Here is a 57,671-nt window from a genome sequence, read left to right on the forward strand (position 1 = left end):
AAAAAAAGAGTGTGGTGGCGATAGCAAGAAGGATACACCTGTTCCCATGTCGAACACAGAAGTTAAGCTTCTTAGCGCCAAGAGTAGTTGGGGGTCGCCCCCTGCGAGGGTAGGACGTTGCCATGCTAAATAAAAAACACATTAACTTAATTGTTAATGTGTTTTTTTTGTACAAATAAATATATTAAAAAGCCGCTTGCCGGATTTGAACCGGCGACCCCCACCTTACCATGGTGATGCTCTACCTGCTGAGCTAAAGCGGCATTACTATAAAAGTTTATAGTAATACTTCAAAAAAATCAATCTTTAAACAATAAGAACATTAGAATTATTTATGGAATTTTCTAGTAATGGAGACATCGCTTCAATTGAAAAAATAGACAATGAATGCATTGCTCGTGAACAAAGAGTATACAGGTTTCCAAGATCACTTTGTGATATATAAGTTTTTTTTGAAATATCAAAGGCAACGACTGAATCAAATTCTAAACCTTTAGCTAAATAAATAGGTAAAATTATTGTTGTTGCTGGAATATTTCTATCGGCATCTACAAGCATCGTTAGTTTTACTGATGATCTAAGTTCATTGTAAAGGAGCTTACAGTCTGTTAAATTTTTAGTAATAATTGCTACTGGTTGAGCCTTTTTTTCACTAGTTTCAATTAATGTAATTAAAGATGCTAATGCAGTAGGTCGATTCTTGCTAAAGTAAATTTTTGGTAATTCACCGTGACGTGTAAAAGATTCAATATTGTTTCCATCGGGGAGTAATGATTTTGCAAAATTGGTAATTTCAAATGTTGATCGATAACTTTTATTTAAAATAATTAAGTTTGTTTTTTTAATTTGTAAAATCCGATTTAAATTTTTTAAAAACTTGGTTGGTAAAACTAAATCATAAAATAACGCTTGTTCACTGTCACCTAAAAGTGTTAATTTGGCATTAGGGAAGCAGTTTTTTAGATATAAAAGTTGTAGAGGTGAATAATCTTGTATTTCATCAATGAACAGGTGCTCAATATTTCTGTTCTGGCCACTTCCTGTTAACAAATCTCGTAGTAGTAATAATGGTGCTGCATCTGACAATGTAATTTTATGAAGTTCTAGGTTTAATTGGAAAGTATTTTTTGCTTCCGATGAAATAGTCGTTTCAAGAAATTTTGCATATTGTTCGTAGATATCTATAAAGTAGTTATTGTAAATGGCATCATAGACAATGTTAAATCGATCTTTTAGTATAATAGTACCAATATATGAAATTTCATTATCTACATTGTCGAATTCATCGCGTTCGTAATCTAGTAAATACATTTCATATTGGGAATCCGATAATGAATCAATTTCTTCACGCATCCAGTCAGATTCAGACATTTCAGTGATTCTGGCTTTTAACCGTTTGGTTAATGTATTTTTGGTTGCAGTAAATTTATCTGCTGATAACATATTCTGTGGTAGATGTGTGAATATGTTTGAAATTTCTTTTTTTTCAAAGAATGGTGTTCCTTCGTAAACAATATCGGTGAAAGCTAAATCAGAAGAAGAAACTGATTTTAGGTAAGCTTCAATGGTTTCTTTGAATCGTTCGTTGCCTTTAATAGCAGCTAATTGATGATCTGGATTTGATTCATAGTTTTCAAATAAAGTTTCAACTTTTAATCCTTGGAATCGATTTGAGAAAAATTCGGCTAAGGTGACTTGGCGCATATTTTTTTCACCTAAACTGGGTAGAACGTCTGAAATGTAGTGACTAAATAGTAGATTTGGAGAAAATAATATAATTTGATCAGCATTCAATGATGTTCGTGAATGATAAAGTAGGAACGCGATACGCTGCAAAATGGCGGATGTTTTGCCACTTCCGGCTACTCCTTGTACGACTAATAGGTCACTTGTGGTATCTCGGATGATTGTATTTTGTTCTTGTTGAATGGTTGAAACAATATTTTTCATCTGTGCATCGCTTTGTTCGCCTAATACTTGTTGCAATAATTCATCACCAATTGTTTCGTTAGTATCAAACATTGATAAAATTTGACCTTCTTTAATTTGAAATTGGCGTTTTTTTGAGAGTTCTGTCATTTGTTTACCTTGTGGTGTTTCATATGAAACGTGACCCAATGCACCATTGTAGTAAATACTTGAAATGGGTGCTCGCCAATCATGTATTAAGAAGTTTTGGTGGTCATCTACTAATGAGGCTAAGCCAATGTAGAGTTGTTCCTGTTCTGGATCGCCATCATCTTGAATGTCGATGCGACCAAAATAGGGTGAATCGCCTAATTGGTCTAAAGTGTGTACTTGTCGTTCTAGTATTTCTTCAGTTTGAATGGTTGTTGCTACTAATTGTTTTTGTTGTTGGACTTCAGCATTTGTTTCAATTCGATCATCAATTTCAAATGTATTAATTTTTGCATTATCAACATAATTTTTTTCGACCGATGATGTTTCTTTATGCGCTTTTTCATATAGTGCAGCTGTTTTAATCGATTGTTGTTCAATTTCTTCGACAACTGAATCAACTCTTTGTTGTTCGATTTCTTCTTCTGACATCTTAATGGCCTCCTTGTACTATTGACCTAGTTTAAAGGTTTTTAAAATGTTCGTCTAGTATTTAATATTATTTGATTTTTGTGGTGGAACACGCTACACTTATACTAATAGATAATTCATTGATTATTGCGAAGTAGGGACGCCGACTACAACAGGGACATACTGATTTTGCTGAAAGGTATGGTGGCGACCTGAATTGGATATATGAGAATTTTGGGTAACCTCCTTATCGGTAAGTGGCAGAATTTTATTCTGCAATTTAGGTGGTACCACGAGACAGTCGTCCTATTGTTATTTATTAGCAATAGGACTTTTTTTATAGATAGAAAGGGAGAATAAATATGACAAAAAAAGTGATTTTAACGGGAGATCGTCCCACTGGTAAGTTACATATTGGTCATTACATTGGTTCATTGAAGAATCGTGTTGACATGCAAAATTCTGGCGATTACGAGACATTTATTATGATTGCTGATCAACAAGCATTAACAGATAATGCGCGTGATCCGGAGAAAATTAAGAACAGTTTGATTCAAGTTGCTTTAGATTATTTAGCTGTTGGCATTGATCCCAGCAAATCAACTATTTTTGTACAATCTCAAATTCCTGCCTTAACGGAATTAACAAGCTACTATTTAAACTTGGTGACCGTTTCTCGTTTGGAACGTAATCCTACGGTTAAAGCTGAGATTCAACAAAAGAATTTTGAACGCAGTATTCCTGCAGGTTTCTTTGTTTACCCAGTTAGCCAGGCAGCTGATATTACTGCATTCAAAGCGACAGTTGTTCCTGTTGGTGATGATCAAGAACCTATGCTTGAACAAACACGTGAAATTGTGAGAAGTTTTAATACCATTTATCAACAGGATATTCTGGTTGAACCAGAAGGCGTCTTCCCTCCAAAAGGGCAGGGACGTTTACCCGGTTTAGATGGTAATGCCAAAATGAGTAAATCATTGGGAAATGGAATCTTCCTTGCGGATGATGCTGAAACATTAAAGAAAAAAGTGATGTCAATGTATACCGACCCAGATCATATTCATATTGAAGATCCTGGTAAAATTGAAGGTAACATGGTTTTTACTTACCTCGATATCTTTGGTAAAGATACTAAAAAAATTGCGGATCTTAAGGCACAATATCAAGCTGGTGGTTTGGGTGACGTTAAAATTAAACGTTATTTAAATGACGTACTTGAAGCTGAATTGGCACCTATTCGTGAACGACGTGCTGAATTTGCTAAAGATCCTGAAGCTGTTTATGCAATGTTAAAAGCTGGTAGTGATAGAGCTAATTTTGTTGCAAATCAAACCTTGAACGAAGTTAGAAATGCAATTGGGATTAATTATTTTAACTAGTTCTGTTGTGGACCGTTTCTTCGATTTAGTATGAGGTGAGTTATAAATGGAAAAGTTTGTTTTATTGGATTTGGGTTCAAATTCAGTTCGATTATCAATTAATGAACAACTTGATAATGGACAATTTAAAGAAATCAAACGATTAAAGTCGGAAACGCGATTGTCCGAAGGGATGGGGAAATCTCGCGTATTGCAAGAGCATGCAATGTCCAGGACGATTGATGCTTTGATTAGTTTTAAAAAGCAATATGATGTTTATGGACCAGTTGCGGTGCATGGAATTGCAACTGCTGCTGTTCGAATGGCTCGAAATCAAAAAGAATTTTTGCGTCGTATCAAAGAAGCTGTTGGTGCCGATATTGAAGTTCTAAGTGGCGATGATGAAGCTTATTATGACTATATGGGTGTCATGGAGGCTTTACCGATTCGTGATTGCTTGATTTTGGATACAGGTGGCGCAAGCAGTGAACTTATTCATGTCGTTGATCGAAAAGTAGCCCATCTTGTGAGTTTGCCGTTTGGCGCTGTGACTTTATCTGAAAAATATTTAAAAAATGATCAAATTACAGGTAAAGAATTATTTCGATTGACGGAACATTTAATGGTGGCTTTTCAAAAATTAGATTGGTTAAAGGATGCCATCGAATTACCACTTGTATTACTTGGCGGTTCAAATCGGATTATCGGTCGTTTAAATCGTAAAAAACAGAAGTTAGTTAACACAGAAGCGATAAATGGCTATCAATTATCACGTAAGGCTGTTTCACTTACTTTTGAGGACTTAGTCGGACTAACAACTAAAAAGCGTGCACAGGTTAGTGGGATAGCTTCTAACCGTGCCGATATTATCGTGGGTGGAATTGCACCAGTGGTTGTTTTAGGACAATATCTGAATTCTGTCGGGGTCATTTTCTCTGAAAGTGGCGTGCGTGAAGGTTATTTAACAACTAAATTAGGTAAATAAAAAGATATTAGTCGTTACTGGTGCCCCTAAAGCTGAAAAACTTTAGGGGCATTTTTATAACTAAAAAGAGTTAGCTATGGGTTAATCTTTTTGAGGTAACTATCAGCAAGATAGATGTCATCATGAAAAAAAGAATCATAATTAATGCGATCGTGTTAAATGAATAAAAGGTATCTAAAATGCCCATGCTCCATAAAAATAGCATAGAGACAATACTGCCAACGGTACCAGCAAGAGACATAATCGATGAGACATTTTTTATGGAAGCTTGTTTTTGAATATCAATAACAAGTTGATTATTATAAAGATTGAATGGGATTAAAAATAATATGATTGTCATCACAAATAATAATTTATTAGTTATACATACGGATAATAGCAATAAAACGGATAATGATGCTATTAATAATAGGTATTTATTTTTTAAATTAACTCTTTCAAAAATATAATTACTTAAAATTGCAATTAATTGAAATGCGATATAGATAATACCAAAATATTTTTTACTGAAAAACTTCTCTAAGAACATAACTTGCCAGAATTGGAAAAATAGTTGGAGAATGATTTGATATAGTCCCAAACTAAGAATATATAATAGTAACTTGTTATTATGTTTTAAATTTTTTATATCGTTTAGGGTGTCTTTTAAAGTGGGTCGTTCGATAAATTCAGCCTTATTATCTTTAAATCCAAATGAAATAATTAAAAAAGAAATCATAATGATAACCAATGACACTATATATAAATTGTCCGAAAAATAACTATAAATAAAGGATCCCATGCCACCACCAATGAGACCGCTATAAAGATTAATATTATTATACTTTATATTGAATGACTTAATTTTACGTTCATCATTTTTGAAACGCCTGACAAAATAGGATTCTAAAGAACCGCTGATTGCGGCGTTACTGATGCCATAGATAAACCATGAAAAGCAGAGAAAATAAAAATCATATGAAATCATGATAATAAAATATGATATGGCGAGTAGACCTAATGATAATTGATACATTATTTTTTCAGACCAAATATCGGTTATAATTCCAGAAGGAAATTCAAAAAGTAATCCAGCAATCATAAAAAAACTTTGTATAATGGCAATCTTACCAATTGTCATGCCCTTATCTAATAAGATTACAGTTAAGACTGCGTGAGGTAAAACGCGAGCAAGATTGTATAAAAAGAAACTTAAAAAATATGTTTTACTATTTATATGAGTCAAAGTGATAATCCTTTCTGCCCGTATTTAAAGTCTTTGAAAAATTAGTATAGCATTAAAATTTGATGAGATAAACATATTTTTTTAAGAAGATTAAATTTTAAATAAAAAAAGAAACCTGTTAGTTGAACAGATTTCTCTTTGGCTTTATTTTTAAGGCCCATAGTCATGCTTATTTAGGTAAAATATCTTCAAATGTCATTGCTGACAAAAACTTTTGGATACGTTCTGAGGGATGATTGAAAAATTCATCAGGTGAACCGTTAAACAAAATGTTTCCGTCTTCTAAAAAGATAATATTATTTGCAACGGCTTTAGCAAAAGCCATATTATGTGTCACGATGATCATTGATTTTTTTTCTGCATCTAATTTGAGTAAAACTTTCAAAACTTCAGCTTCTAATTCTGGATCTAACGCAGAAGTTGGTTCATCAAATAATAAATATTTTGGATTCATGGCCATTGCTCGGGCGATGGCTACACGTTGCTGCTGCCCACCAGATAATTGACTTGGATAGTAATTGGCACGGTCTGAGAGACCAACTAATTCTAAAAGTTCTTCGGCGCGTTGCGCAACAATCAATTTTTGTTCCTTTAAAACGTGCAGGGGTCCTTCCATGACGTTTTTCAAAACGGTTAAATGGGGAAATAGATTATAGTCTTGAAAAACCATCCCAGTTTGACGACGGACTGCCAAAATTGTTTTTTCACTGATTGGTTGAGCAAAGTCAATGACCTTTTCATCCAATGAATAGAGCCCTTCTTCAGGTTGTTCTAACAGGTTGAATGAGCGTAACAATGTTGATTTTCCGGAACCGGAAGGCCCAACAATGACGGTTGTTTCGTGTTCTGGTAATTCGAATGATAATGATTTTAGTGCTTTATGTTGATCGAAATATTTATTTACCTTTTCAAATTTAATCAAAGTTAAGACCTCCTAAGCGTTTTTAATATAACGGGATGTTCTTTTTTCTAGGTAATATTGACCAATATTCAAAATTGAACAGAAAATCAAATAGACGACCGCAACTTCACAGTATAAAGTCATGGGTTCATAGGTTCTCGCCGCAATTTGCTGACCGACAGAGAACATTTCGACAATCGTGATCGAGAAAGCCAATGAGGTATCTTTTAGTAAACCAATGAAACTATTTGATAAAGGTGGTAATGATACGCGAGCTGCCTGTGGTAAAATGACCCGGAGTAACACGGTTGTATGCGTCATTCCAATGGCATAGCCAGCTTCCCATTGGCCTTTTGAAATTGATAAAATAGCTGCACGGATTGTTTCAGAGGCATATGCGCCAACGTTCAATGAAAAAACGATAACGGCAGCAGTAAATGCACCAAATTCAACGGTATAAGGCGCTGGTAACCGTGGTAACCCATAAAATAAAATGAACAATTGTACAATCAAAGGCGTTCCTCTGAAAATCCAGACGTAAAATGAAAAGATAGCTTTACCGATGCCTTTTAAAATTCTTGTAAAAAGACTGCCTTTTTTAATATCTGATATTCGGATTAATGCAGTTATAATCGCAATGATGATACCAATGACAAATGAAATAATCGTCAAAGGGATGGTATAACGAATCCCAGCTTCTAAAATGGTTGGGAGTGAATCCATAATAAGTTTCATGAATGATGACCCTCTCTTAATCTCGTTTAATAAAAAAAGACTGATGACAAAATGGATTTTGCACCAGTCTTTTTTGAATTATTTTTTAGTGATGTCGTTACCAAAATATTTTTTAGATAATTTAGTTAATGAACCGTCGGCACGTAATTCTTTAAGTGCTTTGTTTAATTTCTTTTGTAATTTAGGATTGTCTTGTTGAATTAAGCCAGCAACTTTTAAGGTTGGAATCTCTGAACCTGTTGAGATTGTTTTGATTTTTGTACCAGGTTTTTCTTTTAAGTATGAGTAAACGGCGTCGTTACTATTAATGGAACCATCGGCGCGACCATCTAAAATTAAACTAATTGTATTTGAAAAATCATCTGTTGACACAACTGTAGCACCAAGACGTTTGGCATCTGCACCATTTTCACTTGTGACTGTTTGCGCCATTTTTTTACCTTTAATATCTTTAATTGATTTAATAGTTGTGTTATTTTGTTTAACCATTAAAATCGATTTTGAATAAATGTAAGGTGATGTGAAATTGTATTTAGCCTGACGTTCTTTTGTGATACCAACGTTGTTTAAAACCACATCATATTTGTTAGCGTCGAGACCGGCGATTAATGAATCCCATTTTGATTCGACAAATTTAGGTTTTAAATCCATCTTGTTAGCTAATTCTTTACCAAGCTCAACTTCAAAACCAGTTAGCTTATTGTTACTATCATGGTAACTGTAAGGACGGTAAGTGCCTTCGAGTCCAATCGTTAAAGTGCCTTTAGTCTGTGTTAGATCAGAAGATGTGTCTTTAGATTTGCCGCAAGCTGTTAAAGCAAGAGCAATCAATAACACGCTGGCAAGACTTAATAATTTTTTCATTTTAGTACGCCCCTTTTTTTAAAAGTAATATATTATCTCTTTATAATAGCGTAAAATAGTCTGAGAAACCATTTATTTTCCTTACTAAAAGTAGAAAATAACAAAAAGGACTAAAATAATGATAAAATTTTATAATAAAAAGTGGCAAGATAGATTAAAAACGTTATTAAATAGTAGTGTTATTACAAATGATGAAAAAAATAAAATCGAAGCACAGTCTCTTAATCATGAATTAGGAAATCAAATGACTGAAAATTACATCGCCGATTTTACTTTGCCAGAGGGGATTGCCTTTCACTATCTGGTCGATCAAAAAGAAGTGACTGTGCCAATGGTAACGGAAGAACCTTCCGTCATTGCCGCAAGTAATAATGGTGCGCGTATTATTGCGTCTGCAGGTGGTTTTACGACAAAAATTGACTCACGATTAATGATTGGCCAAGTGATTTTGGAAAATGTCGATGATGCAACGACTACTATGGATTGGGTGGATAGCCAAAAATCACATTTAATTGAAATTGCGAACATGGCGCGTCCATCCCTTGTTAAACGTGGTGGTGGTGCACGCTGGGTACGGACACGTCAACTGGCTGATGATTTAATATCGGTTGATTTGGCGGTGGATGTCCAGGAAGCAATGGGCGCAAATAGTGTTAATACGATGATGGAAGCAGTCGGTGAAGAGCTTAAAATGAACCTTAAACAGGTCGTTTTGATGAGTATTTTATCCAATTATGCGACAGAATCATTAGTTGAATCAAGTTGTTCAATTCCTTTTGCGTTATTGGCTTCTGCAGAAATTAGTGGTGAGCAGTTAGCTGAAAAAATGGTGACTGCGAGTCGAGTGGCGCAACTTGACCCATATCGTGCTGTCACACATAATAAAGGTATTATGAATGGGATTGATGCGGCGTTAATTGGTTCTGGCAATGATTGGCGAGCTGTTGAAGCAGGCGCACATGCCTATGCGAGCAAAGATGGTCATTATCGAGGCTTGACGACATGGGCAATTGTTGGCGATAAGCTAGTTGGGACGATTAAATTACCAATGCCGATTGGATTTGTTGGTGGCTCAATTGATATCGTTCCAATGGTTCAGATTAACAAAAAAATAATGGGTGTGACTTCAGCAAAAGAGTTAGCTAGTGTCATTGCGAGTGTTGGGTTAGCGCAAAATTTAGCAGCACTTAAAGCCCTTGTTTCTAACGGGATTCAAAAAGGACATATGGCTCTGCAACTGAAATCGTTAGCGGTTAAAGTTGGCGCTAATAATGAAGAAGTGGGACAATTAACGACGCTATTAAAAAATGAAAGACGACCGGATACTGCGATTGCAATACAAAAATTAAAAGAATTAAGACAAAAAGGGGATAATTAAAGATGGCTGAGATTACGTTACAACAAAATACACAGAATTTAATAACAGAAATTAAGAAACAGTTTAAAGGGGAAATCAAAATTCAATGTGGTGGTGAAAAAGTAGGCTTTATTAAACATGAACAAGTTGAATCTCGATTGGAAGACGGTAATTTTATGATTAATGTGACTGATATTACGGCACCAGATTATTTAATTTCACATGAATTATTTCATTTTTTCCTACAATTGAATCAAGCGCCTGAACTTATGTTGAAAATGACGACGGATGATTTTGATATTGATGACAAAATCAACGCCACAGCTACGCAACTTTACGACACTATTTTACATGCAACAATTTTCAGATTACAAGAAGAAAATGGCTTTATTGATGATCATATTAGAGAATTATTCTACCAAGGGATTTTGGCCACAGTAACTGCTGAGCCTAAAGAAGGTAAGGGCCCAGATGAATGGGGAATGTACCGTTTAATCACACTTTTGGATGCTTTAGTTTTCTTTCAAAATGAAGATTCAGAGCAAATCACTGAAAAGTTTTTAGAATTTTATCCCGTTTCAACTAATGCAGCACTTAAATTATTAGAAATTTTAACGGCACATGACTTACGAGCACCGTTTGAAGCGCGTCGTGCTACTGTTGCGTTGTTTAAAGCATTCGATGCACAACTTGAAGCTTGGAAACTGCCTAAAATGTATTTAACAACATTTGCAACGTTAACCCCCGTTTTTAGTGAACGTCAATTAAAATTAGAAGTTCGCCAATTGTTTGATATTATGCATTCTGAATTTAAGAGTAATGTTAATTTTGCATCTGCATATATTGGTATTCAGAAAAATGACCAGCAAAATGCGTTTGTTATTACGGTACCTAAAAAGGCCGATGCCAAAGAGACTATTTTGCATACTTACGATATGACGGTATTAGAATTGATGCAAACAATTAATATGCGCTTTTTGATTAGGCCTGTGGAATAATGGTGGCGCTAGCTAAGTATAATCTGGCAGTCATCACAGCTGGAGACGACATTTTATTGTTAAATCGGTTAAAAAAGCCATACGCTGGTCTGTGGAATGGTATTGGTGGTAAGCGTGAAGAAGATGAATCTGAATTGGCAGGTATGCTCCGTGAAATGTTCGAAGAAACAGGGATGCAAGTTACCGAAGCGCAATGTGTGCCAACAGGTCATCTTGAATGGTCAGTGAATCACGACTATCAAGCTTCGATTGCTTTATTTCACATAACATTAACGCAACCATTTGGTGCGCAATATCCCCAAAAAATGCGTGAAGGAATTTTAAGTAATTTTCCAATTGAGTGGGCTTTGGATGACAAAAACCTCGGTTTAACCCCAGATTTGATTCCTGTTTTACCTTATATTTTAAAAGATGATGCTCATCAATATATGACGGACTTTGTTGAGAATCAACTGGTTAGCTTTGATATTAAATGATAACGAAGGGATGGCTGCGAAAATAATGGAACATAGCGAAATTTTTACCCGATTAAATCGTCTAAAAAACAGGTTGCAATGGTTAACTTATTTCCAACGGTTCTTTGATTTTATTCTGTTTTATTTTGGTGGTGTCAGTTTTTTCGGTGGCGATCCAATTACGTTATTCGGAACAGTTTTTACAAAAAGTGAAGGGTTATTATTAACTTTGATGGTGTCAGCAATTACGTTCAGCATCACAGCTTTAAAACAAGATCCAAGACGAGTTGGGCGAATTTTAATTACCATTTTAGATGGGCAATTGTCCGAAAAAGAAATTATGATTATTCGTCAATTCCAAAAATATGCACGATAATTTCAAGGGAGACAGTCTGTGAAACTCACGGATTGGCTCTTTTTATTGTTTAAAACCGGTTAAAAACTATGATATACTATGAGAGAGTTTATACAGAACGAATGTTAAAATACAAACGAAACACGATACGGAAAGGGTCTTAAAAATGACAGAAAAACCCACATTTTATATAACAACACCAATTTATTATCCATCTGGTAAGTTACACATTGGAAATTCATACACAACAATTGCTTGTGATGTGCTTGCTCGTTATAAACGTCAAAAAGGTTATGATGTGTTCTTCTTAACGGGAACAGATGAACATGGTTTGAAGATTGAACAAAAAGCTGAAGAATTAGGGACAACACCTCAAGCTTATGTTGATGGTATGGCTAGCGATATTAAAGCATTATGGAAAACACTTGAGATTACAAATGATAAATTCATTCGTACAACGGATGATCAACATGAAAAAGCGGTACAATATATCTTCGATAAATTGCTTAAACAAGGCGATATTTATTTAGGTGAGTATGAGGGCTGGTATTCTGTTTCTGATGAAGAATTCTTCACAGAATCACAATTGGCTGAAGTTTTCCGGGATGATGCTGGTAAAATGATTGGTGGTAAAGCACCAAGTGGTCACGAAGTTTCCTTAGTTAAGGAAGAATCATATTTCTTTAAAATGGGTAAATATGCCGATCGCCTGCTTAAATATTATGAAGAGCATCCTGATTTTATCCAACCAGAATCACGTAAAAATGAAATGGTAAATAATTTTATTAAACCTGGCTTGGAAGATTTAGCTGTGTCCAGAACGACATTCAATTGGGGCGTTAAAGTTAAGAGTAATCCTAAACATGTTGTTTACGTTTGGATTGATGCTTTAGCAAACTATATTACAGCCTTAGGTTATGGCTCAGATGATACTGAATTATTCGATAAATTCTGGCCTGCAGATGTGCATATGGTTGGTAAAGAAATCGTGCGTTTCCATACGATTTATTGGCCAATTATTTTGATGGCGCTTGACTTACCTTTACCAAAACAAATTTTTGGTCATGGCTGGTTATTGATGAAAGATGGCAAAATGTCTAAATCAAAAGGGAACGTTATCTATCCTGAGATGTTAGTTGAACGTTATGGCTTAGATGCACTCCGTTACTACTTAATGCGTGCTGTACCATTTGGTAACGATGGGGTCTTCACACCAGAAGATTTCGTTTCACGTGTGAACTTTGATTTGGCTAATGATTTAGGTAATTTACTAAACAGAACCGTTGCGATGATTAACAAATATGATGCCGGTAAAATTCCAGCATTAACAGGCAATGTTACTGAATTTGATGGTGATTTAGGTCAAACGGCTGAAGATGTCATTACTGAATATACTGAATTAATGGATAAAATGGAATTCTCAGATGGCTTAAATGTTATTTGGAAATTAGTTGCTAGAACCAATAAATATATTGATGAAACGCAACCCTGGGTCTTAGCTAAAGATGAAACACGTAAAGCTGAACTTGATAGCGTTATGGTTCATTTGGCTGCTAGTTTGCGTGTGATTGCGATCCTAATTCAACCAGTTATGACGCATGCACCGAAAGAAATTTTCGAGCAACTTGGCTTAGATACAGCAGAAATGGCGATTGAAGGGTTAAACTACTCTGACTTCCCAGAAAATAGAGTAGTCGTTGAAAAAGGAACCCCTATTTTCCCACGTTTAGACGTTGAAGAAGAAATTGCCTACATTAAAGATCAAATGACTGTTTCAGATAAGAAAAAGGGACGTAAGGCAATGGCAGTTAACAACGTTGCTGCCGATGAGGATGCAGCAGACTGGAATCCTGAAAACGTAACTTTAAACTTAACGTTACCTCAAACAACATTTGATCAATTTGAACCAAATGAACTGAAAGTTGCTGAAATTATCCAAGTTGAAAAAGTAAAAAATGCCGATAAATTATTAAAATTTAGATTAGATGCTGGCGATCCTGATCATCGTCAAATTTTATCTGGTGTGGCAGAATTTTATCCTGAACCAGAAGACTTATTAGGTAAGAAAGTTGTGATTGTCGCAAACTTGAAACCTCGTAAGATGAAAGGCGAAATTAGCCAAGGGATGATTCTTTCTGCGGAATATGATGGTAAATTGAAATTAATTACAGTTGATGCAGAGATTAAAAATGGCGCAATTGTTGGCTAAATAAAAGATAGGACTGGAAACAAAACTTGGTTTTGCTCTAGTCCTTCTTCATTTTGCTGACCGAAAGGAGGTATCCTATGGAAATTTTTGATACACATACGCATATTAATGCTGATGAATTTAAAACGGAGATTCCTGAAGTGATGGAACGTGCGCAAGCCTTCGATGTCACTAAAATGGCGATTGTTGGATTCGACCAACCTAGTATTTTAAAATCGTTAGACTTGTCAAAAAAGTATCCCAACTTATATTCGATAATCGGTTGGCATCCGGAAGAGGCAAAAACGTATACACCGGAAACTGAAAAAGTCTTGATAGAACAGTTACAAACACCAAAGGTTGTCGCAATGGGTGAGATGGGTCTTGATTACCATTGGGATACCTCTCCGGTTGAAACGCAGAAAAAAGTCTTTAAACGGCAAGTTGAAATTGCGAAAAGTTTAAACTTACCCATTTCTATTCATAATCGTGATGCTTTTGAGGATGTTTATACTATTTTAAAAGAAGCTGATATTCGAGATATTGGTGGGATTATGCATAGTTTTAATGGTAATGCAGAATGGGCAGACAAATTCTTAGACTTAGGGATGCATTTATCTTATAGTGGCATTGTGACTTATAATAGTGCAAAAGAGGTCCACGAGGCTGTTAAAGTGACACCCATCAATCGAATTTTGATTGAAACAGATGCGCCATATCTGACACCTGAGCCTTATCGAGGTCAGCGTAATGAACCAGGGTACACAAGATATGTCTTGGAAGCTGTCGCAAAAATTCGAGAAAGTTCAAGCGTTGATATGGCATCGGCAACATTTAAAAATGCCGAAAAACTATTTAGGATAGGATAATATGCAAAAAATTAGAGAAGTGATTGTGGTCGAAGGACGCGATGATACAAAACGTATCCATCTAGCTGTTAATGCGGATACGATTGAAACGCGTGGATCGGCTATTAGTGATGAAACATTAGATCAAATTGAATTATTACAGGATACGCGGGGCGTGATTGTCTTTACTGACCCTGATTTTTCTGGTGAAAAAATTCGTAAGACAATTTCAGCACGCGTGCCAAACGTCCAGCATGCTTTTTTAAAGAAAAGTGAAGCTGTTCCTGACCATAAAGGAAGTTTAGGTGTTGAACACGCTTCAGTTGAAGCAATTCGTGAAGCCCTAGCGCATTTGTATACAGAAATGCCTGACGGTGAAACGTTGATTAGCTTGGAAGATTTACAAACGGCTGGCTTAATTGCCGGACCAGGTGCCAAAGTTAAACGTGAAAAATTAGGTGAGTATTTAAAAATTGGGTACACAAATGGCAAACAATTATATAACCGGTTGAAATTATTTCAAATTTCACCAGAAGCGTTCGCAGATGCATTGAAAGAAATTAACGAGACAACGGAGGAAACACATGGCTAACAATGACGTGCCAGACATTGCTTCACCTATTAGAACCAAAGCAATTATGGAAACTTACGGCTTAACTTTTAAAAAGAGTTTGGGTCAAAATTTCTTAACGGATAAAAATATATTAATGAACATCGTCGATGCGGGCGATATTACGGCTGAAGATGACGTCATCGAAATTGGCCCCGGAATTGGGTCATTAACGGAACAATTGGCTAGACGTGCTCACAAGGTTTTAGCCATTGAAATCGATCAAAATTTGATTCCTGTCCTTGGTGAAACGCTGAGCCCTTATGATAATATTGATATTGTGGAACAAGATATTTTGAAAGCTAATTTACCTGCTTTGGTAGAAGAACATTTTGATGGCCAACATCCTTTAAAATTAGTGGCTAATTTACCTTATTACATTACAACGCCAATCATTATGCATTTACTAGAAACAGCTGTGAAATTAGATACGATTGTTGTAATGATGCAAAAAGAAGTGGCAGAACGGATTGCAGCTGACCCAGGTAGCCGCACATATGGGTCATTAACCGTAGCTGTTCAATACGAAATGGATGCAGAAGTAGCCTTTGTTGTGCCAAGAACGGTCTTTATTCCACAACCTAATGTTGATTCAGCCATTATTGTATTGAATCAAAAAGAAGGTGACGTTGAACGCCCAATTAATGAAATGGTCTTTTTCAAATTAGTTAAGGGGAGTTTTGCACATCGTCGTAAAAGTCTATGGAATAATCTACAATCAATTTACGGTAAAACACCAGAAATTCGCGAAGCATTGCAAGAAGCTTTGGATGCGTCAGAAATTTCTGCTCAAATTCGTGCTGAAAAACTTAGTATTCATGAATTTATCGTTTTATCTAACAATCTTATCAAAGTAGAAGAGAAATTTAATTAACTTCTTATTGAATTAACGGCATTCGGTGTGGTATAATTGCAAATCTTGTGAAACTATGTTATGATGTTTCATATAAGAAGGTGAAGCCCATCATGCCAGAAACTTTAGCCAGCATCAAGGAAACACTAGATGCCCAAGTCGGAAAGAATCTAACGGTAGTCGCTCAAGCCGGTAGAAAGAAAACTACGGAACGTAAAGGAATTTTACGTGAAACGTTCCCAGCAATTTTTGTAGTCGATTTAAACCAAGATGAGAATTCATTTGAACGTGTTTCATACAGCTACACTGACGTTCTAACCAAAAATATTGAAATCGATTTTGAAGATTAAAAATTAGTATAAAAGCCTAAGTGGGGATGTTTTTAGAACATCTGAACTGAGGCTTTTATTTTTAGAAATAATTAGTATAATTAAAGGTAATTAAGGACATATAGGATTAGGTGAAAACATGGAGATTCGTGAAAAAGCCCCAGCCAAAATCAACCTAAGTTTAGATACGCCGTTTGATCATCGAAATGGTGAACAAGAGTGGCGAATGGTCATGACTTCAGTTGATTTAGCAGACTACTTACATATCAAATCGCTAGAGGATCGAACGGACATTACAGTGGAAACTGATAGTGGTTTTTTACCGTGTGATCACCGAAACTTAGCGTACCAAGCAGCAAAAATTTTACAAGATAAATTTCATGTTAACAAAGGGGCTCAAATACATATTAAGAAACAAATTCCAGTCGCTGCTGGATTAGGCGGTGGGTCGTCAGACGCAGCTGCCGTGTTACGTGCCCTGAATCAATTGTGGGACCTTAAATTATCGTTAGCTGAGTTGGCCAAGATTGGCTTAAAAATTGATTCTGACGTTCCTTACTGTGTCTATAGTAAAACGGCACATGTGACTGGACGTGGTGAAAAAATCGCTATTTTAAAGGGATTACCACCAGTTTGGCTGGTGGTTGCAAAACCAAAAATTAGTGTTTCGACACCAACTATTATTAAACAAATTGATTATGCACGATTGACGCATCCAAATGTGAGTGCGATAGTAGATGCGATTGAGGCTGATGACGTGGATGCGTTACTCGATAATTTGGGGAATGCACTTGAACCAATTACGTCGGAACGTCATCCTGAAATCACGCGTTTAAAAGAGAAAATGGTACAATTCGGTGCGGATGCGGCGGAAATGAGTGGATCCGGCCCCACTGTTTTTGCTATTTGTCGTAAAAAAAGTCGGGCACAGCACGTTTACAATAGTCTGAAGGGGTTCTGTGAAGAAGTTTACCTTTTAAGACCATTAAGTTAATTTAATTGTGTTAATCAGCGTGGTTTGTTATGTTGAAGGCATTAAATATCATTGAAAATGAGGGATAATTATGGAAGCCTTAATTGAAATTGACTACACCAATGATTTTGTCGCAACAGATGGGACTTTAACTGCGGGGAAACCGGCGCAAGCTATTGAGCCTCGTGTGATGGAATTGATGGATACCTTTGAACGAAAAGGTGATTATGTTGTTTTAGCAACAGATATTCATTATGAGAATGATCCGTTTCATCCAGAAACGCAGTTGTTCCCGGCACATAATATTGCGGGCACAAAAGGTCGTGAATTTTATGGACAACTGGAACCTTGGTATCAGGCGCATAAAAATAAAGCGAACGTTTATCTGATGGATAAAACGAGATACAGTGCTTTTGCGGGTACGGATTTAGACATGAGGTTACGGGCACGTTCAATTGATACCGTTCATCTTATGGGTGTTTGCACCGATATTTGTGTGTTGCATACAGCAGTTGATGCGTATAATTTAGGCTACAAGATTGTGATTCATGAAAAAGCCACAGCTAGCTTTAATCAAGTTGGTCACGAGTGGGCATTGTCACATTTTAAAGGATCGCTGGGTGCTGAAATTCAAGACTAATATAGATAAATGAAGGATAACTGATGTTAATTTGGTTATCCTTTTTGATTTGGATAAAGCGAAAGTGCTGAACAACTTTTATCGCTATATTTTATAGGAATAATGGGGTACCATGAATATGTAGCGTAATAAAATTAAGGGGAATAAAGAATGAAATTCGATTCAATGTTTATTTTTATGAGTAGCTTACTAGGCCTATTTGTTGGGATAGTGGCATCGTTATTTTTAGTAATCCTAAATATGTTTGTTCATTTTATTTGGGTGACAATTCCAGGAAATTTAGAGTGGTCATACTATCCATTAGCGGTAGGGTTGATAGGTGGTCTATTAGTGGGATTGTTCCAAAAGCATCTAGGCGATTACCCAAAAACGATGCACCAGACTTTGCGTGAATTTAAAGAAACAGGTTCAGTCCAATATAAAAAAAGAGTTGGAAAAAATATTTTATCAGCATGGATTGTGTTGGCATTTGGGGCTAGTCTTGGACCAGAAGCTGCACTTTCAAGTATTCTTGGTGGGTTGATTAGTTGGGTCGGTGACAAGATGAAGCTGACACTTAAAAGAAGAGAAGAATTTTTGAATCTGGGAATAGGAACGATGATGGCCACAATTTTTCATGCGCCATTGCTTGGTATTGGTGAAGCGATTGAAGAAGATGCCAGTGCTAAAAAGGCAACGGGGAAAAATTGGGCTAAAATTATTTTATATGGCTGGACGACTTTACTAGGTATATTAGGATTTACAAGTGTTAATCGATTATTTCCAAAAGAAGCCTTGTTTGGGTTACATTTTGCTAAAGTGAATTGGCAACTAGAAGCGTTATGGTTAATTTTACCTGCGTTAGTTATTGGTGTGATTTTTGGGATTATATTCTTAAAAATAGAAGATATTAGTGAACGAATTGCTAAAAAAATAACGAATAAAGTGCTAGCAGCTGTTTTAGCAGGCGCACTTATTGGCATATCAGGTATGATATCGCCTTATTTACTTTTTTCCGGAGAACATCAATTACTGAGCTTTTCAGGTAGTGCAGCTAAAGAGTCTGTCTTATTTTTAATTCTTTTAGCATTAGGCAAAGCGCTATTAACGAATATCTGTTTCGCTTTCGGCTGGCGAGGTGGAAAAATCTTTCCAGCTGTATTCGCCAGTGTTGCAATTGGATTTTCAATCATCACTATTTTTAATTACACACCAGGTTTGGTTATTGGGATAGTCGTTGCGGCTAGTGTGACAACTATTTTGAACCAGCCAATTGTTACAGGGGCACTATTATTATTTCTTTTTCCGATACAATTTTTCCCAATGATTGCGGTGGCTTGTTATTTGTCTGGGAAAGTTAGAAATAAGTTAGAGAAAATAAAAATAATTGGATAATACCCCAAATAAGTAACATAAAGCACAAAATTTAAATCTTTTGGGAGGATAGTAACTTTGGAACCAATACAAACGGAACGCTTAATCATCAGATCAATTGTGCAACAGGACCATGATGAACTTGAAAAAATAATTTTAGACGCTAAAGTAGTTAAATATTTACGGTATCAAGTGATTAAAACGCCAACAGAATTTGATGAAATATTTAGTGATCATTTTTTTGCTGATAGTGAGGCTACCTTTGGGATTGAAAGCAAAAAGGATCACACCTTTATTGGATTCTATGAATTTCATGACGAAGGGGATGTCGGACTACTGACATATGCGATTAGTCCTAATGCTTGGGGAAATGGGTATATGGCAGAAGTGGGTCAGGCAATGATGGCATATGGATTCTTAACGTTGGAATTTAACGAAATTCAGGCTGATTATGCTGGCGCAAACCTACAATCAAAACGAGTAATGGAAAAAATAGGCATGCATTCGCTGGGTAAGATAGGGACGCATCAGTTAGATACTGGTGACGTAATCGATGTTATGGCGTACAGTTTAAAAAAAGAGGACTGGCAAAATAGGGTTAATAAGCGAAATGTCTAATCCGTAAAAAATAAATTTGATGATATCATTATTGGTATAAATGTATATGGGGTGGAAATTATCAGCAAAAATAGATTGGAAGCATTTAGTGATGGTGTGATTGCGATAATCATAACCATTATGGTTTTACAAATAAATGTGCCGATGCGTGGGAGTTGGAATGCGGTATTGGCGCCTAATTTTTTAATCACATTTGGCTCATATATTCTTAGCTTTTTATTTGTAGCGAGTTTTTGGGTAAGTCATCATATGATTCTGGCACCAGTAAAAACGGTTAGTAAAAAATTGTTGTGGGTTAATTTATTTCTGTTGTTGCCAATGAGTGTCTTACCAACAGTGACAACCTGGCACAGTGATTTTGTGAATTCCGTTGCACCTAGTGTTTGTTATATAGCGATATACACACTTTGCGTTTTGGGATTATATGTTTTAGCAAAAGTTGCAATGAAACACGTAGATAAGAGTAATATCATGATCATGGAAAGTGTCGCAAAAATAAGATTTTGGATGGTTATGTTTGGCATTGTATCAACGATTGGCACTTTCTTTATTCCCCAAATAGCAACTATTTCAGTCATGTTAATCCTTATTGGTTATCATATTTCCGTATTTATTTTGAATAAACTAAAATGGCATGGATTAATCTTGTAGTTAATTGACATAAACAAAAATATTTTCAGCAATTTTTTCAAGAATAGTTGTTGAAGGGATGAAGAATAAAGTGCCAGTTTCGGCTGTACTGAAATCTAACAAACGGTCACTTTTACTTTTAAACATATTAATTAGCATCTGGTTTGTGAGATTTTCACCATTTACCTGAATATACTGATTTGATTGTTAGAGATATTAATCAGTATTTTATAGAAAACACTTATGATTAAAATGTGATTTTGTAGCACGGTATTACTAAATTATATGTTGAAAAATTACCTGGCCAAGAGTTAATCACAACCTACTCAATCAAAACTTGGTAGTGAAGAGTGGTTAATAACTGTTTTGGAGGCAGATGGTATTGAGATTATTCAAGAAATTGAAGCGGAAAATAAAAATTACTTTTTGAAAGTTGGGAATGGGCAATTTGATTATTGTTAACTATTTAATGGTGATATTGAATTTACAAAAAAATTGAAAAATAACATTATATTTATAAGATAAAATTTTTGTTAAATTAAATAGTTTTAGATATTTAGGCAAACAATCCTACTCAACTTTGAGTAGGATTGTTTGCCTATTTTAGTTTGAGCAGGATAATTGTATTTATTTAATTATAAGTATAATGAATAGGTAAAATGATGAACGAATATAGTTAGACAATAAAAAATATAAATAAATAGTTGACAAAAAAAGAAAGCGGTTCCATAATGAAACTTATGAACGATTTGCTTAAACGTTTAAGCAAAAATAAATATTAGGAGAATTATTATGGAAAAAATTTTTTACCGTCCAAATGAAGCTTATGTGGGAGATGTTATCCCATTTTCTAAAGATGGTTATGCCTATTTATATTTTTTATATGAAGATCGTAAAGTACCTAAAACAGGCATGCCTTGGCATTTAGTAAGAACGAAGGATTACGTAACATTTGAAAAAATTGGTGAAAAATTACCTTCAGGTGGCAAAAGTAAAGATGACTTTAACTGCTATACAGGGAGTATCGTAACAGATGAAAAAGGTGTTATTCATTTATTTTATACGGGAAATAACCCACGTACTAAAGATGAAACGGGTGGATCATTACAATTAGTGATGCATGCAACGAGTACAGATGATATGAAAACGTGGATAAAACATGAGGAATTAACGTTTGGTCCCAATGATAATTATGAAATTTATGATTGGCGGGATCCCTTTGTTATATATGATGAAGAGAAGAAAATTTGGCGGATGTTATTAGCAGCTAGAAAAAAAGTTGGTCCTGAAAGAAGACGAGGCGTAACTGCACAATGTATTTCAACCGATTTAGAATCTTGGGAGATAACAAGTCCTTTTTGGGATCCAGATAAATTTGTTGCAATGGAGTGCCCTGAGGTATTTAAGTGGGGAGATTGGTGGTACTTTGTTTATTCAGAATTTTCTGATGGATTTACGACACAATATAGAATGGCAAAACATTTAGATGGGCCATGGACTAGTCCGAAACATAATAATCTTGAAGGACGGGCATTTTATGCATCGAAGAGCTTATTCTTGGATAATCGTCGCTACTTTACAGGATGGATTAGTACTAAAGAAGCTGATTCTGATGATGGGGCTTGGCAGTGGGCTGGGACGATGTCAACATTAGAAGCAAAACAAAATATTGATGGAACGTTATCATTTTGCTTACCAAGTGAGGTTATTTCAAATATTAAGAATAAAGCGTTAAAAGACTTAAATGTACAATTGAAACGTGAAGATGGTTATCAATCATATATGTTGAGCGAAAAAACAAATGAAAGCACTAGTTATAGTAAATTTATAGTAGATGTTAGTCCTGATACTAAAGATTGGGGAGTGTTGCTAAGAGCTTCTGAAGATGGCGACCAATCGTATGTTGTTCGAGTAGAAATGAATAATAATAGACTTATATTTGATCGCTGGCCTAGAAAACAATTGGGGTCAGAACAATGGCAGATTTCGGGAGATGTGCCATACTACGTTGAGCTTGAAAGATCAATTGATCTTTCAAGTGGGCAACATACATTAGAGATATTGCAAGAAGGAACTATCGGGGTTATCGTTTTAGATCATAAAGTAACAATGAGTGTTCGCATGTACGATAAATTAGAAGGGAAATTGGGATTGTTTGTTGATGATGGAGAGGTTAATTTCATGTCTTTAGAGAGGCGGGGATAGGTTATGCAAGTTTTAGCTGATAAAAAATTAATCCGTAAATTTTTATTAGGATTTGGTAGCTTTGCAGTTTTTCAAAATATGGGATTTTATATGATTGCAGCTGTTCTGATGCCACAAAGATTGAAAGATATTGGGATTTCTAATCCTGATGCTTTGTTAGGGACAATTAGTGCTGCTGGTGCAATGATATCACTCTTTGTCAATGTTTTTGTTGGTGCGATGTCAGATCAAACAAGGAGTAGGATTGGTAAAAGAACGCCATGGTACCTGGCAGGGGGACTAATTTCGGCAATTTCATTTTATTGTATAGGGATACCCTCAACTGGGCTAGGTGTCTTAATTGCATATAGTTTTGCTAATATTGGTCAAAATATGATGACTGCACCAATAGTAGCTACTATATCGGATGTTGTTCCTGAAAAAAATAGGGGACTAATTTCTGCAGCTTATGGTGGTGGTATTACAGTTGGTCAAGCTATGGGGACGTTATTGGGATCAATATTAATTTTTAATACAAAATCAGGATTTTTTATAGCGGCAATTTTGTATACATTTGCTAGCGTGCTAGCATTCGTTTTCTTGCCTAAAGAAGAATCAACAATAGATAGTTTTGAGAAGAAAGATAATATATTTAAAGTTCTTATTTATTCTTTCACGCCGCCGATTAAAAATGCTAGAGATTTTTGGTTGGCATTTACATGTCGTACTAGCTTAATTGTTGCCTATCAAATGATTGCGGCTTATCAACTATATATTTTAGAAAATTATATTGGACAAACAAAACAAGTATCGGCATCAGTTATATCAATGATGTCCATTATAACAATGATTGTTGCTTTTGGAGCTACTGTTGTATCTGGGCCATTGTCTGATAAAATAGGTAGGAGAAAGCCACCAATTATTATTTCATGTATTCTATATGGAATAGGAATTTTAATGCCATTAATTTTCCCATCTATATTGGGCATGTTATTATTCGCTGGAATAGCAGGGTTAGGATACGGGATGTATATGGCAGTTGATCAAGCCTTAAATATTGACGTTCTTCCGAATAAAAAGGATGCAGGAAAAGATCTGGGCTTTCTTAATATTGCAAGCTGTGCAGGTCAAGCCGTTGGGGCTGGAATTACATCAACTATAGTTACTGTAACTGGTAGTTATACAGTCGTTTTTCCAGTAGCAATTTTCATTACCCTAATAGCCGTTGTATCAGTTTGGAGGATAAAAGGAGTTAGATAATATCAGTAAAAGGATAACACTTAGTGATGTTGCTAAAAAAGCAGGGGTCTCTGTTGCTACTGCTTCATGGGCTATTAATGATACCCCAAACGTCAGAATATCAAAGGAAACTGTTAGTCGAGTAAAGCTGGTAGCTGAAGAGCTTGGATATCAGCGTAATGCTTTTGCCAAGGGATTGGTTCAACAAAGTTCTTCTTTAATTGGATTCATAACAGATGATGTTGCAACGACACCTTTTGCCGGTCAAATTATTCAGGGTGCTCAAAATGAAGCATTGAAACATGGAAAAACGTTACTTATTATTAATACTAATGATAATGAAGTTTTAGAGCATGATGCTTTTAAGTTAATGTTAGAGTATCAAGTACAAGGGATTATTTATTCTACTTGGTATCACCATGAAGTTAAGGTACCAAGGCTAATGGCGGATGTACCTCTAGTTTTAGTAAATTGTTTTGAGCAATATATTAGACATACATCAGTTGTTCCAAATGAAGAGAGCGGTGGAGAAGTTGCAACAGGTGCATTAATAAATAATGGTCATAAAAAAATAGCATTTATTAATACAACGTCAGATTCTCCGGCAAAAGAGGGACGATTACAAGGATATATGAAAGCGCTTGATAATTCTGACATACGGTTTGATTCTAATTTAGTCATTAATGCCGAGCCTAATCAAGAGGGTGGTTATCAAGCAGCAAAAGACATACTGAATATGGGAGTTACTGCTGTATTTTGTCATAATGATCGTGTTGCAATGGGATTATATGATGGTCTTAAAGAGCTTAATGTAAAGATACCTAAAGATATTTCAATTGTTGGATTTGATGATCAGGAAATTATTTCGAATTATCTGCATCCAAAATTAAGTACAGTTGCTTTGCCACATTACAATCTGGGTGTATTAGGTACGCGTAAGCTGTTAGAATCTTTTGAAAATACACGTGATATTGATGGAAAATTATACAAAATTGAATGTCCTATTATTCTAAGAGATTCCATTCGTAATATTAAACAATAATATTTTATTACTGGAGGAGATTGTATTGGATAAAAAGAAACAGACAAATCTCGAAGAGAAGTCATTGAGAGCTCAATATCATTTAACACCACCAGAGCATTGGCTTAGTGATCCACAAAGACCTTTTTATATGAATGGAAAATATACGTTGTATTATCTTTATAGTAACCCTAATAATTCTCCAGGTGGTTGGAGGAGAGCAACTACAGGCGATAATGTTTTTTTTCAAGATGGTGATATAGCTATTCCGTTGACAGAGGACATTCCGGTATGGACTGGATCAACTATTATTGATAACGAAAATACTGCAGGGTTTGGTATGGGAACTATTATAGCGATAATGACTCAACCAACAAATGGAGATGCATATCAACAAGAACAATATTTATGGTATTCACAAAATGAGGGTAAGTCTTTCGTTCGATATGATCAAGTAGTTATTCATAATCCAGATAATTCTAATTGGTTTAGAGATCCTAAATTAGTTTGGGATAATGTTACTCAAGAATGGATTGCAGCAATTGGTAGAGAGCAATCAATAGTATTTTATACATCAAAAAATTTAAAAGAATGGCAATATAAATATACATTTGTTTATACCAACCCCAATATTGGTGGAATGGAATGTCCTGATTTATATCAAATTGAAGCTGATGATGGAACTTTGCATTGGGTACTTGGAGCGAGTGTGCAAGGTGATTATTCTGGGAAAGTAAATACTTTTGCATATTGGACAGGAACATGGAATGGTGAAAAATTTATTGTAGATGAGGCTGATCCACAATGGTTAGACTATGGTTGGGACTGGTATGCAGCAATTTCGTGGCCAGATGCAGAAAAAGGCTTAACATTACGATACTCATTAGCGTGGATGAATAATTGGGAATACGCGAATAGATCAGTGCCTACCGATCTGACAGATGGGTATAATGGCCAAATGTCTATTGTGAGACAAATAACACTTAAACATAAAAGTGATAAGTATCGTTTGATATCTAAACCTATTAGTAACTTAGATAAATATATAACTAAGTCTATTGAACTTCCTGATATATCTGTAAATGAAAATTCAGGTATTTTATATAAAGGAGATTCTTACAGAATTAAAATGGACTTAACTTGGGATAAAGTTGAAAATTTTGGTGTTCAAATTGGTGAATCTGTAAATGGCGAAAGGCATACGGATATAGGAATATTTGGAAATAATACTTTTTATGTTAATAGATTGCGTTCAGAAAGAACGGATATAGATAATGATTTTAAACTTTATCCGTGGGTAGAATCACATGCTAGTGTTGATGATAAATTGAAGGGAATGCATTTAGAAATACTAGTTGATAAACAGTCTGTTGAAGTATTTGCAAATGATGGAGATATTGTATTTTCAAACCAAGTATATTTTATTTCAGGAGATACTGGAATATCATTTTATTCAATTGGTGGGGAAACAACATTTGAAAATATACGTATTGAGGAAATTAAAATTTAAGTTAAAAATAATAACAGTTCAATATACTTTATGGTTCTAAATATTAAGATAATTTATTTTTAAAAGAAATGAATTTAGTTTGGAAAGTAACTTTGACAGGATAGCAAAAATCAATAAATTATAGTAAGTATACTAAACAAAAAAATCTCGCAAAAAATTTAATTTTTGCGAGATTTTTTTTTATAAATTATTTTCAGCAATTTTTTCAAGAATAGTTGTTGAAGGGATGAAGAATAAAGTGCCAGTTTCGGCTGTACTGAAATCTAATAAACGGTCACTTTTACTTTTAAACATATTAATTAACATGCGATTAGTTACCGCAAAATGACGCGCATAACCAATGAAGTATGTTCCTGTAATATCTTTACCAGGTTCTGAGAAAGGCACGTTCATACGGACGATTTTGTGTTCAATGCCATCTTGCATATCTTGTGATGCGACGTTATGTGAGTTTGGCAATTTCGCTTCATCAGCTAATTCCAAATCAGAATCTTTCTTCCGACCAATGGCTTTTTCTTGTTCTTCAGTTTTTAAGGCATTCCAAGCAGTCATATCATGGCGATATTTTTGCGCAAAAGCGTAAGAACCGTTCGTAAATTCAGAATCTTCGTCGCCAATAACGGCATAATCAAGGGCTTCATTTACGTCTGGATTTTCAGTACCATCAATGAAACCAATCACAGCACGTCCTTCAAAGTAACGGAAACCATGCGTTTCATCTTCAACGGTTGTGGCCTCTTTAATGAAGAGCATAAATTGTGCCATGACTTCATAGACAACGGCACTTTCGCCAGCTCGAACGTGGAAAAATAAATCTCCAGGAGTTGAAATGGCTGTGTATTTTGGCCCAACAATTTCTTTAAAACGAATAAGTTCTATCGGTTTGATGGCATCTGGGAAAAGGTAGTCCCAAGCATCAGAACCAAAGCCAAAGGCTACTTTTAAGTTAGCTTTTGGATAACGGACATTCATGCTGCGAATGATAGCTGGTATTCTGTCAGCTAATTCTTGAACGGCCGCTAATTCAGCTTTTTGATCTTTGTGATTTAAGTTTAAAACGGTAAAATTAACGTTCTCTCCTACATCTTTATAAACATCCTGTGTATATTTTTGATTGACTGTCATTATCTATGCCTCCTAAAAATTTAAATATCTTTAACGATGACGACCATTTTACCTGCAGTACGAGGTAAATCTAATTGTTTATGTGCTTCAATGATATCGGTTAATTTGAATTTATATTCTTTAGCAATTTTGATTTCTAGTTCATCTTGCATCATTAAATCAGTTAAGAAAGTTAGAGCATCACTATCTTTTAATTCTTTTAAACCTTCAACTTGATAGTAATCTGCAAGTGGTTTTTCTTTTTGCATTTCTTCAGATGGGACGCTAATTAATGAAACCATGCGACCATTTGGTTTTAAAGTTCTGACACCAACGTCACTGCCACGGCCACCAAGAGTCGCATCAACGACAATATCAGCCATATCTTTAAAAGTGTCAGCAGGATTTTCTTTATCGTAGGCACTATATTGATCTGCACCTAATTTACGGACATAAGCTTCGTTAACACTTGATCCGCTAGCAAGAACCGTTAATTCCATTAACTTAGCTAGTTGGACTAAAATCATACCGACACTTCCAGAAGCACCTTCAATGAAGATCGTTTCGCCAGCTCTTGCTTTTGCGAAGAACGTTAAAATATTGTAGGCAGCAATCCCAGGTGTAGGTAAGCCGGCAGCTTCAGCAAGCGTGATATTAGCAGGTCTTTTAGCAATGTGAGATGTGAATACGACAAGTTCTTCCGCATAGCCACCAACGCCCTTATGAACAATAACGGCATCACCAACACTGTAATTAGTGACTTCATTACCAATTTCGGTAATAATTCCAGTAACATCACCACCGGGTACGATTGGAAAAGGTAAAGGCATGACATCTTTCATATAACCAGCACGTACAATGGCCTCAAATGGATTGATACCAATAGCTTCGACTGAAACTCTAACTTGTTTTGATTTAAGTTCTGCTACTGGTTCAACTTGTAATTCTTCGAACACATTTGCATCACCATATTGATTAAAACCAAATGCTTTCATAATCATAGTCCTCCTAAATTAAAATAATAATTATCTTTAAAGTTAATGTACCATAATTTATTGGAAAAGGGTTACAAAACGGGCTGAAATAACACATTTTCAAAATATGTTTTACACAATCTAATTGACAAGCTATTTTTTAGGATGTAAAATATTCATATTGATAAATGTTAGCGTTTTCATAAATAATCAAAAAGAAAGAAAGTGAGTTATTTGGAAAAATATATTTTATCTATTGATGAAGGAACGACCAGTACTAGAGCTATTATATTTGATCATAAAGGTCAAAAAGTATCAGACGCACAACGCGAATTTCCACAATATTTTCCTCAACCTGGATGGGTTGAGCATAATGCAAATGAAATATGGAATGCAGTTTTATCGACAATCGCCAATACATTTATTGATTCTGGGATTAAACCTAAGCAAATAGCAGGCGTTGGGATTACAAATCAGCGTGAAACGACCGTTATTTGGGATAAGAAAACGGGATTACCCATTTATAATGCGATTGTTTGGCAATCACGACAAACAGCAGAGATTGCGGAACAATTGAAAGAAGCAGGTTATGGTGATTTAATCCATGAAAAGACAGGATTATTGATAGATGCTTATTTCTCAGCAACTAAGATTCGCTGGATTTTGGATCATGTTGATGGGGCTCAAGAAAGAGCTGAAAACGGTGAGCTACTTTTTGGCACGATTGATACTTGGTTGACTTGGAAGTTATCAGGCGATGAAACGCATGTAACTGATTATTCTAACGCTAGTCGAACGATGTTATTTAACATTCATGATTTAAAATGGGATGACGAAATTTTAAAAATCATGAATATTCCGGCAATCATGTTGCCCGAAGTTAAATCAAATTCTGAAGTTTACGGACACACAAAAGATTACCATTTTTATGGTAGCGAAGTACCAATTTCAGGAATGGCAGGAGATCAACAGGCTGCATTGTTTGGTCAAATGGCATTTGAGCCCGGTATGGTTAAAAATACATACGGGACTGGTTCATTTATTGTGATGAACACAGGAACGGAACCAAAATTATCAAAGAATAATCTGTTAACAACAATTGGTTATGGTATAAATGGCAAGGTTTATTATGCGCTGGAAGGAAGTATTTTTGTTGCTGGATCCGCTATTCAATGGTTAAGAGATGGGATGCGTTTGGTGGAGCATGCGCCGGATACAGAACAAGCAGCCAAAGAATCAACGAATGAAAATGAAGTTTATGTTGTACCAGCGTTTACCGGATTAGGTGCGCCATACTGGGATCCTGATGCGCGGGGTTCTGTTTTTGGAATCACTCGTGGGACAACGCGTGAAGATTTCATTAAGGCAACGCTACAATCATTGGCCTACCAGACTAGGGATGTTGTGAAGACGATGGAACTAGATACCGGCATTAAAATTCCATTGTTAAAAGTTGATGGTGGTGCAGCTAAAAATGATTATCTAATGAATTTCCAAGCGGATATCATTAATACACCAATCGAACGTGCGCATGATCTTGAAACAACCGCTTTAGGTGCCGCATTCTTGGCTGGATTGGCTGTTGGCTATTGGAAGGACTTAGAAGAACTCAAGGCTGAGTATACCAAGGGCGATATTTTCAAACCAACGATGCCTGAAGAAGAAAGTGAAGATCTATATGCGGGTTGGCAACAAGCTGTTGAAGCAACTAGAGTATTTAAACATAAACCGATAAAGAAAAACAATAAATAAGGGGGATACAACTATGTCATTTTCAGCAACGTCAAGAAAACAAGATATTGAACGATTAAAGAATGAAGAATTAGATTTGTTAACAATCGGTGGTGGTATCACTGGAGCTGGAGTTGCAATTCAAGCCAGTGCTATGGGATTGAAGAATGGATTAATTGAAATGCAAGATTTCGCTGAAGGCACATCATCACGGTCAACAAAATTAGTTCATGGTGGTATTCGTTATTTGAAAACATTTGATGTTGGTGTGGTTTCAGATACAGTACAAGAACGTGCAGTTGTGCAACATATTGCACCACATATTCCACGTCCACAATCAATGTTACTACCTATTTACGATGAACCAGGCGCAACATTTGATATGTTCTCAGTGAAGGTTGCGATGAATTTATATGACCAATTAGCTGGTGTTGTAGATCCTCAATGGGTTAATTATACGATTTCTAAAGCAGAAGTCTTACAACGTGAGCCTCAATTGAAGTCAGATAAATTAATGGGTGGTGGCGTCTACCTTGATTTCAAGAACAATGATTCACGATTGGTAATTGAAAATATTAAAAAAGCACACGAAGATGGTGGCCTCATGGTCAGCCGGATTAAAGCACTAGATTTATTGCATGAGAATGGCAAAATCACTGGTGTCCATGTGTTAGATTTAATCACAGGTGAAGAATTCGATGTTCATGCTAAATATGTGATTAATACAACTGGACCATGGTCCGATTTCATTCGTAAAATGGATACTGATGATGATTTTGTCCCACAAATGCGCCCAACAAAAGGGGTTCATTTAGTTGTTGATGCTAAAAAATTAAATGTGCCACAACCCACTTATTTTGATTCGGGTGAACAAGATGGTCGTATGATCTTCGTTGTGCCAAGAGAAGATAAAACTTACTTTGGAACAACAGATACTGATTTCCATGGTGATTTTGAACATCCCCGTGTTGAACAAGAAGATGCGGATTACTTGCTTGATATTATTAATGAACGCTATCCAACAGCTAATATCAAAATTAGTGATATTGAATCAAGTTGGGCTGGATTACGTCCATTAATTTCATCAAATGGTAGTTCAGATTACAATGGTGGAAATTCAGGTAAGATTAACGAAAAGAGTTTCAACGATGTGGTTAGTGTCATTAAACGTTATGAAAAAGATGAAGTAACTAAAGCTGACGTTGAAGATGTCTTGAATGATTTGGAAAGCACGCTTTCTGAAGATAAAGTGAGTGCATCACAAGTTTCTCGTGGGAGTTCATTAACGGTTTCAAAAGATGGACTATTAACATTAGCTGGTGGTAAAATTACGGATTATCGTAAGATGGCTGCTGGTGCTATGGCTGCGATTACGAAGTTATTGAAAGATAATTATAGTCAAGAATTCAATCCAATTGATTCGAAAAACTTGCCTGTTTCAGGTGGGGACATTGATCCTAATAATGTTGAAGCAACGATTGGGTTCTTCGCAAAACAAGGGATGGACAATGGCTTAACTGAAGAAGAAGCAACGTTATTTGCTAATTTATTTGGTTCAAATGCAGCTCGTGTGTTCAGTCAAATGACCCATGTTGAAGCAGCAGAAGGTTTATCTTTAGGTGAAACAGCTAGTCTTCATTATTCAATGGAGGAAGAAATGACGTTAACACCAACTGATTACTTAATGCGTCGGACTAACCATATTCTTTTCCACCGTGATACGTTAGATGCCGTTAAGGTTGGCGTGATTAATGAAATGGCGAACTATTACAGCTGGACTAAAGAAGAAAAAGCAAAACAAACAGCTGATTTGGATGCCACAATTGCAGAATCAGATATGAGCTACTTAAAATAACCGTTAAAAGCGGAGGTGAGTATGATGACAACAAGTCTTACAACGCAACTTTTAGGTGAATTTTTAGGCACAATGATTTTAGTCTTATTAGGTGATGGGGTCGTTGCTGGCGTTTCATTACACAAGTCAAAAGCTGAAGGTGCTGGCTGGATTGCGATTGCATTAGGTTGGGGTATTGCTGTAACGTTAGGTGTTTATGCAACAGCCTTCATGGGTCCAGGACATTTGAATCCTGCCGTAACTTTGGCAATGGCAATCGTTGGTAAAACTGCCTGGTCTGCTGTACTACCTTATATGGTTGCACAAGTTGCCGGTGGTATTGTGGGTGCTTTTCTGGTGTGGGTTCAATACATGCCACATTGGAAAGAAACACAAGATTCTGCCGCAATTCTTGGGACTTTTGCAACAGGTCCAGCAATTAGAAGTTACTTTAATAACTTCTTAAGTGAATTAATTGGGACATTTGTCTTAGTTTATAGTTTACTGGCATTCACAAAGGGAAACTTTACAGATGGATTGAATCCAATTGTTGTTGGTGTTTTAATTGTTGGTATTGGTCTTTCTCTTGGAGGTTCAACAGGTTACGCTATTAATCCGGCTCGTGATTTAGGACCTAGAATCGCCCATGCGATTTTACCAATTGCGAACAAAGGTGGATCTGACTGGGCTTATAGTTGGGTGCCAATTTTTGGACCATTTGCTGGTGCAGTGATTGCCGCTTGGTTGTTTATGGCTGTGGCTTAGGTTGAAAATAAAGATATAAATTAGAGATAGAAATAAATTTGAATAATATAGAAAAGACCATCTAATTCAGTTTTTAAAACTGAATTAGATGGTCTTTTCTATTATAATTTTATATTACTGATATAGAGTGTTTATCAATAAACTCTGTATCAATAATATAATTTTTTTGTTTAATTTCATTATTTTCAATTTGATCGTGAAGTAATTCCACTGATTTTTGAGCGATGAGGGGTTCATTCTGAATGATTCTGGAAAATGGATGAGTGAAATAGCTATGTTTAGGTCCATCAAAACTAATCAAGCTGAAATCAGAGGGAATATTTTTTTTCAGATTATCAAGGGCTAGAGCTAATAGTTGTGCACTTAAATAATCCATGGCAAAGAAACAAGTAATCTCAGGCTGCTCAGTTAATTTTGAATAAATTCTGGTTAAGTCACGTTGGATTGATTCTTGAGTTGAAGCATCAGAATAAGACGATTCTAAATCAGTAATCCATAGTGCTTCATTTGGAATGATTTTTTTTTCAGAAAAAGCTTCTTTAACACCTGATATACGATCAGTTAAAGATGAATTTTCCACTGATTTATTTGCAACAATTGAAAGGTTAGTGTGTCCCTGATTAATTAAATTTTCTGTTGCTTCTTTTGAACTATCAAAGTTGTTACTCCCAACATACGGGACGTTCACGCCTTCTAATTTTTTATCAATTAAAACAATTGGAAAATTTGATAAAGTGATTTTTAAAAGTTCTGGATTATGAAATTCTGCTTGGACAGGTAGTATTATTATTCCTGAAACGTTTAATGATAATAATTCATCGATATACTGCGTTTCTAATTGCTGAGATTCCTGTGAGAGCTTGATAAGTACATGATAATGGGCTTGCTCGCAGTATTTGATCAAAGATTTTAATAATACACTACCGTAACTATCTGCGAAGCCGGATAAGATTATACCGATAAGATTATTTTTTTGTGGTGGTATAGAGGTTTTTGTGAATAAATCAATATTTTCATTCACAAAACTTCCTTTTCCGGACACTCGATAAATTAAACCTTCTTCAACAAGTAAATTAAGTGCATTTTTAGCTGTCATACGACTTACAGAATAATCTTTCATTAATTGTTTTTCAGTTGGTAATTGGTCGTCTAGTTGATAAGATCCATTTTGGATAGCATTTTTTAATTCTTGATATATTTTTTGATAGAGATAAATTTTAGTATTCATATTTAAGACCTTCAATTCATTTTAAATGATATAGTTATTATATCATTTAAAATGAATTGAAGAAAGATGTTGACACAAAAGAAATGAAGATATAGTATAATAGTTGTAAATGATATTAATGTAATAAAAGATATATCATTTGTATTTTTTAAAGGAGGTTATTAATTATTTTGAAAGATAAGTTGAGAATTGATTTAGAAAGGTTTTCAAAATCAATTGAAAAAGAAACAAATGAAATAAGTCGAAATTCTTGGGGGGAGCAATTTCAAGCAGTTTTTTCAGATACTTTAGAGAAGACAATTAACTTGACTAGTGATGGAAAAGTATTTTTAATTACTGGAGATATACCTGCAATGTGGCTCAGAGACTCGACAGCACAGGCATATCCATACTTATCAATTGCTAAAAGCAATAGCAGTTTTCAGACGTTACTGGGGGATTTAGTTACTTCGCAATGCAAATATATTTTGATAGATCAATATGCAAACGCTTTCAACGAAACTGATAATTCTAATGGTCATCAAGACGATCACACAGATATGAATCCATGGATATGGGAAAGAAAGTATGAAGTGGACTCATTGTGCTATCCAATTCAAATGGCCTACAAGTTGTATAAACAGACAACTTATAGTAAACATTTTGATAAAACATTTTTAGATGCCGCTAAAATGATTGTAGAGACATTTAAGCAAGAGCAGCACCATGATTTATCAACTTATCGGTTTGAACGTTCGACAGATAGAGCTGAGGACACCTTGCCAGTTAATGGAAAAGGGACTCCGGTCGCCTATACTGGAATGACTTGGTCTGGATTCAGACCAAGTGATGATGCATGTACATATGGATATTTAATTCCGGCAAATATGTTTGCAACTGTTATTCTTGGATATTTGGTTGAAGTATTAGAACTGTTTTATGATGAAGCAGTATTTATAGATAAAGTTAATTTATTACGTAAGGAGATTAAAGAAGGTATTGAGAAATATGGGACTGTTAAACATCCAAAAACAGGACAATTTGTTTACGCATATGAAGTTGATGGATATGGCAATTATCTGTTAATGGATGATGCAAATGTACCGAGTTTGTTATCTGCGCCATATATTGGGTATTGTGAAAAAGATGAACCAACTTATTTGGCTACAAGAGAGTTGATTTTAAGTACAGAAAACCCATATTTCTTTTCCGGTAAGTTCGGAGCTGGAATTGGAAGTGCACATACACCGAAAAATTATGTATGGCCTATTGCGTTATCGATACAAGGACTAACTTCAACATCAATTGAAGAGAAAAAATCTTTATTGGACTTACTTGTAAAAACAACGGACGGTACGAAACAATGTCATGAAAGTTTTTATATTAACAATCCCAGTTTATATACTCGTAAGTGGTTTTCATGGTCCAATATGATGTTTTGTCAATTAATAATTAATTTTTTAGATATTGATAGTAAATATATATTAAAAGGAGTGGACTCACATGAATAAAATTCAAAAAATTTTAGAAGAAAAAATAACACCATTCGCATCTAAAATAGGATCAATAAAACAATTGGTTGCTATTAGGGACGGAATATCTTATTTAATGCCATTGATAATTATTGGATCAGTTGCATTAATTTTTAATAGTTTGCCGATTACAGCATCATGGTATGTTAATTTAATGGGGGCTGGTGGTTGGACCAATCGTCTTAATATTATTGTTGATGGTACCTTTAATTTAATAGGAATTATATCGGCATTTTCAATTGCATATTCGTTAGCAAAACAATATAAAATTGATTCTTTATCCGTTGGTATTTTGTCATTATCTTCATATTTAGTTAGTACACCTCATATTTTGGCGAAAAATGGAGATGTTGGAATTCCTATGAGTTTGATGGGAAGCAAGGGATTATTCGTAGCAATCGTTATAGCTATTGTCACTACAGAGTTATTTAGATATTTAAGTGGGAAAAATTTAGTTATTAGAATGCCAGATGGGGTACCACCTGCAGTTGGAAAATCTTTTGCGGCATTAATTCCTGGATTAATTATTATTGTATTTTTTGCTATCATTAGTTGGACTTTAGCAGCAGTAAACATGGGAAGTTTGCATGATTTGATAGGAATTGTTCTTGGACGTCCCCTTAGCGCATTGGGTGATACCATGTTTGGTGCAATTTTGTATGAACTGCTGATAAGTGTATTCTGGTTATGTGGAATTCATGGAGCTAATATTATGGGTGGAATAATGAATCCCATTTGGATGCAAAAAATGGATGAGAATAGAATTGCATTTCAAAGTGGACATGAGTTGAAGAATATTTTCACACAACCGTTCTTCGATATTTTCGTTCACATGGGTGGAGCAGGAACTACAATTGCGTTGGCATTTTGTTTATTCTTTTTTAGTAAGAGCTTACAAAATAAATCAATTGGTAAAGTTGGGATTGTGCCAGCACTATTTAATATTAGTGAACCATTAATGTTTGGTGTTCCGATTGTACTGAATCCAATCATGTTTATCCCATTTATCTTGGCACCCATTGTTTCAACATTGATGACTTATACAGCAATGTTAACAGGGATAGTTGCTAAAACAAATGGCGTTTCTGTTCCATGGACAATGCCACCGTTAATTAGTGGTTACCTAGCGACAGGACATATAAGTGGAGCAATTATGCAAATTGTTAATATTGCAGTCTCTATTTTAATATACTATCCATTCTTTAAAAGTATGGATAATCAATTTGTTAAAAATGAATTGTCATAAATTAAGGAGAAAATTAATATGGTAAAAAGATTATTAAATTGTACGGCAAGTGAATTACTAGCTATGTCAGGAAGCGAATTAAAACGTGCTATTTATGCCAGTGAAGGTAGGACTATTTTAAGTGAAAATGCTGTGGTTAAAGATCCAGTTGTTGACGGCATTACAAATAGTGAAATTGCTAAATATGCTGGAGCTGATTTAATTTTATTAAATGCATTAAATCTAGAACGACCTTCTATAGCAGGGCTTGAAGAAAACCAAGTAGATCCCATTCGTTATTTACGAAAGCTAGTGGGTCGGCCAATTGGGGCTAATATTGAGCCAGTTGATGAAACTTTGAATATTATGGATGTTAAAGAAGAAATTAATGTTGGACGTAAGGCATCAATTGCAACATTTAAGAAGGCTGATGAACTAGGATTAGATTTTATTTGTTTGACGGGAAATCCTGGAACGGGAGTTTCAAATGATGCTATTTATAACTCAATTAAAGAAGCAAAAGAAATATTTAGTGGATTGATTATTGCTGGTAAAATGCATAGTTCAGGAATTGATGAACCTGTTATCGATGAACAAAGTGTAGAAAAATTCATAGAAGCTGGAGCAGATGTGATATTACTTCCAGCCGTTTATACGGTACCAAAATTTACCAGTGATGATTTATCTAAAATGGTAGAAGTAGTTCAAAAATATAATCGTAATCAAAATGATATTGCTAAAAAAGTACTAACGATGTCAGCAATTGGAACCAGTCAAGAAAGTTCTAATGAACAAGTTATTCAAAAAATTGCTTTAGAATGTAAAGCGTGTGGTGTTGACATACAACATATTGGAGATGCAGGATTTTCAGGATTAAGTATTTATCAAAATATAGATGCTTTAGGTAATGCAATTCGGGGAGAACGTCATCAACTTCGTATGAAGGCACAGTCTATTCTTAGATAATTTAATATTTTAGAAACTCAGAATAAATATATTTTTTGAGATGTTAGATTAAAAAATAATCATAAACAAATAAATAATCTTTAAAAGTTAAGCTTTCAAATAACTTTTAAAGGTTATTTTTATACGTGGTTAAAGGAAAATGGCACCCTTTTAAAAATAAAGTGAAAACCAATTGTATATTGATAAATTATGCGTTATAATAATTTTTCAATCGTATTTATACGAGTAGATTAAGCATAATAAAGGATGTGTAACAGTGACTGTATCTTACTTAAGACTGGCAACGCCAGAAGACTTACCAGCAATTACAGGAATTATTGAGGAAGCAAAAGCTTACCTTAAAGAACAAGGGATTGATCAATGGCAAGGGGCCTACCCGGCGGCGAACCATTTAGAACAAGATATTAAAGACCAATTGACTTATGTCTTAATGGTTGGAGATGAAATTGCAGGAACTGCTGCACTTTGGTTAGGAATTGACCCAATGTATCTTCATATTGAAGGTGGCGAATGGATTAATGGCCCAGAAGCACGTTATTCTGCTATTCATCGTGTGGCTGTTTCTTCAAAATTTAGAGGCCAACGTTTATCAGAAAAAATGATCTCAGGGTTGTTAACAATTGCCAGATCATTGGGTTATAAAGATGTTCGTGTGGATACGCATCCTGAGAATAAAGGGATGCAACACGTGATTACGTCAAATGGATTTGATTACAAAGGGATAATTCATATGGACGATGGCGCGAATGCAGAACGCTATGCTTACCAAATTATTTTAAAATAAAGTGTTTTGAAGCTAACAGTATTGGAATGAAATCCAGTACTGTTTTTATTTTATTTGAAATTGATTGTATCTTGGGGAATGATACGTTACAATAATCAGCAATCTTATGTCAACTAAATACTGAAATATAAAAAGGGAAGTGTAACAGTGACTGTATCTTACTTGAGATTGGCAACATCCGAAGACTTACCGGCCATTATAAACATTATCGACGAAGCAAAGGGTTATCTTAAAGCGCAAAAAATTAATCAATGGCAAGGTTCCTATCCAGAAATTAACCAATTAGAACAAGATATTAAAGATGAATTAACTTATATCTTAATGGTTGGAGATGAAATTGCAGGAACTGCTGCACTTTGTCCGGGAATTGAGCCAATGTATTTACAGATTAAAGATGGCGAGTGGATTAATGGTCCAGAAGCACGTTATTCTGCCATTCATCGTGTGGCTATTTCTACAAAATTTAGAGGGCAACACTTAGCAGGAAGCGTAATCTCTTACCTTCTGACGGTTGCTAGACTAGCTGATTATAAAGATATTCGGGTTGATACCAACTCCGAAAATAAAGGGATGCAACATGTTATTGTAGCGAATGATTTTGAGTATAAAGGTGTTATTCGAACGCCTGATAGTGATGAAGCAGAACGATATGTTTACCAACTTATTTTAAAATAAAGTGTTCAAGACAGCAGAGTGAGATTGTTGTCTTTTTTTGTGAAAAAGGCAACAATTTCTATTTTGATACGGTATACTAGTATCAATCAATATGGAGGAGGGATTTTTTTGATTTCAACAGCAACGACTTTAGCAGGTGCTAATTTTGATAATTGTATGATGAATGCATCTGGTGTTTATTGTATGGATAGTGATGAATTACTGGCCGTCGAAAATTCTAAGGCAGCCACTTTTGTAACGAAGAGTGGCACGCTTCAACCACGTAAAGGTAATCCAGAACCGCGTTATTTTGAGACTGAATTCGGTAGTATCAACTCAATGGGATTACCAAATAACGGTGTTGATTATTATTTAGATTTTGTTTCTCAAAATCAGATAAACCATCCTGGTAAAACATACTTTTTATCAATTACTGGTTTTAATCTGGCAGAAGATCTCGAGTTACTCCAAAAAGTAACGGATTCAGATTTTTCAGGGATTGTTGAATTAAATTTATCTTGTCCTAATGTTCCAGGAAAACCACAAACGGGTTATGATTTTGACACAGTAGATGCTATTTTAAAAGCTGTTTTTGATGTTTATCACAAACCTTTAGGTGTTAAATTACCACCTTATTTTGATATTATTCACTTTGATCAAATGGCAGCTATTTTAAATCAATATCCATTATCATATGTAAATAGTATTAACAGTATTGGTAACGGATTATACATTAATGATGACACAGAAACGGTTGTTATTAAGCCTAAGCAAGGCTTTGGTGGTATTGGTGGCGAATATGTTAAACCAACTGCCTTGGCTAATGTACATGCCTTCTATCAACGCTTGAACAAGGATATTCAAGTGATTGGAACCGGTGGGATTCAAACTGGTAAAGATGTTTTTGAACATATTCTTTGTGGGGCAAGTATGGTTCAGGTTGGTACAGCATTGATGGTCGAAGGACCAGCTGTTTTTGAACGTTTGACTGCAGAACTTGAAGAAATTATGGCGGAAAAAGGTTACAGTAGTATTGAGGATTTTAGAGGAAAATTAAATTATTTATAAGAGTAAATAGAGAACACCTAATCGGGAATGCCTTCGATTAGGTGTTTTTAAATGTTTTAGTCGGCATAAATAACTTGATAAAAGTTTTTACAATTAGTTGGTTTACAACACAAACTAATTGTGATACTATTGTTTGTGTAATAGAAAGCGCTTTCTAAAAAGTGCGATGAATAGGAGGGATTTTTTATGTGATGAATTGTCAAAGGTTAACTAAACTTTTTGGGCGTTAGAATATATTAATTATGAGCAATGTTATTTTGTTCAAAATTAATATTTAGTACAGGTTATTTAGCAATATTTATATTAGGTTTTGATGAAATTATTAGGAGGTATGTAGTTTTGGAAGAAGAAAATCAAGTTTCTTGGAAAGAACGATTAGCATATGCTATGTCTGATTTTGGATGTAACACTATTTTTCAAATTGTTGGTACTTATTTTTTAGTATTTAGTACAGATACAATGGGTATTAAAGCATCAGTTATTACAGGATTATTTGCTCTTACTGCCGTGATTGATTCTTTTGATGGGATTGTTTGGGGTCAATTTATTGATCGAACTCATACTAAGTGGGGGAAATCAAGACCATATTGGTTATGGTTTTCGATCCCATTCGCACTTTTCTGTGTTATGGCATTCTCAGCACCTAATTTACCATATACATGGAAAGTAGTATGGATATACGTTGCTTATATTGGAGTTAAGGTATTATATTCAGGGGTGAACATCCCTGTTACGTCTATTTTACCAACAATGACATCCAATCCTCAGGAACGTGTCGTTCTATCTACTGTGCGTCAATTCTTTGGAAATATGGGAGCATCAATTTTATTACCACTAACTCTTCCAGCAGTTGCTTGGTTTGGAATGCGCTTTGGTAGTAGCAAAGCTGATGCTACAACATCGGCAGCCGGTTGGTTCGTTTGGGCTATTATTTTAGGTATCCTTACAATAGTATGTTTAATGACAGCTTTTGCCGGAACACGGGAACGAATCGTTACGAAAGATTCGAAACGCTCAATTCCTATGAGAGAATCAGTTAAGGCTTTAAAAGGAAATTATCCATGGGTTATCATTATATTTATTAACTTTATTTACTGGGGAGCATTTGCAGTAAGATCTAGTTCTTTACCATATTACTTTAAATATGTGCTACATAATGAAGCTTTGGGTAGTTGGGTTTTAGCAGGTACGGTAATTACATTGGCATCTACAGCGTTAGTACCTCTTTCAACAAAATTAATTGGGAAAAGAAATACAATGCTAATTGGTATGATAGGAACAGCATTATCACAAGTAATTTTATTTTTTGCTGATAAAATGAATGGAAACGTTCCCATGATTTTATTTGGGATTGTATTGTACTATATTAGTTATGGTTTGACGGGTGCTTTAATTGCAGTGATGTTATCTGATGCAGTTGATTTTGGTGAATGGAAAAATAATGTTCGTGCAGAAGGTTTTGTTACGTCATTCAGTTCATTTAGTGCAAAATTAGGTATGGGTCTAGGTAGTATGATTTTATCGTCAATTTTGGCCAGCGGAGGATATATTGCTGTAACTACAGGGCATTCAGTAGTACAGTCAGCTTCTGCATTAAATGCAATTAGATTAGGTTTCATTTGGATTCCATTAATTGGATATATTGCTTCATGTATAGCGTTATTATTCAATAATGTAGATAAAATTGAAAATAAAATGGTAGCAGATTTAAAAGTTAAACATGAAAGTGAACAATAAAAAATATTATAGTAAAAGGAGAAATTAATAATGAAATTTTCAAATGGATATTGGTTAACAAACGAAAAATACTTAATAAATAACCCAGTAGAAGCTTATGATACAGATATTTTAGATGATTCAGAATTGTCTAAAAATAAAGCTTTACGTGTATATTCAAGTTTTAATAAAATAAATTCAAGAAGTGATATGTTAGATACAGGTAATACGGTAATGTCTGTGTTTTCACCTGATAAAAATATTATTGGTATTCAAGTGAAACATTTTGATCAAGATGATCGTATGCCAGAATATCAATTAGTTGAACAAAAGGTTAACCCAGATATTCATGTAGATAAAAAACAAGCTACATTTAAAAGTGGTGATCTTGAGGTTGTAGTTAATTTAAATGATAAATTTAATATTGATTTTAATTATAAAGACAAACGTATTACAGGGTCAGAGTACGGTGCACAGGGATCTATAGATGATATTTCCGGAGGCACGCCAGGACAAATCATGCATCCCAATACAGTGGTAGGTGCACAATCGTTATTACCTGATAATCAAATAAGTTCAAGTGTACATTATATGCGTGAACAACTTAGTTTACTTCCTGGGACGAATGTTTATGGATTTGGGGAATCATTTGGTCCGTTTGTAAAAAATGGACAAAGTATTGATATTATTAATCGAGATGGTGGTACAGGATCAGAACAAAGTTATAAATCAATTCCATTTTATATAGCAGCAAAATTAGGTGTTTCAAAAGATGAAAAAACAGGTATTTATTATGGTGTTTTTGTTAACGAAAGTCAGCCAACTAGCTTTGAAGTGGCTAGTGAGGTCGTTGACCGAGTTAGCTTTTCTACAAGAGGAGAAAGTCTAGAATACTATGTTATTGGTGGAGATTCTCCTAAAGATGTCGTAAGTAAGTATAACAAATTAACGGGTGGATCTGCATTGCCTCCAGAATGGACATTTGGATTATGGTTATCAACATCATTTACAACTGATTATTCAGAAAAAACTGTAATGAAATTTATTGATGGTATGTTTGAACGTGATATTCCACTTTCTGTATTTCATTTTGATTGTTTTTGGATGAAAGGTTTTGAATGGAGTAATTTTGAATGGGATAAAGAACAATTTCCTGATCCAAAAGGATTAATTAGTAGATTACATGAAAAAGGACTTAAAGTTTGTGTTTGGATAAATCCTTATGTATCACAAAAATCTCCTTTGTTTAAAATTGGTAAGGAAAAAGGTTACTTTATTAAGAAAAAGGATGGAAACGTATGGCAATGGGACTTGTGGCAACCAGGTAACGCAATTGTTGATTTTACAAATCCTGAAGCTGTTACATGGTATCAAGGTTTGCTTAAGAACTTATTGGATATGGGAGTTGATGCTTTCAAAACTGATTTTGGGGAAAGAATTCCTATGCACGATGCTGTTTACTACAACGGAAATAATCCTGAAGGAGAACATAACTTTTATACAGGAAGATACAACAAAGCTGTATTTGAACTTTTACAAGAGGAAAAAGGAAAAGATGATGCAGTAGTATTTGCACGATCAGCAACTGTAGGTGGCCAACAATATCCAGTTCATTGGGGTGGCGATAATTTAAGTCAATTCCATTCTATGGCAGATAGTCTGAGAGGCGGACTTAGTTTAATGTCATCAGGATTTACATTTTGGAGTCATGATATTGGTGGTTTTGAAGCAAATGCAAGTCCAGAAATATATAAGAGATGGACTCAGTTTGGTTTATTGTCTAGTCATTCACGTTATCATGGAAATATTGAATATCGTGTGCCTTGGTTATTTGATGAAGAAGCGGTTGTTGTTACACGTAAATTTGCCAAGTTAAAACAAAGTTTAATGCCATATATATATGGACAGGCAAAGGAATCAGTCTATCAAGGAATTCCATTGATGCGTCCTATGTATATGGAATTCCCAGATGATCCTAATACTTCTAGTATTGATCGTCAATATATGTTTGGTTCAGATATTCTAGTTGCACCAGTTATGGATAAAGAGGGTACAGTAGATTATTACTTGCCTGAAGGTAAGTGGCAGCATGTTTTAGATAATCGTGTACTAGAAATAAATCATCAAGGAAAATGGATGAATGAGACGTATGATTTTAAGAGTTTACCAGTTTGGAGAAAATTGAATTAATTTTTCAATTGATATAATTAGTGATTACTGTAATTAGAATAGAAAGAAGTTAGTTTTGAGGATTCTGATAATAATCACAATGTACTAAAGTAAAAATGGACTGCGATATAAATCCTAAAAAAAGATGACATTTAGAGGTGATTTTCTCTAAATGTCATCTTTTTTAGGATAATCTAAGGTATAAAATAAAAGGTTAATATTTTATAGAAGACTTTCCTTTTATAAAAAGAATAATTTTAGTTTAATAATGGATAGGGGTGTAAAAATCACTTGATTTGATTAATCGTTGTCTTGATAAAGTTATTAATTATCAAATTGCTATTGAAAACTTTAAAGCTTTTTTGGATATTTGTTATTTGAATCTTTGTGGTACGAATGAAATACTCAAATATGGTATGATTAACAACAGATATCAATAATACATAAGGAAGTAATTAAAGTGGAAATAGGACTATTACGGGGCGATAATTCAAAGTTAGTTTTACAACAAATATTTAATAATGCAAATATTTCTAGAGCACAAATATCTAAAAATTTAAATTTAAATAAAGCAACAGTATCGAGTATTTTTAATGAGTTAGAAGAACAGAAACTTGTTGAAAAGCAAGGCGAAGGCGATAGTACGAAAATTGGTGGTCGGAAGCCCATTATGTTAAATATCAATCAAGAATACGGATACACAATTGCCCTTGATATGGGGTATGATTATTTAGATGTTATGCTGAATTATTTTAATGGAAAAATGATGTCTTATGATCGTTACCAGTTAAAAATGAACGATTTGACTAATGTTTTGGGTATCATTAACGAAAAAATTAATTTTTCAGATAAAAAGCAGACGTTAAATGGTCTTTTGGGTATTGGTATTTCAGTCCATGGGGTCGTTGACAGTAACCATGAAATTACTTATTTACCGTTTTTAGATTTACAAGGTATGTCGGTTATCGAAGAGCTTGAAAAGTTGGTAGATGTTCCGATTAGTATAGAAAACGAGGCCAATTTGGCAGCCGTTTTTGAACGTGATTTTAGTGATAAAATAATTAGTAATTTGATTACAATTAGTATTCATAAAGGAATTGGTGCTGGATTAATTATCGATAATGAGCTTTACCGAGGTTGGAGTGGTGAGGCAGGCGAAATTGGTCGAATGTTAATGCATTCTGAAAATGAGACAGCAGGTAATACGAGTCGAATTGAAGATGTGTGCTCACAAGATGCGATTATTAATAAATTGAGAATTGAATTAAAAAAAGAAGTTGAATTGGATGATGTACAACAATTATATTATCAAAATAATGTCATCGTGAAGAAAGAAATTGATTACTTTGTTCATTTGATAACAGAAGTTGTGCATAATGTTAACGTTGAATTTAATCCAGAAATTATTTATTTGAATTCACCATTAATTGAAAAAATTCCAGTAATTATAGATCAAATTAATGATGAATTGAAAAAGGTTTCAAGTAAAGAAGCGACTGTTAGATTATCAAGTAATGTTGAATTTTCAACTTTACTGGGAGCTATGTCGGTTATTACGCATCGAATATTAGATATGGGTAAAATAAAAATAAAATTTTAACTGGATATAAAAAGAGAAGTCATACACTGACTTCTTTTTTTACGCCCATTAGAAAGCGCTTGCTAAAAAGATGAAAGCGTATTATAATAAGTTTGTAAACAAAACCAACTAACTTAAAAGGAGATCTAATCATGTCATTATTTAAACAAGAAAAATTAACTTACGTAGGAAATACAAAAGAGTTACAAGCAGGTAATGGATTCCATTATTACAATGCTGATGAAGTTATTAACGGTAAAAAAATGAGCGAATGGCTTAAATTCTCAGTTGCTTTCTGGCACACAATGGACCAACGTTTAACTGATCCATTTGGTGATGGTACTGCTCAACGTCCTTGGGATACAATCGAAGATCCAATGAAACAAGCAATTGCAAAAGTTGATTACTTATTCGAATTCCTTGATAAAATGGATGTTGAATATTTTGCATTCCATGATCGTGATTTAGCACCAGAAGGGGATACATTACGTGAAACAAATGCGAACCTTGATAAAATCGTTGATCATATCGTTGAAAAAATGGAAGAAACTGGCAAAAAAGTTCTTTGGAATACATCAAGCTTGTTCACAAATCCACGTTTCGTAGCTGGTGGTGCCACAGCACCTTTTGCCGATGTCTTTGCTTACTCAGCAGCTCAAATTAAACATTCATTAGAAATTGCTAAACGTGTTAACTCTCAATCATATGTATTCTGGGGTGGCCGTGAAGGTTATGACTCATTATTAAATACGGATATGAAATTGGAACAAGATCACATTGCTAAATTCTTTAGATTAGCAAAAGATTACGCCAATGAAATTGGTTACACGGGTCAATTCTTACTTGAACCAAAACCAATGGAACCAACAACACATCAATATGATACAGATGCAGCAACAACAATTGCTTTCTTGAAAACTTACGGTTTGGAAAATGACTTCAAACTTAACCTTGAAGGTAACCATGCTTACTTAGCTGGCCATACTTATGAACATGAAGTTCGTGTTGCTCGCGATGCTAACTTGTTAGGCTCATTAGATGCTAACATGGGTGATAAATTAGTTGGTTGGGATATTGATGAATTTCCAAATGATATCTATGAAGCAACCTTAGTAATGTACGAAATGTTGAAAAACGGTGGTTTACCAACAGGTGGTTTGAACTTTGATGCTAAACCTCGTCGTCAATCATTTGAAATGCAAGATTTATTCTTATCACATATGGTTGGTATGGATACTTACGCAGCTGGTTTACGAGTTGCAGCTAAATTGATTGAAGATCGTGTCTTCGATAAAGTCTTAGATGATCGTTACAGTTCATTTAAATCAGGAATCGGCGCAGACTTCGAAGCTGGTAAAGTAAGCTTCAAAGAATTCGAAGATTACATTATCGATAAACCACAATCAGAAATCATTGCTTCAACAAAATCAGGTCATTTGGAACAATTGAAATCAACATTAAATAATTACATTTACTCAGTTTTAGGTAAATAACAACAGCGATAAAAGAGCAACGGAGTGAGGCAGTGCCTGAATCCTGAGCTCTTTTATTTTCTAAAGTAGTAAAAATTAAATGTAGAAAGAAGCGAATGAAATGGGAGTCGTACTAGGGGTCGATTTAGGAACTAGTGCAGTTAAAGTATCAGTTGTGGATCGAAAAGGAGTCATTGTTGCGCAAGAAGGTTATGATTATCCTTTATCACAAATTAAGCCAGGGTATAGTGAACAAAATCCTGAAGATTGGGTCACAGCAACAACCGTTGCCATTGCACGCTTGATTTTGAATGATCACGTTAAACCTGAAGATATTGAAGGTATTAGTTATTCTGGTCAGATGCATGGGCTCGTTTTATTAGATGAAAATAATCAAGTTTTGCGTCCAGCTATTTTATGGAATGATACGCGAACAACTGCGCAATGCAAAGAAATCTTAGATGTCATGGGTCAAGACTTTATTGATATCACACGTAATGTCCCTTTGGAAGGCTTTACGTTGCCTAAATTATTGTGGGTTAAGGAAAATGAACCTAAAATTTATTCAAAAGTGAAGACTTTCTTGTTACCAAAAGATTATTTACGATACCGAATGACGGGTAATCTAGCAATGGAATACTCTGATGCAGCTGGTACCGTCATGATGGATGAAGCTAACAAAAAATGGAGTAAAAAAATTGCTGAGAAGTTTGATTTATCAATGTCGATTTACCCAGAATTAATTGAATCGATTGGATTAGCAGGAAATATTAGTGATTCTTATTCCGCATTTTCTGGGTTAACAACGGAGACTAAAGTATTTGGTGGCGCCGCTGATAATGCTGCTGGTGCGATTGGTGCGGGAATTTTATATCCTAATATGGTCATGTCATCAATTGGAACTTCTGGTGTTGTATTGAAATATGAAGATTCAGCTGATGTGAATTATAACGGTAAGTTGCACTTTTTCAATCATGCTATTCCTAATAAATATTACACAATGGGTGTTACATTAGCCGCTGGATATAGTTTATCTTGGTTTAAAAAGACCTTTGCTGACGATGCTGATTTTGCAACATTTGTTGCTGATGCAGACAAATCTACCGTTGGTGCTAATGGGTTACTTTTCACGCCTTATATTGTGGGAGAACGGACACCTTATCCAGATGGTGATATTCGTGGGAGCTTTATTGGAATTGATGGCACGCACACAAAAAATGATTTTACGAGAGCCGTTTTAGAAGGGATTGTCTTTTCGTTTGAAGATATTATGACAATCTTTGATTCTCAAGGGAGTGACTTTGATACCGTTGTTTCCATTGGTGGTGGTGCTAAAAGCCCAGTTTGGTTACAAATTCAAGCTGATATTTTCAATAAAAAAGTGGTTTCGTTGGTTAATGAACAAGGTCCCGGTATGGGAGCTGCAATGATTGCCGCAACCGGTAGTGGCTGGTTTGACACTTTACAAGATACAGCTAAGGAATTTGTTAGCTATGGGAAAGAATATTTACCAAATCCTGATAATGTTAAAAAATATCAAAAGTTATATCAACTTTACACTAAAGTATACGGTCAAACGGCTGAAATTAGTCATGGACTAATGGATTACAGACGTAATGATATTTAGAATAAAATGAAATCTAATGGTGAGGCTGTGACATAAGTCTCTAAATTTGATGTGAAACCAATTTTCGATGCATAGACTTGTAATTATGGACTTAAATATTTTAAAATTAGTTACATTAAGGACTAATATACCTAAAAAAGCAAAAATAAAAACAATTGAAAAACCAATTTTGGTTTTTCAATTGTTTTTATTTTTCAGAGGCCATTTATTTCACAGTTATGACATAATCAATATTTTTAATGTTTTTTATAGCTTAAATAATAAAAACCTGAAACAAAGATTGCACCACCGATAATATTACCAATATAAACAAAGAAGAAATTTTGAATGAATGCAAGCCAATTAGAATGACCTTCAAAAATAGCAGCTGGAATGACAAAGGAATTCGCAATACTATGTTGGAACCCGATGGCAACAAAAATCATGATAGGAAACCAAATGCCTAGAATTTTGCCAGCAGCGTCTTTTGCACCATAAGATAGCCACAATGCTAAGCCAACAAACCAATTACAACCAATTCCAGAAATGAGGGCTTGTAACCAAGTTGCAGATACTTTGTGATCAGCTAAACTGATGACCTGGGTTAAATAAGCATCGCTATGGGTTAAACCAACGACATGACCGAAAAAGTAAGCAACGAAAATGGCACCAATCACATTCGCAATAGTAATCACAATCCAGTTCAGAACTAATTGTAAGAAATCCACTTTTTTATCCATAAAAGCAATTGAAACGGCCATCATATTCCCGGTAACGAGTTCGCCACCACATAGTAAAATGACAATCAAGCCGATTGGGAATACAGACGCACCAACGAGATTAGTTAAACTGGCTAGATTAGCTGGAATTGAGGCAGATACGCGGATATAGGCAAGATAGCCTAGTGAAATCATGGCACCGCCGATAAAGCCTAAAATGAGCTTTTCTATTAGTGACTTTTGAATCTTGTTAGTCCCAGCTTCGATACTAAAATCTACAATTTTACTTGGTGAATACATAAATTATCTCCTTGTTTTTGCTGAGAAATAGACAGATATTAAATTTATGACTATTAATTTGTTTGATGATTTAAACTTAATGGGGTTAAGCTGCTTGTCGCTTTTTTAGATAAGTTACTAATTGTTTAATAGTAATATAAGGTAAATTAAATTTTTCGGATAGTTTTATTAATTCTGGTTGGCGAGCCATATGGCCGTCTTCACTAACAATTTCACAAATGACGCCACCAGGTGTAAAACCTGCTAATTTTGCTAAATCGACTGCCGCTTCAGTGTGGCCAGTTCGTTCAAGAACGCCACCAGCTTTAGCAATTAATGGAAATGTATGACCGGGATGAACGAAATCACTAGCTTGAACGTCAGGTTTCATTGCTTGACGTATTGTTGTAGCTCTATCGTATGCAGAAATGCCTGTAGTAACCCCTGTTTTATCGTACGCGCCATCCATTGAAATCGTGAAAGCTGTTTCGTTAATTTCAGTATTATTTTGGACCATTTTATGTAAACCAAGTTTTTTGGCAAGATCTGATTCAAGGGGCATGCAGACTAATCCACGTGCTTGTTTTATGATGAAGTTCAAATTTTCAGGTGTGATATTTGCAGCTAAACCAATCAAATCACCTTCATTTTCCCGACCTTCGTCGTCCGAAACAATAATTAATCCACCATCTTTAAGTTGATTAACTGCAACTTCGATAGAACTAAACTTTGATTCTGTCATAAAATTAAGCACCTCGTTCAGTTATTTCAAATCAATTGATTTGATGTGATTAAGCATAATAGCTAAAAGGTGATATGTCAATGAAGGAATCAGTTAAAAAGTGTTTTTATTTTTAAAAATAGTTATTTTAACGATAATTTTAATCAAAAAGAGAACTATATATTCTTTGCTACAATTCAATGTACGTGTTTTAAAACCAAAAGGAGCTATTCAATTTGAATAGCTCCTTTTGGTTAATTAACTTATTTTCTAACCAGATAATTACTGCGTAATTTAAGAGAAATGTATTCAAAAATACCAGCTACAATTAAGCAAAGATAGATAATAACACCGATTTCGTGGAAATCGAAGTAGAACCCACTCGACATGAATAGTTGATAGCCAATACCACCTGCGCCTGCAGCAGCCCCAACTGCTACAGCGTTTGTGAAATTCATTTCAAAACGAATGAACGTCCATGATAACAGCATTGGGATTGTGGCAGGAATAACAGCTTGAAAGACAATCTGCCACCAACTTGCACCACTGACTTTTAGTGTATCTAAAGCGTCATCGTCTAGTTCCTCGATACTTTCAGAGTAAGCTTTTGTGAGATAAGCAATACTATGAAAACTTAAACCAATAACGGCGGCAGTTGCGCCTAAGCCAATGACGATTGAGAAGATTAATGCCCATAAAATGGTTGGCACCGCTCTGATTGTTGCCATGACAACTCTGATGATTGTTGAAATAATTGGGTTGGATAAATTTCTTGCGGCAAATAGTGCGATAACGAATGAGATAATGGCTCCAATTAGGGTAGTCAAAATGGCTAACGCAACACTTGTTGCTAATGCTGAAAGTAGGGATCCAAACGAATCTGTTCCATTTAGCCCGGGCTGTAGAAAAATTAATCCTAGATTTTTAAAGAAGGAGACAGTCGCTGCACTAAATTTAATATTTCCAGTCGACATCGTGAGTAATGAGATGACAGTTGCAACAATGAGTAGTGAGGCAACCACGACTGTGACACTACGCCGCCGGTTCCAAGGATGAACTTGAATGGGTTTATGACGTTGCGGTTGAGATAAATGTTGTGTCGTTGTCAGTTCTGTCATGATATTAATCTCCTAATCTGTGTTGAAAGTAACTCAAGGCCAATGACAATGATGATAATCATCAACGTTGTCATACCTACTAAATCAAAACGAAAGCTTTTATAGTAAAGATTAAACAAGAAACCAACCCCCGTACCAGTTAAAATACCTACAAGAGTGGCATCGCGAATGTTGTTTTCAATCATGTATAAAATACCACTTAACATCGTTGAAGAAATCATTGGGATGACCCCTTGAAAGATAATTTGGAAGTAGCTTGCACCAGTTGTTTCGAGAGCTTCAATTGTTGATCCAGCATCATCTTCAATTGTTTCCATGAAGAAACGAGTTAAGTAGCCAAAACTGCCGAAGAATAAGGCTAAAAATCCAGTAAAATCGCTTTGCTTAAATGAGAATAGTAAAATCATTGCCCAAGCAACCAAAGGGATGTTACGGAAAAATGAAGCGATAACTCTTGCGAACAACATGGTGAAACGGTTGATACCCGTTACTTTTGAACCAAGAATAGCAATTAATAGTGAAAAGGCAGTAGCTATGATGGTTGAAGAGATTGATAGGCCAACTGTTTCTAGTAGTTTAGTTAAAATCAAAGGTAAATAATTAACGGAACGAGTGGTTGGGATGAAATTCACCAGTAACCATTTAATACCTGCAGGAACGGCAGTGAACGCTTCTAAGTTGTTGTAATCGACGAAAGTTGCCGACACATAGTAAAGAACCAAGAACCCGATTAACAAAAGGGCAAATTTACGTTTTTTTAGATTGAAAAAATGATGATTATCCATTAGCAACCACCGGTTTAGTTGTTTTGTAAAGAGCATCCAATTCATAGGGCGTTAGTTCGTTGGCTGTTCCTTCAAAGACAACTTTTCCTTGGTTAATACCGATGATTTTATCTGCATATTCTTTAGCAATATCAACTTGGTGTAAGTTAACAATACAGGTAATATTTCGTTCAGTAGCTAAATAGCGTAGATAATCCATAACCGTTTTTGTTGATTTTGGATCTAATGCGGCAATGGGTTCATCGCAGAGTAAAACTTTTGGGTTTTGCATTAAAGCACGTGCAATACCCACACGTTGCATCTGTCCGCCACTTAATTCATCGCAACGATGGTACATCATGTCTTCTAAACCAACTTGTTTGAGAAGTGAGACGGCATTTTCTTTTTCTTCTTCTGTGTAAAGGCCGAACATACCAGCCAAAGTTGATTTATAGCCTAAACGGCCATGCAAAACATTTTCAATCACAGTTAATCGACTGACTAAATTAGCATTTTGAAAAATCATTCCAATTTGACGTCTGATTCGGCGTAACCCTTTTTTAGATGCGGCACGGATATCTTGATCATCTAATTTGATTTCGCCAGAATCGTCCGTTATTAGCTGATTTAAGCTTCTTAAAATCGTTGATTTACCAGCACCAGATGGGCCAATGATGACTAGAAATTGACCATCTGGGACATTGAATGAAACGTCTGTTAAAGCATGTTGACCCGTTGCGTAAATCTTGTTTAAGTTTTTGACAGATAACATCGCTTTTTCTCCTTATAGGTTAATTTTTAACAAGTTCATGGGTTGGTTTATACCATGAGTCTGAAATTTTAAGTAATTTAGATTTTGATGATTCTTTCTTCCAGATTGCAGGTACTTTAGCATTGACTGGTGATAAAATTTTAGCATTTTTGGTCATTTTTTCTGAAGTGAATAATGATGTGATTTTCTTTTGGTCTGACTTGCTTAAAGCTTTTGTATTAGCAACGAGTGGACCATTTTGAACGGGACTGATTGCGATTGCGACACTTTCTTTACCACGTACGTCAGTGAAAGGTGCTGTGGCATTAGATTTTACAGCGAAAGTTGAGCCGACTTTTGTCCATGAGCCTTTTTTAACTGTAATGTAGGCACTTGTATCAATATCATCGAAAGCAGCTACATCTACGTCACCTTTGAATAAGTTAACAGCTGAGCCTTGATGAGAATTACCCATTAAGACATTTTTGAAGAATTTACCATTTTGTGAAAGTTGATCTGTATCTTTTAAGTGAAAGAATGATTGGATTTTTGCGGTTGGAATAGCATAACCGGAAGTTGAGCTAACTGAAACAAATGAGATCTTTTTACCCTTGATATTTTTGATACTGTATTTACCATTAACTTGGTATTCTGATGCTTTGTCTTTTGGAACCATGAAGTAAGAATGGTAACTAGCATCTTTTAGCGTGCCTGATGCACCAGAAAGCGTGAATAAAGGTTGGACATCTTTATTTTGGTTATTGGCTTGTACATAGCCATCAGGACCCATGAAGGCTAATTGTGCTTTACCAGATGAAATGGCTTCAATAGCGACATTATAATCAGTCGTTGTTTGAATTTTAACTTTTTTACCGGTTGCTTTAGCGATTTGATTTTTAATTTCGTCACGAGAAGCGTTGAAATCTTTAGCAGATTCATTAGGATAAAAAACAATCGTGAGTGTATCTTTTTTTGAAGAACTGCCGGATGATGAACAAGCCGTTAGACTGATACCAATTGTTAAGACGAATAAAGCAATAATAAATGTTTTTAGTTTTTTCAATTTCTAGTACCCCTTTTTTTATGAGAAAAATTATGCTGAAACTTCTTGAATGGCTGTTAATAGGGATGCAATTTCTATTGATGAAACGTCCCCAATTGTCCCAATTCTAAATGAGGGTTCTTTGGTTGTTTTTCCCGGATAAATGACGAAATGTTTCATTTTTAGGGCCTGGTAGAAAGTGGGGAAATCAAATGATGCATTTGGCAGCTTGAATGTCGTGATAATTGGTGATTGTGTGGCTAGTGGCAACAATGTTTCATAGCCTAATTTTTCCATCCCTTTGACGAGTTCATGTTGATTTTTTGTGTAGCGAATGAAACGTTTTTTGACGCCGCCTTCAATGGTTAGTTCTTTCAAAGCTTGTGCGAAGGCAAGAACAACATGTGTTGGCGATGTGAAACGCCATTTTCCAGGATGTTCTTTAAAACTGATATGTTGGGCATAAAGATCAAGTGAAACAGAGAGTGAGTTACCTTTGCATTGTTCCAAAAGAGCGATACGCGCGATAATGAATGAAAATCCTGGGACACCTTGAATACATTTGTTGGCGCTACTAATTAAGTAATCAATTTTTAAGTTAGAAATATTAATGGGAATACCACCAAAACTACTCATTGCGTCAACAATTGTGACAATTCCTTGGGCTGAGACCCAAGGAATAATGGTGTTGATATCATTTAAAATACCAGTTGTTGTTTCACAATGAACTGTTGCAAAATGGGTCACTTCTGGGTGGTCTTTGAGAAAATTCTGAACGAGATCAAGTGTGACTGGTGTTGTTTCGTCAATAACGAGATTAACATGATTGATGCCCATTTTTTCAGCCATTTCGGCAATTCGAGCACCATATGTACCGTTAATTACAACCATGAGGCATGCATCTGAGTTTTGTGATTTTTTTGGAATAGTTGTTTCCAAGACAGATTCAACGCCAAAACTACCACTGCCTTGCATAAGTACCGCAGCATATTCAGTTGATTTAACATGAGCAATTTCAAGTAATTGATTTTGAATTTCAACAGTAATGGCAGTGTAATCCGAATCCCATGTACTGAGATCAATTTGCATGGCATTTTTTACTGAGGGAGTTGTGCTTAATGGGCCTGGTGTAAGTAACAGGTAGGGCTGTTTCATAGTTAGGTGATTCCTTTCTTAATTTAATTTTTCAATTAATGCGGGTAATTCTGTTAGGTTTAAAATGATGTAATCAGCACCGGCAGCCTTGAACTGTTGCGTTGCTGAGGCAATTTTTGAAGCACGTTCTGTACTGGGTAAATCGTTGAATTCTGTAAGTGTTAAACCAATTAGACTACTACTTTCGACAACTCCCACGCTGATAACGTTAGCATTTTTACCTTCTGCGATATCGATGATTGTATCGCCAACTTTAATGATTTGTTTTGGATTGCTTATTTTAAATTTACTGAGAATTGATTGAATCATCAGTGGTGAGGGACGACCTTCGCCGACATCTTCTTTAGAAACAATCATATCGGGGTGGTAACCAAGTGCTAAGGCTTTTTCGGCAACAACTGATAACATGTTTTGGGTGTAACCAGTCGTTGTCCCAATTTTAATGTCATGTTTTTTTAGGAAAGTTTGCGTTTCTAAAAGGCTTGGGACTAGCATCGTTTGGTCACGAAGTCTTTTTAGCAAAAGAACTTCAAATTCATTGAAAATGGCTTGCTGATCTTCCACAGAAATTGGGTCGTGGTGGAGGGCCAACCATTCTTCTTTAATTTCAGGTAATTGGACTAATTTTGCGATATGCTCATGTTTTTCAATGCCCATATCTTTGCGAATATCAGCGACGGTAATTGGCATTCCGCGTTCATGAAAGGCCTTTTGAAAGGCAAAAACAGGATCTATACTTCCAAAATCAACGGTTGTTCCGGCCCAATCAAAAATAACTGCTTTAATTTGTGGCAAAAAATTACCTCCTCTAAAATTTGGTGTCACTCAAGTACAAACTGAGTATAACGGGTCATTGTAAAATTAAAAGGCAAATTGCTGTAAAGGTTGTGTAAATTTGTAATGATTATAACTGTAAACGCTTGCATAAGATTGAACGTAATGCTACGATTCAACTATGATAAGTCGTGTACAATATAAAGGGGCGGTTAATATGACAGAATATATTGCAAGTAATCTAGAAAAAGATATCACTATTATTAATGCTTTTGATTTGGAAAAAGAGGCAGAAAAAATCATTCCAAAAGGTGGATTTGGTTATATTTCTAGTGGTGCCGGAGATTTATATACTTTGGAGGAGAATATAAAAGCTTTCAATCATAAACTGATTAAACCACGGGTGTTACAAGAAATTGATCATCCAGATACAAGGACAAGTATATTTGGGGATGAAATTACCTCACCGATTATTATGGCACCAGTTGCTGCCCATGGATTGGCGCATGTTAAAGGTGAAATCGATAGTGCAAAAGGTGTTTCGGATTATGGATCAATTTATACAGCAAGTTCATTTGCAACAAAATCATTTAAAGAAATGTCGGATCAAGCTAATGGTCAGCCGCAGTGGTTCCAATTCTATATGAGTAAGGATGACGGTATTAATCGCAATATTATGGATGAAGCCAAAGCAAATGGCGTTAAGGCAATTGTTTTGACTGCTGATGCAACAGTCGGTGGTAATCGTGAAACAGATAAACGAAATGGGTTTACTTTTCCATTAGCAATGCCTATTGTTCAGGCCTACCAAAGTGGTGTTGGCCAAACAATGGACGCTGTTTATGGGTCAGCTAAGCAACGCTTAAGTCCAAAAGATGTTGCATTTTTAGCCGAGTATTCAGGCTTACCTGTCTTTGTTAAAGGCATTCAAGATGGTGAAGATGCAAGTGTTGCCATTGATTCAGGTGCGGGTGGCATTTGGGTATCTAATCATGGCGGTCGTCAAATTGATGGTGGAATTGCTGCTTTTGACGCACTTCAAGGTGTCGCAGAAACAGTTGATAAGCGTGTGCCGATTGTTTTTGATAGCGGCGTTAGACGCGGTGCTCACGTCTATAAAGCTTTGGCAAGTGGGGCAGATTTAGTGGCAATTGGTCGTCCGGTTGTTTATGGATTGGCGCTTGGTGGTCATCAAGGCGTTCAA

General features: G+C 35.2%; 51 protein-coding genes, 1 tRNA gene, 1 rRNA gene and 2 pseudogenes (1 of these 55 running past the window's edge). 37 read left to right on the forward strand and 18 right to left on the reverse strand.

The window, feature by feature from the left end; translation table 11 throughout:
• The first annotated feature begins 10 nt into the window (after positions 1 to 10).
• Positions 11 to 126: ribosomal RNA gene (gene rrf / locus ACVQ8P_RS04445) — 5S ribosomal RNA — on the forward strand.
• Between the two features lie 64 nt (positions 127 to 190).
• Here the strand turns inward: rrf and ACVQ8P_RS04450 are convergent.
• Together ACVQ8P_RS04450 and helD are read right to left on the reverse strand one after the other, a co-directional pair.
• Positions 191 to 263 (reverse strand) — tRNA-Thr (locus ACVQ8P_RS04450).
• 43 nt (positions 264 to 306) lie between these two features.
• Positions 307 to 2,550: an RNA polymerase recycling motor HelD gene (helD, locus tag ACVQ8P_RS04455; protein ID WP_462297759.1), complete on the reverse strand. Its 2,244-nt coding sequence runs from the start codon at positions 2,548 to 2,550 to the stop codon at positions 307 to 309.
• A gap of 341 nt (positions 2,551 to 2,891) precedes the next feature.
• On the opposite strand from helD, the gene trpS reads away from it, so the two are divergent.
• Both trpS and ACVQ8P_RS04465 read left to right on the forward strand, forming a co-directional pair.
• Positions 2,892 to 3,908, forward strand: coding sequence for a tryptophan--tRNA ligase (gene trpS, locus ACVQ8P_RS04460; RefSeq protein ID WP_462297761.1), 1,017 nt, complete (start codon positions 2,892 to 2,894; stop codon positions 3,906 to 3,908).
• 46 nt (positions 3,909 to 3,954) lie between these two features.
• Positions 3,955 to 4,872, forward strand: a complete 918-nt coding sequence (locus ACVQ8P_RS04465) for a Ppx/GppA phosphatase family protein (protein WP_462297763.1) — start codon at positions 3,955 to 3,957, stop codon at positions 4,870 to 4,872.
• Between the two features lie 70 nt (positions 4,873 to 4,942).
• Here ACVQ8P_RS04465 and ACVQ8P_RS04470 read toward each other — a convergent pair whose 3' ends face one another.
• From ACVQ8P_RS04470 to ACVQ8P_RS04485, 4 genes are all read right to left on the reverse strand, one after another.
• Complete coding sequence (locus ACVQ8P_RS04470) at positions 4,943 to 6,097, reverse strand: MFS transporter (protein WP_462297764.1); 1,155 nt, start codon at positions 6,095 to 6,097, stop codon at positions 4,943 to 4,945.
• 169 nt (positions 6,098 to 6,266) lie between these two features.
• Positions 6,267 to 7,019, reverse strand: a complete 753-nt coding sequence (locus ACVQ8P_RS04475) for an amino acid ABC transporter ATP-binding protein (RefSeq protein ID WP_462297765.1) — start codon at positions 7,017 to 7,019, stop codon at positions 6,267 to 6,269.
• Between the two features lie 12 nt (positions 7,020 to 7,031).
• A complete protein-coding gene (locus ACVQ8P_RS04480) occupies positions 7,032 to 7,733 on the reverse strand; it encodes an amino acid ABC transporter permease (protein ID WP_462297767.1) in 702 nt (233 codons plus the stop codon).
• Between the two features lie 78 nt (positions 7,734 to 7,811).
• The gene (locus ACVQ8P_RS04485) at positions 7,812 to 8,597 is read right to left on the reverse strand and encodes a transporter substrate-binding domain-containing protein (protein ID WP_462297768.1); all 786 of its coding nucleotides are present in this window, start codon (positions 8,595 to 8,597) and stop codon (positions 7,812 to 7,814) included.
• Positions 8,598 to 8,715: 118 nt separating this feature from the next.
• On the opposite strand from ACVQ8P_RS04485, the gene ACVQ8P_RS04490 reads away from it, so the two are divergent.
• The 14 genes from ACVQ8P_RS04490 (at position 8,716) to ACVQ8P_RS04555 (ending at position 20,825) form a co-directional block, all read left to right on the forward strand.
• The gene (locus ACVQ8P_RS04490) at positions 8,716 to 9,975 is read left to right on the forward strand and encodes a hydroxymethylglutaryl-CoA reductase, degradative (protein ID WP_462297769.1); all 1,260 of its coding nucleotides are present in this window, start codon (positions 8,716 to 8,718) and stop codon (positions 9,973 to 9,975) included.
• Positions 9,976 to 9,977: 2 nt separating this feature from the next.
• Positions 9,978 to 10,952: an IpaB/EvcA family protein gene (locus ACVQ8P_RS04495; RefSeq protein ID WP_462297770.1), complete on the forward strand. Its 975-nt coding sequence runs from the start codon at positions 9,978 to 9,980 to the stop codon at positions 10,950 to 10,952.
• Between the two features lie 2 nt (positions 10,953 to 10,954).
• Complete coding sequence (locus ACVQ8P_RS04500) at positions 10,955 to 11,428, forward strand: NUDIX domain-containing protein (protein ID WP_462297772.1); 474 nt, start codon at positions 10,955 to 10,957, stop codon at positions 11,426 to 11,428.
• A complete protein-coding gene (locus tag ACVQ8P_RS04505; RefSeq protein WP_462297773.1) occupies positions 11,415 to 11,783 on the forward strand; it encodes a hypothetical protein in 369 nt (122 codons plus the stop codon). Before ACVQ8P_RS04500 ends, ACVQ8P_RS04505 begins: the two co-directional genes overlap by 14 nt.
• 145 nt (positions 11,784 to 11,928) lie before the next feature.
• Positions 11,929 to 13,971, forward strand: coding sequence for a methionine--tRNA ligase (gene metG / locus ACVQ8P_RS04510; RefSeq protein ID WP_462297774.1), 2,043 nt, complete (start codon positions 11,929 to 11,931; stop codon positions 13,969 to 13,971).
• 77 nt (positions 13,972 to 14,048) lie between these two features.
• Positions 14,049 to 14,819, forward strand: coding sequence for a TatD family hydrolase (locus ACVQ8P_RS04515; RefSeq protein ID WP_462297775.1), 771 nt, complete (start codon positions 14,049 to 14,051; stop codon positions 14,817 to 14,819).
• Position 14,820: 1 nt separating this feature from the next.
• Entirely contained in the window at positions 14,821 to 15,390 is a 570-nt protein-coding gene (rnmV, locus tag ACVQ8P_RS04520) for a ribonuclease M5 (protein WP_462297776.1), read from the forward strand.
• A complete protein-coding gene (gene rsmA, locus ACVQ8P_RS04525; protein ID WP_462297777.1) occupies positions 15,383 to 16,282 on the forward strand; it encodes a 16S rRNA (adenine(1518)-N(6)/adenine(1519)-N(6))-dimethyltransferase RsmA in 900 nt (299 codons plus the stop codon). The genes rnmV and rsmA overlap by 8 nt, the downstream gene beginning before the upstream one ends.
• A gap of 92 nt (positions 16,283 to 16,374) precedes the next feature.
• On the forward strand, positions 16,375 to 16,611 hold the full coding sequence (locus ACVQ8P_RS04530; RefSeq protein ID WP_462297779.1) for a Veg family protein: 237 nt from the start codon (positions 16,375 to 16,377) through the stop codon (positions 16,609 to 16,611).
• Positions 16,612 to 16,729: 118 nt separating this feature from the next.
• Positions 16,730 to 17,584 carry a 4-(cytidine 5'-diphospho)-2-C-methyl-D-erythritol kinase gene (gene ispE, locus ACVQ8P_RS04535; protein WP_462297780.1) on the forward strand — a complete coding sequence of 285 codons (855 nt, stop codon included), beginning with the start codon at positions 16,730 to 16,732 and terminating at the stop codon, positions 17,582 to 17,584.
• 70 nt (positions 17,585 to 17,654) lie between these two features.
• Positions 17,655 to 18,203: a cysteine hydrolase family protein gene (locus ACVQ8P_RS04540; RefSeq protein ID WP_462297781.1), complete on the forward strand. Its 549-nt coding sequence runs from the start codon at positions 17,655 to 17,657 to the stop codon at positions 18,201 to 18,203.
• Positions 18,204 to 18,353: 150 nt separating this feature from the next.
• The gene (locus ACVQ8P_RS04545) at positions 18,354 to 19,577 is read left to right on the forward strand and encodes a chloride channel protein (protein WP_462297783.1); all 1,224 of its coding nucleotides are present in this window, start codon (positions 18,354 to 18,356) and stop codon (positions 19,575 to 19,577) included.
• Positions 19,578 to 19,634: 57 nt separating this feature from the next.
• Complete coding sequence (locus ACVQ8P_RS04550) at positions 19,635 to 20,174, forward strand: GNAT family N-acetyltransferase (protein WP_462297784.1); 540 nt, start codon at positions 19,635 to 19,637, stop codon at positions 20,172 to 20,174.
• Between the two features lie 51 nt (positions 20,175 to 20,225).
• On the forward strand, positions 20,226 to 20,825 hold the full coding sequence (locus ACVQ8P_RS04555) for a TMEM175 family protein (protein ID WP_462297786.1): 600 nt from the start codon (positions 20,226 to 20,228) through the stop codon (positions 20,823 to 20,825).
• Here the strand turns inward: ACVQ8P_RS04555 and ACVQ8P_RS04560 are convergent.
• Positions 20,826 to 20,975, reverse strand: a pseudogene (locus ACVQ8P_RS04560) (hypothetical protein); the annotation flags it as partial.
• A 621-nt stretch (positions 20,976 to 21,596) separates the two neighbouring features.
• Here ACVQ8P_RS04560 and ACVQ8P_RS04565 point away from each other — a divergent pair.
• The 5 genes and pseudogenes from ACVQ8P_RS04565 (at position 21,597) to ACVQ8P_RS04585 (ending at position 26,758) form a co-directional block, all read left to right on the forward strand.
• The gene (locus ACVQ8P_RS04565; RefSeq protein WP_462297787.1) at positions 21,597 to 23,009 is read left to right on the forward strand and encodes a glycoside hydrolase; all 1,413 of its coding nucleotides are present in this window, start codon (positions 21,597 to 21,599) and stop codon (positions 23,007 to 23,009) included.
• 3 nt (positions 23,010 to 23,012) lie between these two features.
• Positions 23,013 to 24,248 carry an MFS transporter gene (locus tag ACVQ8P_RS04570; RefSeq protein WP_462297788.1) on the forward strand — a complete coding sequence of 412 codons (1,236 nt, stop codon included), beginning with the start codon at positions 23,013 to 23,015 and terminating at the stop codon, positions 24,246 to 24,248.
• A gap of 13 nt (positions 24,249 to 24,261) precedes the next feature.
• Positions 24,262 to 24,396: pseudogene (locus ACVQ8P_RS04575) on the forward strand (LacI family DNA-binding transcriptional regulator); the annotation flags it as partial.
• Between the two features lie 27 nt (positions 24,397 to 24,423).
• Positions 24,424 to 25,269 (forward strand): substrate-binding domain-containing protein, encoded by an 846-nt coding sequence (locus ACVQ8P_RS04580; protein WP_462297790.1) that lies wholly within the window; start codon positions 24,424 to 24,426, stop codon positions 25,267 to 25,269.
• A 25-nt stretch (positions 25,270 to 25,294) separates the two neighbouring features.
• Positions 25,295 to 26,758 carry a glycoside hydrolase family 32 protein gene (locus ACVQ8P_RS04585; protein WP_462297791.1) on the forward strand — a complete coding sequence of 488 codons (1,464 nt, stop codon included), beginning with the start codon at positions 25,295 to 25,297 and terminating at the stop codon, positions 26,756 to 26,758.
• A 180-nt stretch (positions 26,759 to 26,938) separates the two neighbouring features.
• Here the strand turns inward: ACVQ8P_RS04585 and ACVQ8P_RS04590 are convergent, their stop codons facing one another.
• Complete coding sequence (locus ACVQ8P_RS04590) at positions 26,939 to 27,883, reverse strand: Dyp-type peroxidase (RefSeq protein WP_462297792.1); 945 nt, start codon at positions 27,881 to 27,883, stop codon at positions 26,939 to 26,941.
• A 20-nt stretch (positions 27,884 to 27,903) separates the two neighbouring features.
• Complete coding sequence (locus ACVQ8P_RS04595) at positions 27,904 to 28,857, reverse strand: NADP-dependent oxidoreductase (protein ID WP_462297794.1); 954 nt, start codon at positions 28,855 to 28,857, stop codon at positions 27,904 to 27,906.
• A gap of 213 nt (positions 28,858 to 29,070) precedes the next feature.
• Here ACVQ8P_RS04595 and glpK point away from each other — a divergent pair, with 213 nt between their 5' ends.
• The 3 genes from glpK to ACVQ8P_RS04610 are packed head-to-tail and all read left to right on the forward strand — an operon-like array spanning position 29,071 to position 33,166.
• The gene (gene glpK, locus ACVQ8P_RS04600; protein WP_462297796.1) at positions 29,071 to 30,588 is read left to right on the forward strand and encodes a glycerol kinase GlpK; all 1,518 of its coding nucleotides are present in this window, start codon (positions 29,071 to 29,073) and stop codon (positions 30,586 to 30,588) included.
• 13 nt (positions 30,589 to 30,601) lie between these two features.
• The gene (glpO, locus tag ACVQ8P_RS04605; protein WP_462297798.1) at positions 30,602 to 32,422 is read left to right on the forward strand and encodes a type 1 glycerol-3-phosphate oxidase; all 1,821 of its coding nucleotides are present in this window, start codon (positions 30,602 to 30,604) and stop codon (positions 32,420 to 32,422) included.
• Positions 32,423 to 32,446: 24 nt separating this feature from the next.
• Positions 32,447 to 33,166, forward strand: coding sequence for an MIP/aquaporin family protein (locus ACVQ8P_RS04610; RefSeq protein WP_462297800.1), 720 nt, complete (start codon positions 32,447 to 32,449; stop codon positions 33,164 to 33,166).
• A 109-nt stretch (positions 33,167 to 33,275) separates the two neighbouring features.
• Here the strand turns inward: ACVQ8P_RS04610 and ACVQ8P_RS04615 are convergent, their stop codons facing one another.
• Positions 33,276 to 34,394, reverse strand: a complete 1,119-nt coding sequence (locus tag ACVQ8P_RS04615) for a GntR family transcriptional regulator (RefSeq protein ID WP_462297801.1) — start codon at positions 34,392 to 34,394, stop codon at positions 33,276 to 33,278.
• A gap of 167 nt (positions 34,395 to 34,561) precedes the next feature.
• Here ACVQ8P_RS04615 and ACVQ8P_RS04620 point away from each other — a divergent pair, with 167 nt between their 5' ends.
• The 11 genes from ACVQ8P_RS04620 to xylB all read left to right on the forward strand — a co-directional run bounded on the left by ACVQ8P_RS04620 (position 34,562) and on the right by xylB (position 49,165).
• Positions 34,562 to 35,884 (forward strand): glycoside hydrolase family 125 protein, encoded by a 1,323-nt coding sequence (locus tag ACVQ8P_RS04620; protein WP_462297902.1) that lies wholly within the window; start codon positions 34,562 to 34,564, stop codon positions 35,882 to 35,884.
• Positions 35,877 to 37,151: a PTS cellobiose transporter subunit IIC gene (gene celB, locus ACVQ8P_RS04625; protein ID WP_462297802.1), complete on the forward strand. Its 1,275-nt coding sequence runs from the start codon at positions 35,877 to 35,879 to the stop codon at positions 37,149 to 37,151. The genes ACVQ8P_RS04620 and celB overlap by 8 nt, the downstream gene beginning before the upstream one ends.
• A gap of 18 nt (positions 37,152 to 37,169) precedes the next feature.
• Complete coding sequence (locus ACVQ8P_RS04630) at positions 37,170 to 38,096, forward strand: DUF7916 family protein (protein ID WP_462297803.1); 927 nt, start codon at positions 37,170 to 37,172, stop codon at positions 38,094 to 38,096.
• 256 nt (positions 38,097 to 38,352) lie between these two features.
• Positions 38,353 to 38,880, forward strand: a complete 528-nt coding sequence (locus ACVQ8P_RS04635; RefSeq protein ID WP_462297804.1) for a GNAT family N-acetyltransferase — start codon at positions 38,353 to 38,355, stop codon at positions 38,878 to 38,880.
• A 147-nt stretch (positions 38,881 to 39,027) separates the two neighbouring features.
• A complete protein-coding gene (locus ACVQ8P_RS04640; protein WP_462297806.1) occupies positions 39,028 to 39,555 on the forward strand; it encodes a GNAT family N-acetyltransferase in 528 nt (175 codons plus the stop codon).
• Between the two features lie 108 nt (positions 39,556 to 39,663).
• Complete coding sequence (locus ACVQ8P_RS04645; protein WP_462297807.1) at positions 39,664 to 40,602, forward strand: dihydroorotate oxidase; 939 nt, start codon at positions 39,664 to 39,666, stop codon at positions 40,600 to 40,602.
• Positions 40,603 to 40,941: 339 nt separating this feature from the next.
• A complete protein-coding gene (locus ACVQ8P_RS04650; protein ID WP_462297809.1) occupies positions 40,942 to 42,339 on the forward strand; it encodes a glycoside-pentoside-hexuronide (GPH):cation symporter in 1,398 nt (465 codons plus the stop codon).
• 30 nt (positions 42,340 to 42,369) lie between these two features.
• Positions 42,370 to 44,508 (forward strand): alpha-xylosidase, encoded by a 2,139-nt coding sequence (gene yicI, locus ACVQ8P_RS04655; protein WP_462297810.1) that lies wholly within the window; start codon positions 42,370 to 42,372, stop codon positions 44,506 to 44,508.
• 439 nt (positions 44,509 to 44,947) lie between these two features.
• Complete coding sequence (locus ACVQ8P_RS04660; protein WP_462297811.1) at positions 44,948 to 46,087, forward strand: ROK family transcriptional regulator; 1,140 nt, start codon at positions 44,948 to 44,950, stop codon at positions 46,085 to 46,087.
• Between the two features lie 131 nt (positions 46,088 to 46,218).
• Positions 46,219 to 47,559 carry a xylose isomerase gene (gene xylA, locus ACVQ8P_RS04665; protein ID WP_462297813.1) on the forward strand — a complete coding sequence of 447 codons (1,341 nt, stop codon included), beginning with the start codon at positions 46,219 to 46,221 and terminating at the stop codon, positions 47,557 to 47,559.
• 100 nt (positions 47,560 to 47,659) lie between these two features.
• On the forward strand, positions 47,660 to 49,165 hold the full coding sequence (gene xylB, locus ACVQ8P_RS04670; protein ID WP_462297814.1) for a xylulokinase: 1,506 nt from the start codon (positions 47,660 to 47,662) through the stop codon (positions 49,163 to 49,165).
• A 236-nt stretch (positions 49,166 to 49,401) separates the two neighbouring features.
• On the opposite strand, the gene ACVQ8P_RS04675 is transcribed toward xylB, so the two are convergent.
• The 8 genes from ACVQ8P_RS04675 to phnX form a co-directional block, all read right to left on the reverse strand.
• Entirely contained in the window at positions 49,402 to 50,163 is a 762-nt protein-coding gene (locus ACVQ8P_RS04675) for a formate/nitrite transporter family protein (RefSeq protein WP_462297816.1), read from the reverse strand.
• 85 nt (positions 50,164 to 50,248) lie between these two features.
• Positions 50,249 to 50,884, reverse strand: coding sequence for a 3,4-dihydroxy-2-butanone-4-phosphate synthase (ribB, locus tag ACVQ8P_RS04680; RefSeq protein WP_462297817.1), 636 nt, complete (start codon positions 50,882 to 50,884; stop codon positions 50,249 to 50,251).
• Between the two features lie 242 nt (positions 50,885 to 51,126).
• A complete protein-coding gene (locus ACVQ8P_RS04685; protein WP_462297818.1) occupies positions 51,127 to 51,981 on the reverse strand; it encodes a PhnE/PtxC family ABC transporter permease in 855 nt (284 codons plus the stop codon).
• On the reverse strand, positions 51,978 to 52,766 hold the full coding sequence (locus ACVQ8P_RS04690) for an ABC transporter permease subunit (RefSeq protein ID WP_462297820.1): 789 nt from the start codon (positions 52,764 to 52,766) through the stop codon (positions 51,978 to 51,980). Before ACVQ8P_RS04690 ends, ACVQ8P_RS04685 begins: the two co-directional genes overlap by 4 nt.
• The gene (gene phnC / locus ACVQ8P_RS04695) at positions 52,759 to 53,517 is read right to left on the reverse strand and encodes a phosphonate ABC transporter ATP-binding protein (protein WP_462297821.1); all 759 of its coding nucleotides are present in this window, start codon (positions 53,515 to 53,517) and stop codon (positions 52,759 to 52,761) included. The genes ACVQ8P_RS04690 and phnC overlap by 8 nt, the downstream gene beginning before the upstream one ends.
• A gap of 19 nt (positions 53,518 to 53,536) precedes the next feature.
• Positions 53,537 to 54,559 (reverse strand): phosphate/phosphite/phosphonate ABC transporter substrate-binding protein, encoded by a 1,023-nt coding sequence (locus ACVQ8P_RS04700; protein ID WP_462297822.1) that lies wholly within the window; start codon positions 54,557 to 54,559, stop codon positions 53,537 to 53,539.
• Positions 54,560 to 54,589: 30 nt separating this feature from the next.
• A complete protein-coding gene (gene phnW / locus ACVQ8P_RS04705; RefSeq protein ID WP_462297823.1) occupies positions 54,590 to 55,693 on the reverse strand; it encodes a 2-aminoethylphosphonate--pyruvate transaminase in 1,104 nt (367 codons plus the stop codon).
• An 18-nt stretch (positions 55,694 to 55,711) separates the two neighbouring features.
• The gene (gene phnX, locus ACVQ8P_RS04710; RefSeq protein WP_462297824.1) at positions 55,712 to 56,488 is read right to left on the reverse strand and encodes a phosphonoacetaldehyde hydrolase; all 777 of its coding nucleotides are present in this window, start codon (positions 56,486 to 56,488) and stop codon (positions 55,712 to 55,714) included.
• 196 nt (positions 56,489 to 56,684) lie between these two features.
• Between phnX and ACVQ8P_RS04715 the strand changes: the two genes are divergently transcribed.
• Positions 56,685 to 57,671 carry the 5' portion of an alpha-hydroxy-acid oxidizing protein gene (locus tag ACVQ8P_RS04715; RefSeq protein WP_462297825.1) on the forward strand. Its footprint extends 114 nt past the window's final position, so the window shows 987 of its 1,101 coding nt (coding positions 1-987); its start codon is at positions 56,685 to 56,687; its stop codon lies off the right edge, out of view.

Source organism: Dellaglioa sp. BT-FLS60, from assembly GCF_054941065.1.

What these genes read in the sequence shown, in the direction of transcription:
- helD (WP_462297759.1), bottom strand. Translation starts at nt 2,550, where the DNA reads ATGTCAGAAGAAGAAATCGAACAACAAAGAGTTGATTCAGTTGTCGAA.
- trpS (WP_462297761.1), top strand. Translation starts at nt 2,892, where the DNA reads ATGACAAAAAAAGTGATTTTAACGGGAGATCGTCCCACTGGTAAGTTA.
- ACVQ8P_RS04465 (WP_462297763.1), top strand. Translation starts at nt 3,955, where the DNA reads ATGGAAAAGTTTGTTTTATTGGATTTGGGTTCAAATTCAGTTCGATTA.
- ACVQ8P_RS04480 (WP_462297767.1), bottom strand. Translation starts at nt 7,733, where the DNA reads ATGAAACTTATTATGGATTCACTCCCAACCATTTTAGAAGCTGGGATT.
- ACVQ8P_RS04485 (WP_462297768.1), bottom strand. Translation starts at nt 8,597, where the DNA reads ATGAAAAAATTATTAAGTCTTGCCAGCGTGTTATTGATTGCTCTTGCT.
- ACVQ8P_RS04490 (WP_462297769.1), top strand. Translation starts at nt 8,716, where the DNA reads ATGATAAAATTTTATAATAAAAAGTGGCAAGATAGATTAAAAACGTTA.
- ACVQ8P_RS04495 (WP_462297770.1), top strand. Translation starts at nt 9,978, where the DNA reads ATGGCTGAGATTACGTTACAACAAAATACACAGAATTTAATAACAGAA.
- metG (WP_462297774.1), top strand. Translation starts at nt 11,929, where the DNA reads ATGACAGAAAAACCCACATTTTATATAACAACACCAATTTATTATCCA.
- ACVQ8P_RS04515 (WP_462297775.1), top strand. Translation starts at nt 14,049, where the DNA reads ATGGAAATTTTTGATACACATACGCATATTAATGCTGATGAATTTAAA.
- rnmV (WP_462297776.1), top strand. Translation starts at nt 14,821, where the DNA reads ATGCAAAAAATTAGAGAAGTGATTGTGGTCGAAGGACGCGATGATACA.
- rsmA (WP_462297777.1), top strand. Translation starts at nt 15,383, where the DNA reads ATGGCTAACAATGACGTGCCAGACATTGCTTCACCTATTAGAACCAAA.
- ACVQ8P_RS04530 (WP_462297779.1), top strand. Translation starts at nt 16,375, where the DNA reads ATGCCAGAAACTTTAGCCAGCATCAAGGAAACACTAGATGCCCAAGTC.
- ispE (WP_462297780.1), top strand. Translation starts at nt 16,730, where the DNA reads ATGGAGATTCGTGAAAAAGCCCCAGCCAAAATCAACCTAAGTTTAGAT.
- ACVQ8P_RS04540 (WP_462297781.1), top strand. Translation starts at nt 17,655, where the DNA reads ATGGAAGCCTTAATTGAAATTGACTACACCAATGATTTTGTCGCAACA.
- ACVQ8P_RS04545 (WP_462297783.1), top strand. Translation starts at nt 18,354, where the DNA reads ATGAAATTCGATTCAATGTTTATTTTTATGAGTAGCTTACTAGGCCTA.
- ACVQ8P_RS04565 (WP_462297787.1), top strand. Translation starts at nt 21,597, where the DNA reads ATGGAAAAAATTTTTTACCGTCCAAATGAAGCTTATGTGGGAGATGTT.
- ACVQ8P_RS04570 (WP_462297788.1), top strand. Translation starts at nt 23,013, where the DNA reads ATGCAAGTTTTAGCTGATAAAAAATTAATCCGTAAATTTTTATTAGGA.
- ACVQ8P_RS04590 (WP_462297792.1), bottom strand. Translation starts at nt 27,883, where the DNA reads ATGACAGTCAATCAAAAATATACACAGGATGTTTATAAAGATGTAGGA.
- ACVQ8P_RS04595 (WP_462297794.1), bottom strand. Translation starts at nt 28,857, where the DNA reads ATGAAAGCATTTGGTTTTAATCAATATGGTGATGCAAATGTGTTCGAA.
- glpO (WP_462297798.1), top strand. Translation starts at nt 30,602, where the DNA reads ATGTCATTTTCAGCAACGTCAAGAAAACAAGATATTGAACGATTAAAG.
- ACVQ8P_RS04610 (WP_462297800.1), top strand. Translation starts at nt 32,447, where the DNA reads ATGACAACAAGTCTTACAACGCAACTTTTAGGTGAATTTTTAGGCACA.
- ACVQ8P_RS04615 (WP_462297801.1), bottom strand. Translation starts at nt 34,394, where the DNA reads ATGAATACTAAAATTTATCTCTATCAAAAAATATATCAAGAATTAAAA.
- celB (WP_462297802.1), top strand. Translation starts at nt 35,877, where the DNA reads ATGAATAAAATTCAAAAAATTTTAGAAGAAAAAATAACACCATTCGCA.
- ACVQ8P_RS04630 (WP_462297803.1), top strand. Translation starts at nt 37,170, where the DNA reads ATGGTAAAAAGATTATTAAATTGTACGGCAAGTGAATTACTAGCTATG.
- yicI (WP_462297810.1), top strand. Translation starts at nt 42,370, where the DNA reads ATGAAATTTTCAAATGGATATTGGTTAACAAACGAAAAATACTTAATA.
- xylA (WP_462297813.1), top strand. Translation starts at nt 46,219, where the DNA reads ATGTCATTATTTAAACAAGAAAAATTAACTTACGTAGGAAATACAAAA.
- xylB (WP_462297814.1), top strand. Translation starts at nt 47,660, where the DNA reads ATGGGAGTCGTACTAGGGGTCGATTTAGGAACTAGTGCAGTTAAAGTA.
- ACVQ8P_RS04675 (WP_462297816.1), bottom strand. Translation starts at nt 50,163, where the DNA reads ATGTATTCACCAAGTAAAATTGTAGATTTTAGTATCGAAGCTGGGACT.
- ribB (WP_462297817.1), bottom strand. Translation starts at nt 50,884, where the DNA reads ATGACAGAATCAAAGTTTAGTTCTATCGAAGTTGCAGTTAATCAACTT.
- ACVQ8P_RS04685 (WP_462297818.1), bottom strand. Translation starts at nt 51,981, where the DNA reads ATGACAGAACTGACAACGACACAACATTTATCTCAACCGCAACGTCAT.
- ACVQ8P_RS04690 (WP_462297820.1), bottom strand. Translation starts at nt 52,766, where the DNA reads ATGGATAATCATCATTTTTTCAATCTAAAAAAACGTAAATTTGCCCTT.
- phnC (WP_462297821.1), bottom strand. Translation starts at nt 53,517, where the DNA reads ATGTTATCTGTCAAAAACTTAAACAAGATTTACGCAACGGGTCAACAT.
- phnW (WP_462297823.1), bottom strand. Translation starts at nt 55,693, where the DNA reads ATGAAACAGCCCTACCTGTTACTTACACCAGGCCCATTAAGCACAACT.